At 50.6% G+C, this 52,179-nt stretch carries 46 protein-coding genes; 19 read left to right on the forward strand and 27 right to left on the reverse strand.

Going from position 1 to position 52,179, the window contains the following annotated elements:
- Positions 1-221: 221 nt before the first annotated feature.
- From BFW38_RS13450 to BFW38_RS13460, 3 genes are all read right to left on the reverse strand, one after another.
- The gene (locus tag BFW38_RS13450; protein ID WP_068999367.1) at positions 222-752 is read right to left on the reverse strand and encodes a GNAT family N-acetyltransferase; all 531 of its coding nucleotides are present in this window, start codon (positions 750-752) and stop codon (positions 222-224) included.
- Positions 753-883: 131 nt separating this feature from the next.
- Positions 884-1,204 carry a DUF6916 family protein gene (locus BFW38_RS13455; protein WP_068999368.1) on the reverse strand — a complete coding sequence of 107 codons (321 nt, stop codon included), beginning with the start codon at positions 1,202-1,204 and terminating at the stop codon, positions 884-886.
- A 96-nt stretch (positions 1,205-1,300) separates the two neighbouring features.
- On the reverse strand, positions 1,301-1,525 hold the full coding sequence (locus tag BFW38_RS13460; protein WP_068999369.1) for a DNA-3-methyladenine glycosylase I: 225 nt from the start codon (positions 1,523-1,525) through the stop codon (positions 1,301-1,303).
- 615 nt (positions 1,526-2,140) lie between these two features.
- Here BFW38_RS13460 and BFW38_RS13465 point away from each other — a divergent pair.
- Positions 2,141-2,812, forward strand: coding sequence for a hypothetical protein (locus BFW38_RS13465; protein ID WP_068999370.1), 672 nt, complete (start codon positions 2,141-2,143; stop codon positions 2,810-2,812).
- A gap of 119 nt (positions 2,813-2,931) precedes the next feature.
- Here BFW38_RS13465 and BFW38_RS18370 read toward each other — a convergent pair whose 3' ends face one another.
- Positions 2,932-5,037, reverse strand: a complete 2,106-nt coding sequence (locus tag BFW38_RS18370) for a calcium-binding protein (protein ID WP_068999371.1) — start codon at positions 5,035-5,037, stop codon at positions 2,932-2,934.
- A 742-nt stretch (positions 5,038-5,779) separates the two neighbouring features.
- Between BFW38_RS18370 and BFW38_RS13475 the strand changes: the two genes are divergently transcribed.
- Complete coding sequence (locus BFW38_RS13475) at positions 5,780-6,430, forward strand: hypothetical protein (RefSeq protein WP_068999372.1); 651 nt, start codon at positions 5,780-5,782, stop codon at positions 6,428-6,430.
- Positions 6,431-6,625: 195 nt separating this feature from the next.
- On the opposite strand, the gene BFW38_RS13480 is transcribed toward BFW38_RS13475, so the two are convergent.
- The 4 genes from BFW38_RS13480 to BFW38_RS13495 form a co-directional block, all read right to left on the reverse strand.
- Positions 6,626-7,240: a DNA-3-methyladenine glycosylase I gene (locus tag BFW38_RS13480; protein ID WP_068999373.1), complete on the reverse strand. Its 615-nt coding sequence runs from the start codon at positions 7,238-7,240 to the stop codon at positions 6,626-6,628.
- 38 nt (positions 7,241-7,278) lie between these two features.
- On the reverse strand, positions 7,279-8,730 hold the full coding sequence (locus BFW38_RS13485) for an MFS transporter (protein ID WP_068999374.1): 1,452 nt from the start codon (positions 8,728-8,730) through the stop codon (positions 7,279-7,281).
- A gap of 162 nt (positions 8,731-8,892) precedes the next feature.
- Entirely contained in the window at positions 8,893-9,870 is a 978-nt protein-coding gene (locus BFW38_RS13490; RefSeq protein WP_175400984.1) for an MBL fold metallo-hydrolase, read from the reverse strand.
- A 102-nt stretch (positions 9,871-9,972) separates the two neighbouring features.
- Positions 9,973-11,181 (reverse strand): WD40 repeat domain-containing protein, encoded by a 1,209-nt coding sequence (locus BFW38_RS13495; protein WP_068999375.1) that lies wholly within the window; start codon positions 11,179-11,181, stop codon positions 9,973-9,975.
- Between the two features lie 288 nt (positions 11,182-11,469).
- Between BFW38_RS13495 and BFW38_RS13500 the strand changes: the two genes are divergently transcribed.
- From BFW38_RS13500 to BFW38_RS13510, 3 genes are read left to right on the forward strand one after another with little or no spacing between them, the layout of a single operon-like run.
- On the forward strand, positions 11,470-12,699 hold the full coding sequence (locus tag BFW38_RS13500) for a paraquat-inducible protein A (RefSeq protein ID WP_068999376.1): 1,230 nt from the start codon (positions 11,470-11,472) through the stop codon (positions 12,697-12,699).
- Complete coding sequence (pqiB, locus tag BFW38_RS13505) at positions 12,696-14,387, forward strand: intermembrane transport protein PqiB (protein ID WP_068999377.1); 1,692 nt, start codon at positions 12,696-12,698, stop codon at positions 14,385-14,387. Before BFW38_RS13500 ends, pqiB begins: the two co-directional genes overlap by 4 nt.
- Positions 14,384-15,001 carry a PqiC family protein gene (locus BFW38_RS13510; protein ID WP_068999378.1) on the forward strand — a complete coding sequence of 206 codons (618 nt, stop codon included), beginning with the start codon at positions 14,384-14,386 and terminating at the stop codon, positions 14,999-15,001. Before pqiB ends, BFW38_RS13510 begins: the two co-directional genes overlap by 4 nt.
- A gap of 6 nt (positions 15,002-15,007) precedes the next feature.
- On the opposite strand, the gene BFW38_RS13515 is transcribed toward BFW38_RS13510, so the two are convergent.
- Positions 15,008-15,910: a LysR substrate-binding domain-containing protein gene (locus BFW38_RS13515; RefSeq protein WP_068999379.1), complete on the reverse strand. Its 903-nt coding sequence runs from the start codon at positions 15,908-15,910 to the stop codon at positions 15,008-15,010.
- 96 nt (positions 15,911-16,006) lie between these two features.
- On the opposite strand from BFW38_RS13515, the gene BFW38_RS13520 reads away from it, so the two are divergent.
- A complete protein-coding gene (locus BFW38_RS13520) occupies positions 16,007-17,008 on the forward strand; it encodes a DMT family transporter (protein ID WP_068999380.1) in 1,002 nt (333 codons plus the stop codon).
- On the opposite strand, the gene BFW38_RS13525 is transcribed toward BFW38_RS13520, so the two are convergent.
- Positions 16,979-17,608, reverse strand: a complete 630-nt coding sequence (locus BFW38_RS13525; RefSeq protein WP_084004659.1) for a helix-turn-helix domain-containing protein — start codon at positions 17,606-17,608, stop codon at positions 16,979-16,981. The two genes, BFW38_RS13520 and BFW38_RS13525, sit on opposite strands and share 30 nt — an antisense overlap.
- Positions 17,609-17,889: 281 nt before the next feature.
- Here BFW38_RS13525 and BFW38_RS13530 point away from each other — a divergent pair, with 281 nt between their 5' ends.
- The 6 genes from BFW38_RS13530 to BFW38_RS13555 all read left to right on the forward strand — a co-directional run bounded on the left by BFW38_RS13530 (position 17,890) and on the right by BFW38_RS13555 (position 25,066).
- Positions 17,890-18,765, forward strand: a complete 876-nt coding sequence (locus BFW38_RS13530; protein WP_068999381.1) for an EamA family transporter — start codon at positions 17,890-17,892, stop codon at positions 18,763-18,765.
- Positions 18,766-18,806: 41 nt separating this feature from the next.
- A complete protein-coding gene (locus tag BFW38_RS13535; RefSeq protein ID WP_245686160.1) occupies positions 18,807-19,691 on the forward strand; it encodes a DMT family transporter in 885 nt (294 codons plus the stop codon).
- 503 nt (positions 19,692-20,194) lie between these two features.
- Entirely contained in the window at positions 20,195-21,826 is a 1,632-nt protein-coding gene (locus tag BFW38_RS13540) for a methyl-accepting chemotaxis protein (protein WP_068999383.1), read from the forward strand.
- Positions 21,827-22,126: 300 nt separating this feature from the next.
- Positions 22,127-23,146, forward strand: coding sequence for a DctP family TRAP transporter solute-binding subunit (locus BFW38_RS13545; protein ID WP_068999384.1), 1,020 nt, complete (start codon positions 22,127-22,129; stop codon positions 23,144-23,146).
- A gap of 116 nt (positions 23,147-23,262) precedes the next feature.
- Positions 23,263-23,772: a TRAP transporter small permease gene (locus BFW38_RS13550; protein WP_068999385.1), complete on the forward strand. Its 510-nt coding sequence runs from the start codon at positions 23,263-23,265 to the stop codon at positions 23,770-23,772.
- Positions 23,762-25,066: a TRAP transporter large permease gene (locus tag BFW38_RS13555; protein ID WP_068999386.1), complete on the forward strand. Its 1,305-nt coding sequence runs from the start codon at positions 23,762-23,764 to the stop codon at positions 25,064-25,066. The genes BFW38_RS13550 and BFW38_RS13555 overlap by 11 nt, the downstream gene beginning before the upstream one ends.
- A gap of 771 nt (positions 25,067-25,837) precedes the next feature.
- Here the strand turns inward: BFW38_RS13555 and BFW38_RS13560 are convergent.
- The 4 genes from BFW38_RS13560 to BFW38_RS13575 form a co-directional block, all read right to left on the reverse strand.
- Positions 25,838-27,301: a M10 family metallopeptidase gene (locus tag BFW38_RS13560; protein WP_068999387.1), complete on the reverse strand. Its 1,464-nt coding sequence runs from the start codon at positions 27,299-27,301 to the stop codon at positions 25,838-25,840.
- Positions 27,302-27,530: 229 nt separating this feature from the next.
- Positions 27,531-29,708 (reverse strand): TRAP transporter permease, encoded by a 2,178-nt coding sequence (locus BFW38_RS13565; RefSeq protein WP_068999388.1) that lies wholly within the window; start codon positions 29,706-29,708, stop codon positions 27,531-27,533.
- A 67-nt stretch (positions 29,709-29,775) separates the two neighbouring features.
- Positions 29,776-30,216 (reverse strand): DUF1850 domain-containing protein, encoded by a 441-nt coding sequence (locus tag BFW38_RS13570; protein WP_245686161.1) that lies wholly within the window; start codon positions 30,214-30,216, stop codon positions 29,776-29,778.
- A 136-nt stretch (positions 30,217-30,352) separates the two neighbouring features.
- Complete coding sequence (locus BFW38_RS13575) at positions 30,353-31,375, reverse strand: TAXI family TRAP transporter solute-binding subunit (protein ID WP_068999389.1); 1,023 nt, start codon at positions 31,373-31,375, stop codon at positions 30,353-30,355.
- Positions 31,376-31,729: 354 nt separating this feature from the next.
- Here BFW38_RS13575 and BFW38_RS13580 point away from each other — a divergent pair, with 354 nt between their 5' ends.
- The 6 genes from BFW38_RS13580 (at position 31,730) to BFW38_RS13605 (ending at position 37,182) form a co-directional block, all read left to right on the forward strand.
- Positions 31,730-32,863, forward strand: coding sequence for an ABC transporter substrate-binding protein (locus BFW38_RS13580; protein WP_069000486.1), 1,134 nt, complete (start codon positions 31,730-31,732; stop codon positions 32,861-32,863).
- An 89-nt stretch (positions 32,864-32,952) separates the two neighbouring features.
- A complete protein-coding gene (locus BFW38_RS13585) occupies positions 32,953-34,035 on the forward strand; it encodes a FecCD family ABC transporter permease (RefSeq protein ID WP_245686162.1) in 1,083 nt (360 codons plus the stop codon).
- The gene (locus BFW38_RS13590) at positions 34,029-34,790 is read left to right on the forward strand and encodes an ABC transporter ATP-binding protein (protein ID WP_068999390.1); all 762 of its coding nucleotides are present in this window, start codon (positions 34,029-34,031) and stop codon (positions 34,788-34,790) included. The genes BFW38_RS13585 and BFW38_RS13590 overlap by 7 nt, the downstream gene beginning before the upstream one ends.
- Positions 34,791-35,085: 295 nt before the next feature.
- Positions 35,086-35,865 carry an EAL domain-containing protein gene (locus BFW38_RS13595; RefSeq protein ID WP_068999391.1) on the forward strand — a complete coding sequence of 260 codons (780 nt, stop codon included), beginning with the start codon at positions 35,086-35,088 and terminating at the stop codon, positions 35,863-35,865.
- 108 nt (positions 35,866-35,973) lie between these two features.
- Complete coding sequence (locus tag BFW38_RS13600) at positions 35,974-36,366, forward strand: Gfo/Idh/MocA family oxidoreductase (protein ID WP_068999392.1); 393 nt, start codon at positions 35,974-35,976, stop codon at positions 36,364-36,366.
- 156 nt (positions 36,367-36,522) lie between these two features.
- Positions 36,523-37,182, forward strand: a complete 660-nt coding sequence (locus tag BFW38_RS13605) for a class I SAM-dependent methyltransferase (RefSeq protein WP_068999393.1) — start codon at positions 36,523-36,525, stop codon at positions 37,180-37,182.
- Positions 37,183-37,204: 22 nt separating this feature from the next.
- Here BFW38_RS13605 and fucP read toward each other — a convergent pair whose 3' ends face one another.
- From fucP to BFW38_RS13640, 7 genes are all read right to left on the reverse strand, one after another.
- Positions 37,205-38,497, reverse strand: a complete 1,293-nt coding sequence (gene fucP / locus BFW38_RS13610; RefSeq protein ID WP_068999394.1) for an L-fucose:H+ symporter permease — start codon at positions 38,495-38,497, stop codon at positions 37,205-37,207.
- A 132-nt stretch (positions 38,498-38,629) separates the two neighbouring features.
- The gene (locus tag BFW38_RS13615; RefSeq protein WP_068999395.1) at positions 38,630-38,992 is read right to left on the reverse strand and encodes an L-rhamnose mutarotase; all 363 of its coding nucleotides are present in this window, start codon (positions 38,990-38,992) and stop codon (positions 38,630-38,632) included.
- Between the two features lie 58 nt (positions 38,993-39,050).
- Positions 39,051-39,824 (reverse strand): L-fucose dehydrogenase, encoded by a 774-nt coding sequence (locus tag BFW38_RS13620; protein ID WP_068999396.1) that lies wholly within the window; start codon positions 39,822-39,824, stop codon positions 39,051-39,053.
- A 64-nt stretch (positions 39,825-39,888) separates the two neighbouring features.
- On the reverse strand, positions 39,889-40,716 hold the full coding sequence (locus tag BFW38_RS13625) for an amidohydrolase family protein (RefSeq protein WP_068999397.1): 828 nt from the start codon (positions 40,714-40,716) through the stop codon (positions 39,889-39,891).
- 29 nt (positions 40,717-40,745) lie between these two features.
- Positions 40,746-42,023: an L-fuconate dehydratase gene (locus BFW38_RS13630; protein ID WP_068999398.1), complete on the reverse strand. Its 1,278-nt coding sequence runs from the start codon at positions 42,021-42,023 to the stop codon at positions 40,746-40,748.
- Positions 42,020-42,862 carry a fumarylacetoacetate hydrolase family protein gene (locus BFW38_RS13635; RefSeq protein WP_068999399.1) on the reverse strand — a complete coding sequence of 281 codons (843 nt, stop codon included), beginning with the start codon at positions 42,860-42,862 and terminating at the stop codon, positions 42,020-42,022. The genes BFW38_RS13630 and BFW38_RS13635 overlap by 4 nt, the downstream gene beginning before the upstream one ends.
- 97 nt (positions 42,863-42,959) lie before the next feature.
- Positions 42,960-43,700 (reverse strand): SDR family oxidoreductase, encoded by a 741-nt coding sequence (locus BFW38_RS13640; protein WP_068999400.1) that lies wholly within the window; start codon positions 43,698-43,700, stop codon positions 42,960-42,962.
- 166 nt (positions 43,701-43,866) lie between these two features.
- Here BFW38_RS13640 and BFW38_RS13645 point away from each other — a divergent pair, with 166 nt between their 5' ends.
- The gene (locus BFW38_RS13645) at positions 43,867-44,622 is read left to right on the forward strand and encodes a FadR/GntR family transcriptional regulator (RefSeq protein ID WP_068999401.1); all 756 of its coding nucleotides are present in this window, start codon (positions 43,867-43,869) and stop codon (positions 44,620-44,622) included.
- A gap of 201 nt (positions 44,623-44,823) precedes the next feature.
- Here BFW38_RS13645 and BFW38_RS13650 read toward each other — a convergent pair whose 3' ends face one another.
- The 6 genes from BFW38_RS13650 to BFW38_RS13670 all read right to left on the reverse strand — a co-directional run.
- On the reverse strand, positions 44,824-45,504 hold the full coding sequence (locus BFW38_RS13650; RefSeq protein ID WP_139116631.1) for a hypothetical protein: 681 nt from the start codon (positions 45,502-45,504) through the stop codon (positions 44,824-44,826).
- Positions 45,505-45,669: 165 nt separating this feature from the next.
- Positions 45,670-45,801 (reverse strand): hypothetical protein, encoded by a 132-nt coding sequence (locus BFW38_RS18375; RefSeq protein ID WP_281180419.1) that lies wholly within the window; start codon positions 45,799-45,801, stop codon positions 45,670-45,672.
- Between the two features lie 54 nt (positions 45,802-45,855).
- A complete protein-coding gene (locus BFW38_RS13655; RefSeq protein ID WP_068999403.1) occupies positions 45,856-46,695 on the reverse strand; it encodes a hypothetical protein in 840 nt (279 codons plus the stop codon).
- A gap of 182 nt (positions 46,696-46,877) precedes the next feature.
- Entirely contained in the window at positions 46,878-47,072 is a 195-nt protein-coding gene (locus tag BFW38_RS13660) for a hypothetical protein (protein ID WP_139116632.1), read from the reverse strand.
- A 130-nt stretch (positions 47,073-47,202) separates the two neighbouring features.
- Positions 47,203-48,330: an outer membrane protein assembly factor BamB family protein gene (locus BFW38_RS13665; RefSeq protein ID WP_068999405.1), complete on the reverse strand. Its 1,128-nt coding sequence runs from the start codon at positions 48,328-48,330 to the stop codon at positions 47,203-47,205.
- The coding region (locus BFW38_RS13670; protein ID WP_175400985.1) for an RHS repeat-associated core domain-containing protein at positions 48,327-52,179 on the reverse strand (3,853 nt) is incomplete at its 5' end. The genes BFW38_RS13665 and BFW38_RS13670, both read right to left, overlap by 4 nt.

Genomic DNA, 52,179 nt, shown 5'->3' on the forward strand with positions numbered 1-52,179 from the left:
AATACTGGCATCAGTGGTGGAAATCTCCCTGTCGATATCACTAACCCATACCTTGCCGTCTCTTTTCTGATTTGGATGTATGGTGTTTTCCCTTCACGTAATTAATTTGCCTAATGATCTTTGACTCAATTTTAAATACGCAAAATGAAAGGCCCTAAAATATTAACGGAGGGCCTTTCTAAAACGATCTGCTTATCCATATCAATATATTAAAAAACCATCTAAACACCGACAAAAACAGAAGCACGACCAGGGGGCGTCCAGATCAAATGAAGTTGGAGCGGATTCTCGTCTAATACCTGAAACCCTAACTTGGCATAAGTGTGCAATGCCGATGCATTCAATCGCTGTACAGTTAAGGTCAAAGGTAACCCCGCCATGGCAGAAGCTTGCATTAAAGACTGTACAATTTGTTGACCATACCCTTGGCCACGAGCGGTTTTAATTAAAGCAAGATCGACCAACCGAACCTCATTAGCGCCCTGGTCCACAGTCATACGACCAATCGGTGTACCTGCAGACTCAATCATCAAATCCACAGCATTCGGAAACTGAGTGCCATATCCTTGATTCCTTGCCTGATATTGCATATCGACAAGCGAATAAATAAAGTCATCATCTCCTTCAATAAGCGTTAAATCTTCACGACTTTCTCGGTGTAATCGTTCCAGAAAATCGGCATCACTTGAGTACCACTTTACAGGACGAATATATAGACTATTTTGAAACGACACCTGATCTGTTGGTTTCATCACTGAGTCAATTCCTTTTATTTATCAGCCCAACCACAAAGTGGTCGTTTACCCAGCGGCCATAAAAGTTTACCAATTAACCATAACACCACCGCCGACATATGACTGACCTGATCATCGATCAATCACAATTAATTAAATAGCGCTTCATAAGACAAGTAACCATCATCACGAAGATCTGTAATGCGTTTCACTTCGAACTGATAGCGTTGGTTCTCGCCATCATGAAATTCATAGGTGGCCGTCGGTAAAACAGGGTCTTCAAGATGAGCAGAGAGAATCATCGAGAAAGGTGCTCGCCAACTTGCTGGACGCCCGTCGGTGGGATAGCGCAAAACTTCATCAACATGAAGCGATAACTCAACAGACCAGTGCGCCACTTTTAGTACCATTCCCTCAGTCAGTGTCTCAGGGGTCATTTTGTCAGCAGTGATTACATCCTTATTTATCATGGCTTCTCTCCTCAGGTCACAAACTTTGCTGACTTCAATCAGTGAACTTTAGGCATAGACCATTAAGGCGCGAAAAGCGACGACAATCCGCATCGTTCAACGATAGTCAGCAGGCCTTTGCCATTGATCGAGCGCCTGTTCAACCTGGGCACGAACCACACAATCTTCAGCGTGATCATTGATTATCCCCATCGCTTGCAGGAATGAGTAGACCGTCGTCGGGCCGACAAATCGCCACCCCCGCTGTTTAAGCACACGGGCTAATTGTCGAGAGAGATCAGACTGAGTTTGAGATTGAGGCGATGAAGGTGTCGGCGCCACCAACTGAGTTCTCGAAATAGTCCGGCCCTGTCGTTAGCGTTTGCGTTGCCATGGTATTGCAGTCCCCCATTCGAGCGATGATTGTAGTTTGCAATACTTCTTGCTAAATGTTGCGTTGCAGTGGTGACTACAGCGTGTGTCAAATTAAACGATATTGCGCCAACTGAATTCATTACAATGAGGTCTGGGAGAAGCTCAAAACATTAAAGCCCCAATCAAATAAGCACCATATAGACAAATTCATATAAAAAATAAATCAAAATCCCTGAGCATTAACTTTACATCAAATCTTATTTTCAATTATTTCAATAACGCCCATTAGCCTCAAAGCTCTCATTAAATTACTCTCAAACATCTCAACAGCAAAATTAAAAACTCACCTGACCAATGCCACTCTCTTGTTTTTTAGTGGGCTTGACTCATAAAGGGGGCATGTGGATTAAGCCATATTCAGGTCGAGAGATCATCAGCCCGATCCATGAACGCTTAACTTAAACGACATAAATCGATTAAAGTCACTCAATGAATACCCCTCCGTTGATCGCTAAGGACCCCCACAATGGTCATCCTGTTGATTCATCAGAACTTCCCCGGACAATTTCGCCATGTTGCAGAATGGCTTGGGGCCCACAGTCCACACCAGATTATAGGTTTGGGCGATCAAAAAACACTCAGCGGTATAGCGCACCTCCAGGAGTCACATTATTAGGATATGCCTCTCCCGAAGGGGCCGGAGACGCCATCCACCATTATCTGCGAGACCATGAAGCACAAGTCAGACGCGGGCAACAAGTCGTTCGCGCAGTACAGCAATTAATCAATCAAGGGATTACGCCAGATATCACCGTGACCCACCCCGCTTGGGGAGAGGCCTTATTTTTGAAAACCTTGTTACCCAAGGCGCACCATATTCAATACTGCGAGTTCTATTATCAAAACCAAGGCGCAGATATTGATTTTGATCCTGAGTACCCCAGCTCGATTGATGGCCATTACCGCTCGCTTTGCCGCAATGCGACTCAATTGCTCAGCCTCACACAGACTGATGCCTGTATTTCGCCAACCCAGTGGCAGTGCAGTCGCTATCCCATCGAGTATCAGCACAAGATCAAAGTGGTTCATGAGGGCGTCAACACACTTTTTTTGACTCACAAGCACTGGCCGACCAAATCACTCAGGTGCTCAATAATCCTTCTGATTTTGCTCACTTGGGCCAAGCGGCACGCCAAACGGCTATTGAACGCTTCGACCTCGAAACCGTTACCTTACCCCAGTGGATTAATCTGATTACAACAGGACATCATACTGAATAAGCTTAAGTTCATGTGAGTTGATGATCGAACCTTTAAAGCAAAAAAGCCGCTCGGCAGAGCGAGCGGCTTAACGACTCATGAGACCAATAAAAATCATCCCCACCAATTAAAATAATCTTCAACATGAAGATCTTCACTGAAAGGCTCAGGTGCCTGGGCTATCAAACCGGGCGCCCCTGGGTCGACAATCATCCCATTGGCCGCCCCGTCATCATCAAACTGGCCACCATCTTCAATCGTAAACGTCAGCACTGTCCGATCATTCTCGGTACGCAGGCTCCCGCCAAACTCATCACTGGCTAAGTTCACCCAACGATCATTGGCATCCTGCTTCCAGTAACCATTCACTTCAATATCAGATGACATCACTAACGTAAAGGTGGTGCTATCCCCAGCATTGGCAAGCTGAGCACTGAATTGCAGCATTCCTAACGGCATTGAGAGCGCTAATGGATGGCTGTCCGCTTCATCCAACTGATCAATCCCTAACAGAGACTCACCGTTCCCAGTCGCCAAGGTTAGGAACCTCTCCTCTGCATCACCAGGATTAGACACCGCTGTCGGCGTATTCAAAACGATAAACGAGACCACATCCGCCTGTTCAGAATCGGCAATACCGTCGCCATTGCCATCGCCTTGGCCATTGCCTTGGCCATTGCCATCGAAAGAAAGCACCTGGTCTTCAATCTCAGAATCCACACCATCATTATCAGCATCGGGGTCAGGTTCGGGTTCAGGTTCGGGTTCAGGTTCGGGTTCGGGTTCGGGTTCAGGTTCAGGCGTCGGATCGGGGTCAGGGGTCGGATCGGGGTCAGGGGTCGGATCGGGGTCAGGGGTCGGATCGGGATCAGGGGTCGGAACCGTAAAGGTCACCGTTGTTTGGGCTTTGCCACTGTCGTAGGCGGCCGAGAAGGTGCCGCTTGCGCCCGTTAGGGTCAGAGTTTTACCGGTTTCGAGCGTCAGAGCCCCATCGAACGAGTTGCCGTTCAAAGACGACAGATCAGCCCCTTCAATGATCAAGGTATCGCTGGCCGAAAAATCGCTGATCGTGTCGCCGTTGAACTGGTCTATTGCGCCCTGAAAAATGTCGTTACCGGCGCCGCCATATAGCTCGTCGTTGCCGAGACCGCCGAACAAAGTGTCGTTGCCCTCACCGCCGATCAACGAGTCGTTGCCGCCACCGCCGGTGATGTCGAATTTGCCATCTTTTTCAGCGCTGCCATCCCATTTTACGGCATCGGCACTGGTGGAGGCATCGACCGTCAGCGTTTGGCCGCTGGCCACCGTTGCATCGTGGGTGGTGATGTGTTGCTCGCCCCCGGTGATGACCATCTTTTCAACGTTGGTCAGGGTCGTATCTTTGAAGGCCACCGTCTGTGTGGCGCTGATCTCTAAGGTATCGGTGCCGTCGCCGCCGTCCACCACATCGTCCGCGTTCAGGGTATTGGCGGTTGTGGCGATGAAGGTGTCGTTGCCCGCCGTACCGGTCGGCGTGTCGTTGCCGGTGGTGAAGTCGGGGGCCTTAAGAGTGATGGTTGTGTCGGCGCCGTCGTAGGTGGCTGAGAAGGTGCCGCTTGCTGCCGTGATGTCGTTCAGCGTCAGGGTCTTGCCGCCTTTCAAGTCGATGATGCCGCTGGCGTTACTGCCATCCAGACTGGAAAGGTCGGATTCAGAGACAATGAGGGTATCGCCTACGGAAAAATCGGTGATCGTGTCGCCGTCTAAGTCGTTTACGGAGCCAATGAAGGTGTCGTTGCCAGAGCCGCCAGATAGCTCGTCGTTGCCATCACCGCCGAGCAACATGTCGTTGCCGTCACCGCCCACCAGATTGTCGTCACCTTGGCCAGCGACAAGGGTGTCATCTCCGCCGCCACCGGTCAGCTGGTCATCTCCGTCACCGCCAACTAAAGAGTCACCCAGATCACCGCCGGTGGCCGTTAACGTGCCTGTTCCGCTATCACTGTAGTCAATATAGATGCTGTGATTTTGTGGGCTCAGGTTATTAGTTTTACCTGTCGTAAATACAGGATTTACATTAAGATAAAAGTAGTTCGCTTTTTCTGGGTCGCTATACGCTACTATGAGGGCTATGTTTATGTCTTTTGAAAGTGTTACATCATCTCCACTATCATTAACGGCAATGATTCCGTTAGCATCGTTGTAATTTGCTTCGGTTGAATACTTGAGCATATTAGCCATGATTCATCCCCCCCATATTGTTAAGCCCCTGATTGACGACCGCGCAATGTCATTGCTCTGCTCGACCTTAAGAAGCCATCATGCATCAATTGATCAATAGAATACTAATAAAAAATAAATGCGCTAAACCTTCATATTTCTGTCAACACAAAAAAATCAACCAGCAATAAAAACACAAGAGGCTCAGCCTATTGCCAATAGGCCAAATATTTCATTAATCTCAAAACCATCAACCATTTAAAAGCGATCAGCTGCCTCAAAACCATGAATCGCTCAAAAAAACCTGATTTAGACGGGAAACATCATTTACAGCCATAATCCAATCATAACAATCTAACTGTATCATCATGTTATAACCATTCTATTTCCGGACCGGTGTTGATAATATTTTGTCTTCATATTGATTCAAACGCCGCTGAGGGGGGGGGATGGGTATGACGCATGAATCAACAAGAGCATTGAATTCCCAACCAACTTCAGAATCGAGTTCTTACTCCATTCTCAAACCAATCAAAACAACAAAATCGTTATTTTTTAGAGCTTTTTGCAACCAAAAGATCCATATGGTAGCCAGCGATCAATAAGGCGTTGATTACAACAAATGAATAGCATTATATTTCAGCGCGCTCAAAACCCTGATGTTTAGATGCACAATCAATAAAGCAATCAGAGAAAGTTTAAAGATTGCGTCCCTTATCTCACTGCTCATAGAACATGAGAAGCTCTTTAAAATGGAGAGGCCATGATTTTTTTTGGATCTAGAAGCAAAACTGTCACGGGACAAGTTGTAGAGGGGATCAATTGCCCGAACTGTGAAAACCAGCAATTTATTACTTACGGTTTAATTAAATACTTCCATCTCTACTGGATTCCAACGTTGATCACGTCAAAAACAGTGGGTATAGAGTGCACACACTGTAAGAAAAACATGGTTAATAATGAGCTTCCTGAACACTTATCTAAAGAAATCAAAACCGCCTTGTTTACCAAAAAGCAAGTGCTGCCAATGTTTTCAGGGTTAATTATTATTGCCTGCCTAGTAGTGTTTGGCGTTTATACGGCCCAAAAGAATAGCGCCAATGAATTGACTTATATCGAACAACCAGCCGTTCATGATCTATACATCGTCAACTTAACAAAAATATTTGATGACACTGACCCTGAATATAAATACGGCATCATGAGAATTACACATCTCAAGTCGGGACAAGCTGAGTTCCAAGTCAGTCGAATTGCTTATAATAAAAGATCGGGAGCACGCAAAGATATTCGAACGGGTAAAGCCTCTTCGGAGGCCTACTACGATGATAGCGGTTCTTTGTATATTGATATTGACAAACTCAAAGACATGAAAGAAGCGGGAGCCATTAATTCAATAAAACGCCTTGAGTAAAAACCATTGCACGGCGTGCCTACATCAACGTTATTAGGCACGCTGATAAGTTTGACGTTATTCAGCGGTTGACGTTTAGCCGCTATCTAAGCTGCCCTTTTTAAAAAATCCGCCTGCAATATGTTGCTTACCCGACTCACCAGAGTCCATTCGCCGAAAGAGCAGAGCAGTCGAAACAAGACGGTCTCAAATGAATCAGGGCGAAGGCCTTTGCCATTGATCCCGCGCCTGTTCAACCTGGGCACGAATCACGCAGCCTTCAGCATGATCATTGATCATGCCCATCGCTTGCAGGAATGAATACACGGTGGTTGGACCGACAAATCGCCACCCGCGTTGTTTCAACGCACGGGCTAATTGTCGAGAGAGATCAGACTGTGATTGCGATTGAGGCAGCGGTAAAGAAGCCGGGTCAGGTTCATATGCCCAAAAAAATGATGCCAGCGAGCCCGCTTCTTCAATCAATGCCAGTGCACACCGTGCATTGTTGATCACCGCTTCAATCTTGCCACGATGTCGAATAATGCCCGAGTTGCCCAGCAAACGTTGCACGTCGGCCTCGCGATACTGCGCCACACGATGGAAATCAAAATGATCAAAGGCTTCGCGAAAGTGTTGGCGTTTATTCAAAATCGTGCGCCAGCTCAGCCCCGATTGAAAACTCTCAAGACATAGCTTTTCAAATAAGCGCTGATCATCTTTAACCGGAAACCCCCATTCCTGATCATGATAGGCTAGGAACTCCGGTGCTCCACCACACCAGTGGCAGCGTGCTTGCCCATCCGGACCAATAAAATCAGCCGTTACCATGTCAAGGCTCCTTTAATAAAAGAGAGTGATGCGAGACATCAGGATTCGACAGCCGGATCTTTTGAAGCCGAGTGAGATTCGGATAAAGACCCCGCTTTACGTCGATGCCACGCATAAAACCAAGTGGCCGCCACCATCATGAGCATCACCACCACTTCAAATAACAAGACACGGTTTAACGCCAGGTCATAGGGAGCCCCACGATCCAATTGTGCAACCAGTATGCTGCCATAAACTGCCGTGCCCAACCCCAGAGAGGCTTGTTGGACGGTTGAAAGAATCGCGCTTCCCGTACCTGCGGCTTGAGTCGGCACTTCAGCCAAGCCGATACGATAAAAACAACTCACAATTAAAGCACGACCACTGCTAATCAAACAAAAAGCGGGCAACAAAACCCAGGCATTTAATGCTGGCCAATACAGGTTCACCGTCAGCACCAAGGCCAAGAGCCCTGGCACCACCAGCGCCAAACCAACGAACAGCGTTTTGATCGGCCCCAACCTAAGGTGAAAGCGAGCGCTTTGCATCGCAAAGAGAAAGTAAACCAATCCCAGTGAGATAAAGATATTCCCAGAAGTCAAAGCACTGAACCCCAGCCCACTCTGCAGGGCCAGCGCCATCACAAACATGAAACCGCTCCAGCTGGCAAAGACCACCAGTGCGATGACAAAGCCAAAACGCATAGAGCCCAGCGTCAATAAATCCGGTGACAGCAAAGGCCACGGCTGCCGACGTTCAACACGCCAGAGTAAAAGGCCCAAAGGCAATAAGCCCACTAGCATTATCTGGCACCACCAAGGCCAACTTAAAGCCGGGCCCAATGCCAACCCAAACAGCAAGCAGAAGATGATCATCGCCAACAGTAAAGTACCGGGCACATCAATCCCCGCAGCATGCTCGGCCTTCATTTCCGGCAGCAGGCGCGGCGTCTGCCAGAGGATATAAAGCCCTACGGGTAAGTTGATCAAGAAAACAAGGCGCCAGCCGAGCCCCCACAAATCCAGAGCGACCAAGGCACCGCCCAAGACTTGTCCGGTAGCAAAAGCGATCCCACCGATGGCCCCATAAGCCGCAATGGCACGCGCATGTCGCTCACCTTTTAAGCGGGTGTGCAAGATCGCCAGAATTTGCGGCACCGCCAGTGCCGCACCGACGCCCTGCAATAGTCTGGCGATCAGCAACATTTCCACATTGAGCGCAACACCGCAGAGCAAAGAAGCCAGCGTAAACAGCGCTAAGCCATAGCCATATAAAAGCCGACGTCCATATCGATCCCCCAGGCGTCCGCCCAGCGCTAAACATACCGCAAACGCCACCCCATAAACCGCCACAATCAACTCAAGTTCGGTATGACTGGCATTGAGGCTCTCACTGATCGCGGCCAACGCCACATTGATAATGGAAAAATCCATCAGCGGTAAAAGCTGACCGGCCAGCAGAATCCAGAGCCCTGCCCGGCTTAATGATGATGCGGTGGAGGTTTTATGCATGAGAAACCTGTTGATGTTGTCCGCGTCTGGCCGGTTGAGGGGGAAGGTCAAGCGATCATAAAATCGCCAGCAAGTACTCGACCCGCGACGGCGAACGCTTCACCGTTGATCACATCATCCATGATGACCAGTGAAGCGGCCTTCAACATCAAACCCAAGAGATTACCGGTTGTGATAAGCCGCTGGAATCCAGCGGTAGCCTTGGTCTTGTACTCGCAGGTGGCCCACCCCGGGGAAGTTCATATGCGGCGCGGCCAGTAGTGCCCCTTCTTGGGCAAAAGTCTGGAACCATTTCAGTCGTTCAGCACGGGCTTTTGATGGGTTCAAGTCATAGCCGACGGTAACTTCAGGGGCCGGTAGCTGAACGGCTCGGATATGGATCATATCACCAATCAAATAGAGCTGCTCACCCGCACTGTGCAGCTGGTAAAACGTCGCGCCTGGGGTATGCCCCGCCATGGGAATGGCTTTGATGCCTGGGAGTAACTGGGTTGGACCAGAGGATGTTTTCAACTGCCCAGCAGCCCGATAAAGCGCCACACTCGCTTGCGCACGATCCCAATCCAGTTGGCGGATCACACCGTCTCGTAGATTGTCAGGATTTAAAAACCGACCGATATCAGCTTGATGGATATAAACAACCGCATTGGGAAAAGCGCGTTTGCCATGAAGTGCCAGTCCCCCTTCATGATCCCCATGCATATGGGTGATCAATACATCGGTAATGTCTTCAGGGCTGTAGCCTGTTAACGCTAAGCTACGGAGCAATTTGCCACCAACATCACCACAAAAAGTCCCGCAACCGGTATCCACCAGCATCAAATGTCCTTGCATACGTACTAAAAACGCCGTGATGGAGGTTTCAACAGGGTTGATTTCAAAAGTTTGATCCAGATAAGCCTGGACCTGATCAGCCGAGAGGCCTTGTAGCACAGAGAAAAGATCAATCGGGAAGGTCCCATCGCTCAGCGCAATGACCTCGGCATTGCCGACTTGAAAGCGCGCGATACTGCCATCCGTGGCGAGCTCAGTATTTGAGGCTTCACTCGAAGCTGATACCGCACCACTGATCAAGCCCATAGCGCCAACGGCCGCCATCAAAAGACTCAACACTGCTCGCCTGCTCAATAATCGCATCATGACTCCTCCATGAAAGTGCGCCATTAGCATGGCGCCTAGTGTCGACCTAATCCCGATGCCTCGATCAACCTTTCAGCACAAACGACTGATCCATCACATCGTTTAGCTCACCGTGTTTTGCCAATAATAGACACAACCATCATCACTGCCACCGAATACATAGCCACCATCCGGCGTGATCTGCATCGGCCAGTTCATTAATCGCGTCGGGTATGACCAGAGGCATCGCTGCTCGTACAGATCAAAGAGATAGAAGTTGCCGGGGGTTTCATCTTGATCAGAGTTCGATAGCGGTTGACCATCAGTCGCCGTCAACCAGCGGCCAGCATCGTCCATGGTTAAGCCTGGATTCGCTGAATATTCCAGCATTTTTTGCCAGCTCAGCCCAGGGGCAAATAATCGGGCCGTCATCATATGGCCTTCCACGACACAAACGGCTCCTTGATCATGGCCATAGTTGACGGCACTGGCGATCACCAGGTTGCCATATCCCCGATCAGCAATGGCTATACCATAACTGACCCCCAGATCTTGGATCGGTGGCGTATGCCGGTAAAGCGGTACCTGGGCTGATTCTGGGTTAAAAAGGCAGCTACTGCCATCGTACATCGCCACAGCCCAGAACCCGCCTTCGGGGGTCATCGCAACACGCATCGCCGGGCAATCCAGTACACTCACCGCCTTCATTGACAATGATGAGCCACAGTCAAACCAAAACACCGCGCCAGTCGCCTCTTCAGCAGGCTCATCAGCAGTCAAATAGTGACGGCCAGCAACCACGATCTGTCGACCTTCTCGATCAATAGCGACACTTTCAGCATAGTAATCGCGTCCATTCACATCTAAATCGGCAGAGTCCAGCAATACATATCGAGCCCCCACACGCTGATAGACCCGTAAGGACGAACTATAAACCGCTGCCAGAATATCCCCACTTTGACTCATCGCCACCTGATTGACACGACCCGATAGACCCGAGACATCCAACATAGAAGCCCCACCCATGGCAACATCATAGGCTTTCAGGAAGCCACTCCCGCCCTGAGTCGAATACTCTCCGCCAGCCGTGGCATAACGGCCATTGCCGCTGATCGCGGTCCAAAAGAATCCGCGATCACACGATTGGCCAAGCGGAACACTCCAAAGGTTGCGGCCTTCTCCATCCAAGCAGTAGAAGCTGAATGCCCCCTTCCCGTATTCGCTGGAAGAGGCGTATACACAACGCTGCCCATCATCACTTAAATCAACACTATTGACTTGATGAACCGGCTTGGGGGGATAAGACCAGTCGGGTTTACGGATAACAGTCATCGGCTGCTCCTTGCAAAGGGTCAAATAGGACTAGTATTGGCCTATAGCATGACAGACACAATGTATAATGCATGCCTCTACTGTGCCCGAATAGGCACAGTAGGCGCATGGGAGCGCTTATGGCAAAATTAAATCACTCAAACCATGCGACCCAAGCCCATATTCCACATGAAAAAGATTCCACATAAAAAAGAAGTCATAGCGCTATGAACAACTGCGACGATCAGGAATCTCATTCTGCACCCCAGGCGGCGGGCCCGACTTTATTGAGCATAAGGACATCCGAGTATGGCCATGATTTGCCCTGAGTGTGATTGGCTTAACTCCGATTACGAGACCGAGGCCTCCACCGATCTACATTGTCAGCGCTGCGGACATACCCTTTATCGCTGTGCCCGCCATAGAGCTTCACGCCTACAAGCACTCACCTATTCGGCATTATTGATGCTAGCTGCGGCATTAAGTTTTCCATTTCTTGGGTTCGCCACGCAGGGCACGCCACACTATATGACGCTGACCGATACGGTCACCACTTTAGTCAGCCATCACTTCATGGCGCTGGGTATCATGATCGGGGTGCTGTTATTGGTCTTGCCATTTCTATACCTGGGGTTAGTGGCTTACCTCACCTTCGCAATTCAATACCAGCGCACGTTACCGGGTATGCGAATGGCAGCCCGAACATTAGCCAGCATTGCGCCTTGGCTCATGCTTGATGTGTTCTTGGTGGGTATCTTAGTGGCGCTGGTCAAGCTGCACAGTATTGCCAAACTGGAGCTGGGGCTTTCCTTTTGGGCTTACTGTGCGGCCACCCTACTCATCGCGCGCATCTGGTCGCTGATGGATATGCCCTGGTTATGGGACCAGCTACTGGGGCCGGTGGCAGCACCGCACAACACTCATGCCGGAACAGCTCGCCAACAATCATTGTGTAGCTGTGAGTGTTGTAGCGCCATTCAATTGATGCAAACGACACACTGCCAACGCTGCGGTCATCCGGTGCACTCACGTCGCCCTCATCACCTGTCCATCACGATCGCCTTATTGCTGGCCGCCAGCATTATGTACATACCCGCTAACGTCTTCCCCATTATGGATACGACATTTCTTGGGCAAACCCAAAGTTCAACCATTGTCGGTGGTATCATCCAACTCTGGCGTGGCGGCTCTTATCCGATTGCGATCATTATCTTAGTCGCCAGTATATTGGTGCCATTGGCCAAAATTTTCGTATTAGCCTGGCTTTGCTGGCAACATCACAGCCAGTACGCGTTAACAGCTCAGCAAAAGCAACGGTTTTATCAAGTCACAGAGTTTGTCGGCCGCTGGTCGATGATTGATATTTTTGTTGTCGCAGTGCTCACAGCACTGGTGCAGCAAGGCAATATCATGAATGTCATCCCCGGCCCAGCCATTCTGTCATTCGCCGCGGTCGTCGTACTGACGATGTTAGCGGCCATGGCGTTTGATCCCCGACAACTTTGGGATGCCCTGCCGCAACAGGAGACTCACCCTTGAGCCAGAAGGCCCCAACTGCTCATCATGCCTCTCGCATCAGCCTCCACCCCGTATGGCTGGTCCCTTTGATTGCGCTTTTGGTCGCGGGCTGGATGCTCTACCAGAACTGGGCCAGCCAAGGACCAGAGATCACGCTGATCGCTGACAATGCCGAAGGCCTTGAGGTGGGGAAAACCAAGATCAAAGCACGCAATGTTGAGATTGGCGAAGTCACCGCCATTCAATTAAGCGACAATTTTGAACACGCCATTATTACGGCCACCCTGAACCAGGGAAGCCAAGGCATGCTTCACAAAGATACCCAATTCTGGGTCATCAAACCGCGCGTAGGTACCGAAGGTATCAGTGGTCTCGGCACGCTCTTATCAGGGGCCTATATCGAAATGGAACCGGGTCGCAAAGGTGAGCCGCCTGAGCATTACACCATGCTGAAACAACCTCCGCTCTCAACGGCGGAAGACAAAGGGCTCAGGTTACAACTGTTCAGTACCGGCTTGGCCAAAATGTCGGTGGGAACACCCGTACACTTTCGTGGTTATCAAGTCGGGCATATTGAATCCGTTGGCTTTGATACCGAAAAAGAAGCCATTACTTACCGCATTTTCATCAGCGCGCCCTATGATGCACTGGTCAGCGATGTCGTTCAGTTTTGGGTAACACCCGGACTATCACTGAAAAGCTCTGCCCGGGGTGTTGAAGTCCGAATGGATTCACTGGAAACGTTACTCACAGGCGGTATTTCATTTGGCACGACCAAAGAAGGGCTCACAGGCCAAATGGTTGAAGATATGAGCCGCTTTCAGCTTTACGGTTCAAAACAAGACGCGGCTGATCACCGCTATACCCAGTTCCTGACTTATGTCTTTATGTTTGATGAAGATGTCGGTGGGCTGGAAGCCGGAGCACCGATTGAATTTCGCGGCATTCGCATCGGCACCGTACAACAGGTGCCCTTCAAAGGGATTCCGCTACACCGCTGGAATGAAATGCAACACCCGGCGATCCCGGTACTGGCGAGAATAGAGCCTCAGCGATTGGCGGATACATTGACTCAAAAAGACATCAGCCTGGAGCAGTGGCAGACCCTGTTCCAAGAAAGCATTGATGACGGGCTGCGCGCCTCATTAAACACCCGCAATCTATTTACCGGGGCTAAAGTCATTAGCTTGGATTTTGTCGACAACAGTAAGCAGTCCACTCATACCGGTCGTTTTGCTGACTACCCCATTTTCCCCTCAGTGCCGGGTGGGTTTGCCGATATGGAACAAAAGCTGACCGCCGTGCTGGACAACCTAGGACAGGCCCCGCTGGAGGAAACATTTAAGACCCTCAATCAAACACTCAAACAAGCGGATCACAGCCTGGCATCCATTCACGCGGTGAGCCATGAACTGCAACAATTACTGGCCAAACCCGAAACTCAGCAACTGCCCGCCAGCACCCAACAACTACTGCAGCAAATGAATCAAACGCTCAGTAGCTACCAACCCAATGGCGGAATCGGCCAACAATTGGGCACCACTTTGACGACGCTTCAGCGCACACTTGATGACCTACAACCGTTGATACGTCAACTGGGACAACAACCCAATGCGCTGATTTTTGAAGGCGAGGCCCCGCCTGATCGGATACCTTCAGCGTCTTCAGAACCCGCGCCTTCAAGATCGCAAGGAGCATACCCAGAATGACACGCCTTTTGTCTCGTTTATGGGCTTTGCGTTTATCGGCCCTGCTATGGATCACAGTAGGGCTGGGCGGCTGTGCCAATGGTCCATCCGTGCAAGAGTATTTGATGACATTGCCTGCTGCGGATGCACTGCCTGATCAGGGATCACCTCATGTCACTCAGGTAAGCCGGGTGCAAGTGCCCACTTACCTTTCAGGCAGCGCAATGGTACTGATTGATGAACAAGGACAAGTGTATCGGGCACGTCAACACCTTTGGGCAGAACCCCTCAGCAATCAACTCACTCGGCTCACCTGGCAACGCCTTCAGCAGCGTCTTCCTAAGTGGACATGGCTGCCACCTGAAAACCACTATACTAAGCCTGCCGCACAGCTTAGCCTGACCCTCTCACGCTTTGAGGCTGACTTCCAAGGTGATAGTCGTATTGAAGGCCAATGGCGCTGGGTATCCGCCGCCGGAGATCAAGCTTATTGCGGTACCGTCGTAGGCCGCTGGCCATTGGCCCAGTCAGGTTATGCGGGCATGGCCCAAGCACTTGCCAATAACTGGAGCCAGCAGATCATCGACACCGTGGCCGAAGCACTTGCCTCCCCCACACCCGCCAACTGTCATTAAGCCCCATCATGCTCGATTCGCTCGCCATGGCCCACGTTGGTGTAAGCGTTGGCGTAGCAACTGCGCCAACGCTTCAACTGCCTCGGATGACTCATCGTCAATCTGAGGCGCTAAGTGCAACTGAGCCTGACACGGCCGTAACGAGGGCAACCCCTCAGCTGAGCCTAGTTCGCGCATCATCGGTGTCATCCGCTCCCGATCAATCACGCTAATCGCTAGACCGGCTTCAATCGCACTCTCAATGGCATGAATACTGGTGCTGGTAAAGACAGCATGCCACGACATACCGGCCCCTTCGAGCGCCTCTATGGCCAACTGCCGATAAGGACAGTGATCACCATGAAGGGCTAAGGGCCAACTAGGGCGATCATCAAATGAGGTATGTTTAGGGGCGGCCCAAATAGGATCGGTTTGCCACAAAGCATCACCACCAGGTAAAGATATGGGCCGATCTAATATGATCGCAAGGGCTAGCTGGGCACGGCGGATTTGAGTCGCCAATTCACCACTGGTCGCCGTCACCACCTCTAACACAACCTGAGGGTGCTGAGTGATGAACTCGGGTAATACATCCAGCAATAGCTCATGGGCATAATCTTCAGGTAAGCCCAAGCGCACTTTCCCGGTGAGCTTCTGTCCCGTGAAGCGCCCCAGCACTTGATCATGTAGTCGCAAGAGGGCCCGGGTCTCATGCAATAATGCTTCCCCTCGAGGTGTTGGCACAACACCGCGCGAGCCGCGCACCAGCAAACGGGTCCCCAGCTGACTCTCCAGCCGCTTCAACTGCATGCTAATGGCACTTAGCGTCCGGTGACGAGCTTCTGCAGCCGCCGCTAACGAGCCTAAATGAACCGCCGAATGAAAGGTTCTGAGTAATTCAATATCCAGCGCCTTCGAAGATTCAATCATATTGAACCCTGCCTTCACTTTATTTCGATTTATTCAATAAAAGTACTCTGCCAAAGTCATCCGCATATTGCACACTCGACCCTGTAGGATTATGACATGGCGCACTCATTACACTGCTGGGGAATGGCTTTAGGTTTTGTACTCTGCTGGAGTTCTGGGTTTGTGGGCGGAGAGCTGGCACAACAGACCGATATGCCATCACTATGGTTATTTGCTTGGCGTTTTTTGATTGCCGGCGGTTTAGCCATAGGTCTTGGGCTGCTATTGAGCCCCTGGCCATCGGTCAAAACATGGCTGTGGGAAGCGCTCGTTGGGAGTTTCACCGTGGGCGGCTATTTACTCGGCATCATGCTGGCGCTGCATTACGGTGTCAGTGCAGCAGTGACCGCATTAATCACTTCACTTCAACCGCTACTCGTCGCTCTCATGATCAACCGCGGGCAAACAAAATCGGAAAGCATGGCGCAATGGCAAGGCATGCTGATCGCCACTGCGGGCGTGGCACTCTGTATCCTGGCAGACGCCGAGCAATTCAATGGCCCGGCCCCTTTCTGGGCTTATTCATTACCGATAGGGGCGATGCTCAGTCTCACGCTGGGCAGCATGATGGCCTGTCGACAAAGCCGTAACCCGCCAAGCCACCATAACCTACCAAGCCCCAGTCAACGCAATAACAAAGCCGCCATACTACCGGCACTAGGTGCTCAATTTTTAGCCGCGGCCCTACTCTTTGCCATCACCGCGCACTGGATGATGCCGCCCGATCATCACCCGAACGGGTCCATCGGAATAGATAGCGCCAGCAGCCTCCAATGGGCCGCATTAACCTGGTTGATTCTACTCTCCAGTTTTGGCGGCTATGGCTTTTATGTGGCCTGTTTAAGGCAGCTGGGCATTGCCCGCACAACCGAACTGATTTACTTCTCCCCCGGCGTTACCCTGGTCTGGTCAGCCCTGATGTTTGATCACCCACTCACATTAGCAGGCATCAGCGGCATTGTGATCACGCTGATAGGCGTCTTCTGGAGTCAGCGACAAAGGCGATGGCCAAAACATCTGCTCTCGGGCTCAGATCATCACATTGCGCATAAAACGTAAGACTGATGAGGATTCATTCGCCAACTGATAGGCTTGGCTGCCTTCAACTACAGTCCAAGCCTGAGCAGGAATCAGCTCTGGAGATGCCGACTCGCCACAATAGAGCGACAGCGTGCCTTCCAGCACATAATAAAGTTCTTTCCACCCCATGGGGTTGGGCTCTGAGCAATAAATCTCGCCCGGCGCTAATGTCCAGGCCCAGAGCTCAACTTCTTGGTGAGCCTCGACTGAAGCCAGTAAAACGGCCTGACTCTGAGCACTCTGCCCCGTCCAGGCTAAGGCATTGATATGGTATGAGCTGGGTGTCGCCGGTGCCGAGACCAGTGTCGAAAAACTGACGGAAAGCGCTTCGGCAATACGGTCCAGTGTATTGAGGCTAACGTTCACATCCCCTTTCTCTAAACCCACCAACATCCGCCGACTGACCTCAGCACGCTCGGCCAGTTGCTGCTGGCTGATTGACTGTTGTTGTCTCAGCGACCGAATATTCTCCGCCACATGTTCCAATACGTTAGGACGATCAGCCCCTCTTGGCTCAGACTCATCATGGCCTGAGTCATCATGGCTTGAATCATCATTGCCTAAATCAGCATTGTGCATTATATTGCCCACCAATAAGATATTGCGCAGTATAGTTCACTTGCCCCACTCTGATAAACGGGGCGCTATCGCGGCCGATCCAAAAACAGTAAGCCCCCTGATTCACCTGAATCAATCGCCCTAAAACCGGCGCCTTAAAACCGTCGCCCTAAAACCGCCGTCCGAAAACAGTCAGTCTTCATCCAAATAAATACGACGGGCCATGATTCAGCCAGGCGGATACTGGACGCTATTCATCACCCCAGACCTATTCATATCGTTTAATCAAGGAACCGCTCACCATGTCTGCTCGCTCATTTCCGCTATGGCCTATCGGTCTGCTACTGATTGCCATGATGTCGATTCAAAGCGGCGCAGCGCTAGCCAAGCAACTTTTTCCTCTCATTGGTGCGAACGGGGTGACGATGTTACGCCTGATCATGGCCGCCATCATGCTATGGCTGGTGCTCAGGCCGTGGAGGCAAATGCCCACCCGAGCACAATGGCCTGCACTATTGGTCTACGGCATCACACTGGGTCTCATGAATTACTTATTTTACCTCTCGATTGCCCGTATTCCTTTGGGTATTGCGGTCGCACTTGAATTCTCGGGGCCTCTGGTGGTTGCGCTTTGGAACTCACGCCGCTTGCTAGATGTCGTCTGGGTGGCCCTAGCACTCATCGGCATTTTATTGCTAATGCCTCAAGAGGGTTTGCGCCATAGCCTGGATCTCACAGGGGTCTTACTGGCGCTAGGGGCTGGGGCTTGTTGGGCCAGCTATATTATTTTCGGTCAGAAAGTGGGGACAGGTCTTGGCCCCAATGGCACCGCCTTTGGTGTGCTCGCGGCCGCCTTAGTCATCGCCCCGCTTTGTATTAGCCAAGGTGCGCTTGAGTCGATAGAGCCCTCGGTATTGCCTTGGGCTGCATTAGTCGGTTTGCTCTCAACCGCACTGCCCTATTCACTGGAAATGGTTGCGCTGAAGCATTTACCAACAACAACCTTTGGGACTTTACTGAGTCTAGAGCCCGCCATTGCCGCCTTATCCGGTTTAATGTTTTTGGGTGAAACACTCACAATGCTTCAATGGTTGGCCATGTTTGCCATTATGTTGGCTTCGGTAGGCACAACACTTAACCCGACGAAAGCGACTTCAGAAGCGGCCAAGTCGAGCTAATTCGACGGCATTACATCGGAAATCGGATGATCAGCACCCCCATGATACGCCGCTCAATGGATCAACAAGCCATCCTTTTGATGATCTTGTTCTGTGTCCTGTTAGGACTTCAGCAAGTCATGATTAAAAGCATCGCGGAATCCATGCCGCCGCTTTCACAGATGGTCGTGCGCTGCGGCCTCGCCCTGCCTCTGATTGCTTTCTTAGCTTGGCGCCAAGGTGTCGGCTGGGCCCAGTACCGTCAGTATTGGGCTGCAGGGTTACTGGTGGGGCTAGGGTTTACGGGTGAATTCGCCTTTCTGGCCTGGGGCTTGGAATATTCACTGGCCTCGCATATGAGTGTCTTCTTATACACTGCCCCTATTTTTGCGGCGCTAGGCCTACATTTTTTAGTCCCTGGGGAGCAGCTCACGATGCGTCAATGGGTTGGCATCTTGTGTGCCTTTATCGGCATGCTGGTGGCCATGGCCCCAAGCGCAGATATTCCGGATATTCCTCATGTACTGTTCGGCGATGCCCTAGGGCTTTGTGCAGGACTCTGCTGGGCCGCCACAACGCTCGTATTACGCCGCACAGCCTTAAACCAAACGCCGCCCTCTCAGATTATCGCTTATCAATTAGCGGCCCTGGTAGTGTTATTAGGCCCGGTGGTCTATGGGCTTGGCCAGTGGCAGCACATCGAGCTCACCATCGGGGTTGTGGCAAGCCTCACCTTTCAAACCCTGGTGATCAGCTTTGTCGCATTGCTGCTATGGTTCGCCTTATTGGCTCGCTATAAAGCCTCACAACTAGGCGCCTTTTCTTTTTTATCTCCGTTATTTGGCGTATTTTTTGGCGTCATTTGGCTCAATGAACCCTTAAGCTGGAACTTCATCGCGGGTGGGCTGGCCATTTTGGCCGGAGTCTTCTGTGTCAGCCGTGGCTAACGTAACGTTTGACAGTGATGATCAAAAGCGCGATGAAAAGCAGTGCGACAGGGGAAAAGCGCCATAAGAATGCGAAAAAGACGACATGGCCATAAAATATTCAAACAAATCACTCAAAAAAACTCGTCAAAAAAACTCATCAAAAGAACTACTGAAATAAGCATCAGCAACAAACGGCTCAAATAAACCCCATTCAATATACACCTTAAATTCCACTCAACATTAACCCCACCACTTTTAAAACAGATTTCAAATAAATCAACTCTAAAATATTTTTATCATCAAAGTAATTCATCTCAAATTGTGTCAAATAAAAAAACTTGCTTTAATTCAATATATTGACGCCCCCCTTTCACTCTCATGAATACATGAAAAATGTAGATGCCCTGTCTATGCTGATTGGAGGTTGCCTCGCGCAAGAGACTGATGTGCTCTGGGGCGATAAAAACAAAGCATATAGGCAATTGAAGATACGAGACTTTATCCAGCACAGGATGTCAGCCATGAAGCTCAAGGATTTATCAGTTCGTATACGTCTTAGCTTACTCATTGGAATTGCACTGCTAGCGCTTGTCGCACTCGAACTCAATAACATTTACGAGCGACGTCAAGGCCTTTATGAAAGCCGCCGACAAGAACTGACTTTTCTGATCAATAGTGCGCATGGCGTATTAAACCACTTCTATCAACTGACCCAAAGCAATCAGCTCTCGACAGAAGAAGCGCAGACGCAAGCCGTCTCCGTCATTGAGGCAATGGATTACGGTGAGGGTCATTACTTCTTTATTTTAGACCAGAACGCCCTTTCAATCGCCCATGGAGAGCAACCCAATCTCAAAGGGACAGACTTTTCCAATACAACGACCGCAAGTGGTGACCGGGTGTTTCAGCGGATGTCTCAGCTCGCGACTCAAACCAATGCAGCAGACTTTTTTGATTACGAGTGGGATAAGCCCGGTATTGATGGCCTGCAGCCGAAAAGTAGCTATGTGCGAAGTTTCGCTCCCTGGTCTTGGGTGGTGGGTACCGGGGTTTATGTCGATGATATTGAAGCCGCCTTCTTCAATGCAGCGCTCAAAATGATGTTGAAGTTATTGCTCACCGCGGCCTTGCTGGTCGTTGTTGGGCTTTGGCTAGTACGCACCATCACGAAACCACTCGAACGTATTCGACAAGTCATGGCGGTGGCCGCAGAGCAAAAAGATCTGACGCAACGTACGGCTTTAGACGCTCATGATGAGCTGGGCCGAGTCGGGCAACAGCTGGATAGCATGCTCACCACATTCCACACTTTGATTGGGGACCTTTCTCAATCTGCGGACCAAGTGATGAGCAGCTCTGAACAACTGGCTTCCAGCGCCGAACAAGCCAGTGTTGGCTTACGTAACCAGTCCTCGGAAACAGACCAACTATCCGCCGCTATGAACCAAATGACCTCCACCATACAGGAGATCTCTCATAACGCATCAACGACCGCTGAAACAGCCGACCAGACTGATCAAGAAGCTCAAAATGGATGCCAAGAAGTTGAGAACACGATCAACTTCCTCCAAGCGCTGACCGACCAGCTGACGTCATCTGCCGAAACCATTCAGCGGCTTGAGCAAGATACGGAGAAAATTGGCAAGGTGTTGGAAGAGATTCAAGGCATCTCCGAGCAAACCAATCTTTTGGCACTAAATGCGGCAATAGAAGCGGCCCGAGCAGGAGATAGCGGCCGAGGGTTTGCGGTGGTCGCCGATGAAGTCCGCCAGCTTGCTCAGCGTACTCAATCATCGACACAAGAAATCTATGATATGAATACTCGTTTGCGCACAGGAACCAAAGAAGCCGTTGACGCGATGCAAGCCTCACAAGCAAGCAGTGAGCAAAGCATGGCTAAGGCGCGCAATGCGGGCGAGGAGTTGATCAGAATCGTCGAACGAATGAACCATATCCGAGACCTGACCACTCAAGTCGCCACCGCAACAGAGCAGCAAACCCAAGTGTCTGATGAAATGAATCAAAACCTAGTCAATATCGCCCGTGTTTCAGAAGAAACGGCGGAAACCGCTGAAATCGTGGCGACCAACAGCGCCCAGCTCTCTCAATTGGCAACCCAATTACAGCATCATGTGGCGTACTTTAAAGTTTAGAAGGACCGAAGGTTTAGAAGGACCGAAGGTTTAGAGGGACTGAACGCTTAGAAGGACTCAGAAAGATTAGAGCAAGTTTAAAAAGACTTAACAGCCGAGTTCGTTATTGCCAGACCGATGCGACCGAGCGTTGGGGTTTTGATCGTACGATTGCGTTTCACATTTCGTACCTATCCCACCTCTGTCGCATTTCTTTTCTCTACCACTACTTTAGAATAAGTCAGGAGTCACTCACTCGATTGCTCCTGGCTTCGCGCCACATCACGAAGCCTGATAAAAAACATAAAGCAAGGATCTACTATGACGCTGACACACCCTTGGGCCCGCAACACCATGCTGGCCACATTGATGATGTTTTCACTTTCGGCTTCGGCACGTGAATTATCCGTTTCCACCGTACTCTCCGATGCCTTTCCATGGGGGCAAGCGGCACAGAAATGGGCTGACCTCCTGAAAGAACGCAGTGAAGGCAATTTAACAATCAGAGTCTACCCCAACGCACAGCTGGTCGCCGGTGACCAAACCCGAGAATTTTCGGCCATGCGCTCAGGGCTTATTGATGCCGCGGTAGGCTCCACGATTAATTGGTCACCTCAGGTGCCCGAACTCAATCTTTTTTCACTGCCCTTTCTCTTTCCGGATAATGCCGCGATTGATAGCGTCACCCAAGGTGAAGTGGGTCAACAGCTATTTGAAGCCATTGATTCAAAAGGTATCGTGCCGCTCGCTTGGGGTGAAAATGGCTTTCGCCAAATTTCCAATTCACGCCAACCGATCACTCAGCCAACAGACCTTGAGGGTATGAAAATTCGGGTCGTGGGCTCCCCGCTGTTTCAAGACACTTTCGATGCACTGGGTGCAGATCCCACTCAAATGAGCTGGGCTGATGCCAAACCTGCGCTCACCACGGGCGCCGTCGATGGTCAGGAAAATCCTTTATCTGTTTTTGATGTCGCCCGCATCGATCAGGTAGGGCAACAATACTTGACCGAGTGGAATTACATGAATGATCCACTGGTCTTCGCAGTCAATAAGCGTGTGTGGGCCAGCCTATCCGAGCAAGAACGCCAATGGTTACGTGAGACGGCTCAAGAAGCCGGACAGTGGGAAATTCAGCAAAATCGCGATGGCATGGCACAGCGCAAAGCGGATATCAAAGCGCGAGGGGTCGAAATCACTTCGCTGACAACCGCACAATATCAAGCCTTTGTAAAAGCCACCGCCTCTGTCCACCAACAATGGGCTGACAAAATTGGGGCTGCGTTGATTGAAAATGCGAAAGCGGCGATCCAACAGGCAGACGCTCAAGGCACGGATTAATCCACAAGGTTCATCCATGTTATGCCTGAAGGCCAATCGTTAATACAAGCCATCAATCGCCACAAAAGGGCCGCCGTTCTGTGCGGCCCTCTGATGCAGCCCTGACAGAGGCGAATATGAAATATTTCTCCAAAGCGGCGCCGGAGCGTGCGCTCGGTGCTGCGGCCTTGCTGATCATTGCTTTGATCAGTCTTGGCAATGTCATCACTCGATATATCACCGGAGGCTCTTTCTCATTTACAGAAGAGCTTTCAGTCTTCTTATTGGTTTTGATGTCACTCGCAGGAGCCAGCGTCGCCCTCCGAAATGACCGACATATCCGCATTAGTTTGCTCGAACGAGCGCTCCCCTCGACTTGGCGGCGTCCACTGATATTGATTCAAGGACTCTGTGTCCTCGCGGTACTGCTACTGATCAGCTACTACGGCGGCAAAATGGTCTGGGAAGAATACCAATGGGGCTCCGAATCGCCTGGGCTAGGCCTGCCACAATGGTGGTATTTGATCTGGCTTCCCATTCTCTCGGCCACCATGACCCTGCGCCAATTACAACGGCTTTGGGAACGGCTGACGAACAGCGCGCATTCGAGTGACCCTCAACCGAGCGGAGACCAAGATGACGCCTGATATTTGGATGCTGCTCTCTTTTGCCCTATTACTGATCGCCGGAATCCCTGTCGCCTTTGCGTTGGCTTTGTCAGGAGCCATTGGGATTGCCGCCGGTCTACCCGTCGATATGCTGGCCACACTGGGCACCAATACTTATAACAGTATGGCGAAGTACCCCCTGATTGCGATTCCACTTTTCATACTGACAGGCTTGATTTTCGAACGCTCCGGTGTCGCACGTCGACTGGTGAGCTTTGCTCAAGCCATGGTGGGAAGGCGCCATGGAGGGCTCGCGTTGGTCGCCGTGCTGGTGTGTATGATTATGGGAGGTATGAGCGGGTCAGGCCCAGCCGATGCTGCTGCCGTTGCCATGGTGATGCTACCGAGCATGACACGTGCAGGCTATCCGAAACCTTTTTCCTCCACCCTAATCGCGGCATCAGCCTCAACAGCGATCCTGATTCCACCTTCGGTGGCGTTGATTCTTTATTCCATTGTCGTCCCCGGTGTTGATCTCAGGGCACTGTTTGCGGCGGGTCTCATCCCCGGTATTCTCGTTGGTCTCGCGCTATTAGTCCCGGCCTGGTGGTTATCTCGTCACTATGGTTGGGAAGGCGCCACAACAGCATCAGACCCAGAACCTTTGTCGCTGGGCCGCAGCTTTCGCCAAGCGATTCCCGCATTGCTGGCTCCGGTCATCATTCTTGGCGGGTTACGCTCCGGTTTGTTTACGCCCACAGAAGCCGCCGTCGTCGCCGTTGCCTACGGCGCACTCATTGGCCTTTGGGGGACAAAAGAACTCAAGCTGAAAGATCTTTGGGAGCTACTCGGCGAAGCATCGGTCATTTCTGGCGTGGTCATGCTGATTATTGCATTGGCCGGTATCTTTGCGTGGGCGGGCACCATGCTGGGAACGTTCCGACATCTTGCCGAATGGGCGATTCATCTGACGGACCAAGGACCCCTATTACTGGTATTGGTGATGCTGGCCGTCTTACTCGCCGGCATGGTACTGGATGCGGTCTCGATTTATTTGATCATGATGCCCATTCTGATTCCAGTGATGCAGCACTTTGACTGGAACCCGGTCTGGTTTGGTATTTTATTGGCCATGAATATGGCGATCGGTCAGTTCACACCGCCAGTAGCGGTGAACTTGATGGTGACTACTGAAGTGGCCCAAATACGCCTCGAACAAACCGTTCCTTGGGCGCTGATTTTTATGGGCGCCATGCTTGTTGCATTAGCGTTAGTGGCGATATTCCCACAACTGGCGCTTTGGTTACCGGCTCAACTGGGCTACAACATATAACCTGCCACACAGATTGAATTATTAAAATCTCGCTATCACTGCCATCATGGAACAGGGACCGCTCCATGATGGGCATCAACCTTCTATAACGACACTCAACCTATAACGACACTCAACTTCAGACATTAATTAAAATCATCAACATTTAAAAATTTCGATATCCCATTGTTTTACGAAAACGATGGCATTTAATTAAAAAACCAGTCCCCACTGAAGCTAAAGCCACCCAACTGATATAACTGGGCAGCCATACATACTGCCACAAGGAAGATCCTGGGACAGCATCAAGGCGCGCCCAATAAAAGTATGCCAATACATTAAGTATTAACAATAAAAAAATTCCCACCCCCCCATAACGACCATAAGCAGGCCGATACGCCAGACACCCAGAGTCACAGAAAAATGCTCCCTTAACTTCATACGTAAAAGTCATCCATGTATTCTTTTCAGGGTAAAAACAACTAAGAAGTTAGGCCAGGAAGGTTATCCTCGCGAGCATTATCGTGTAGCAAATTTTATAACAAAGTGTATCTTCAGGTTAAAAAAAAACCTGAAACAAAAATATTAAGTGCAATTTAAATTTCATCAACCTGCAAGCAGACCCAAACAAGCAAGATCAAAAAATACAAATAAAACTCAGATAAAAAACCATCGAAACAACATAATAAAGAATCAAGCAAAAAAAAATCAAACAACAAAGAATCAAAAAAAAGGCCCACAACATCGCATGTGGGCCTTATTTCAGATTAACACTGCACTCAGCACATCATATTAGACTAAGCTGTACAGCTGATCGCCACATTGAACCTGTTGAATGCCGATCAATGTATCAACACCTTCATCAACACCAGAAACTTGCCACTGGTCAGCAGCAATCTGTGTGAACTGATATTGGTTAACGTCATGGCTATAAGCGGCGATATTTGTACCACCGTTACCAATCAGCGTATCGTTACCTGCGCCACCATAGAACCAGTTATCAGCATCATTACCCACGATCTGGTCATCAAATCGAGTACCCACCACAGATTCAATCACCGTTCCCATCGCAATAGAAACGTTATCGATAGCCTGCTCCGGCATATTGTAGCTGTCATACTTGACGCCAATATCGCTGAAATGCCCTTCGCGTAGGTCAACATTAGCCCCGATATTCTGATTGCTCAGGTCAATCGTGTCATAGCCACCGCCATCCCAGATATTCTCAAGTACCGGCTCATCCACAGAGAAGGTATAAGTATCATCACCACTCTGATGCTGGGTATTCGCTCCATACAGATACTGAATCGCGGCGACGTCGTACAGCATAGGCCCTTCAGGCGCGAGATAGTTATACCAATAACCGCCATCGCCGGTGTCTTCGAACTTATAACCCATGTCGGTATAAGCACTGTAAGACATCACACTCAGCTGATACGAATCTTCAGCGGCAGGAATGACGACACCCGAACCTGAGTTCTCAAAAGAATGCTTCAACCCTAAGGCGTGGCCAATTTCGTGTACGAGGGTATGGAAATCATAAGATCCTTTGGCAAAGTCACTATTCAGACTATTGGTATTAATCCAGACATCCCCACCGATTTCGCTCACATTATATTCAGTCAAGTTGCCTTGCCAGTCATAGCGGTACTGGCCAATGCCGGGGTAATAGGCCCAAGCAGCGGCATCATCAGAGACATTATCGGAAAAAGCGAACCGAAGGTCACCATGAGCATTCGGGGTATCCGCCACTTCAACAAACTTAATGTTGGCGACATCAGCCCAAGTTTGCAGGGCCTGACGAACCGCATCTTGTTGAGTCGCATTTAAACCCGCCATTTGGTTAGGTTCACCACTGCCATAATTGGCCTCCCAAGTACTGGTCTGAACATCAGGGAAACTATAGGTCAAGATCACCGCGTTCCCAGGGCCGGTTCCCCATGAAGAACCGGCGAGTAGTGAATCCACCATGTTATTAGCTGCATAGGCATAATCAGCTTCATAGCCACGCCCCCCAAACTGCTGGGTCATCGTGTAATCCGCCACATGCTCACTACCTTTCACATACTCAACACCGTCAATCACCGTTGTCTCAACAGCAGGTGCTGCCGCCTTGACTGCAGCGGTTTGCGTCGGGGTTGAGCGAGCCGCCCACAACTGCTCCATCCGTTCGTCCTTAAACCATGAAAAACCAGAAGTTTGATAGCCCCATGAAGGCCCCCAAAAGCCAAGTTCATCGTCATGAAAGTGTCTCATCTTAAGACAACTCCTTATGAGTGGATCATCAATGATGTGGATCGTCTATATCGCCTATAGCGACAGCCACCAGGGCCACCTTAGCTTAGCGAAAAAGAGCCTTTCTTAAAGAAAGGCTCTGTAGCATTTATGTTGGTGTAAGTATGTTGGTGCAAGTCACTGAACTCCGTTCACCACCTCAAGTGATGAGGACAGAGTACTGATTAAACCATCAGACGACCGCGGGATCCTACTGTCGTTGTTTAAAAACAAAGAGCAGAAATACCGCAATAACGCCGCCGACAATATCACTGGTCAGTCCGGGGAAGATCAATGCAAGCGCCCCAACTGCCGCCAGTACACGCATCATGGAGTTCAGTGGTCGACGCAAATATCCCTCAACCGCAGCCGCCAACAGTAATACCCCAATCACCCCAGTCACAATCACCCACAGAATATTGCTCCAGGTGGCATCGATCATCAGCATGCTATGCGCAAACACAAACATATAAGGCACGACAAAACCGGCAATGGCCAATTTCATCGCTTGGAAGCCCGTCGCGTTGGGCGAGCCCCCACTAATCCCGGCGCCAGCATAAGCGGCCAACGCCACCGGCGGTGTCAGATTCGCAAACAGCCCAAAATAAAACACAAACATATGCGCCACAAAGATCGCTGTTTCACTACTACCAGCCAACTCACGGAACAACGGCAAGTTAAGTAGAATCGGCGCCGCCATCGTGCTGGTGATGATGTAAGTGGGAATACTCGGCAACCCCATCCCCAGTACAATCGACGCAATCATGGTCAAAAACAGCGTGACGAGTAGCTGAATCAGCGGAATCGGAATCTGCTGCCCCAACTTAACAACGGCATCAGCGGCTTCTAAAGCCACCCCCGTCAGAGTCGCAATCCCGACGATAATCCCCACCGCACCACAAGCGACAGCCACCGGAATGGCATTGCGAACCCCATCACGCATCGCATCCTTACAATCGCCATAGTCCATCACCTCGGCTTTCAGGCCCATGCGCATGCGCAGCAGGTTAATCACGACGGGAATCACAATAACCAAAAACAGCATCCACCGGCTTCCCGGCATATGCGGTATCGCATGGCCGGACAACAGCCCCATGATTTGGGGTTCAAAAATCAATGCGGTGAGTAATGCACTCAACCCCACCAGTACTCGAGAAGTCCCACAGATCAAGACGGTGGCGGCAATCGACCAAAAAGCAGCAAAGAAAGGTGCGCGCCCATCAAAAAGCAGCCACATCAGCACCGCCATTGGGACCAATAAGTGACCACGCTTGAGCAGTACCGCTTTAACCGGTGTCAGTTCAGAGCGGGGCAAGCCTTTTAATCCCAAGCTCAATGCACGCAAATGAACCTGGAATAACACTCCCAAGTAAAACAGTAACGCCGGAATAATCCCCGCCAAAATCACCTGGGTGTAAGGCACGGCCAGGACTTCCGCCATGATAAAAGCGGCCGCCCCCATGATCGGGGGCAGAATCTGTCCCCCCACACTGGCTGCCGCCTCAACGGCTCCAGCAAAGTTGGCCTTGTAACCCGTTTTTTTCATCAAAGGAATGGTAAAAGCACCGGTGGTCACCACATTGGCAATCGCTGAACCGTTAATCGACCCAAGAAAACCACTGGCAATCACCGCGACCTTAGCCGGGCCCCCTTTGGTATGACCTGCCACCGCCAACGCTAAATCATTAAACAGCTGGCCCAACCCAGACTTACCCAGGAAAGCACCAAAAAGAATAAACAGAATAATATAGCTGGCAGACACCCCAATGGCCGTGCCCAAAAGCCCTTCGGTAATAAACACCAAGTGCGACATGATTTGCCGAATCGTCGCCAGCACAATGGCTTCATTCAACGTCGAATAAAACGCTAATTTGGCATAAAAGCCATAGATCAGGAAAATCGTGGCAAGCAGCGTCAAGCCCCACCCGGTGACCCGGCGAGTGGCATCTAACACTAATAACAAAGCCACAATCCCCACAATCATGTCGGTATCGTTGATTCGCCCAGCTGAAGCGATCACACGATCAGACACAACGAGCATGTAGATGCCGACACCAAAGGCCAACAAAGCAGTGAATACATCAATCCAGGGTAATCGATCTCGCGCTCCATTACGGGTAATGGGGTACAACACAAAGGCCAACCCTAATAACGTATAAAGGTGGATACTTCTTTGTGCAATATCCACCAAGGGCCCAGAAAATGAGGTATAGAGATGAAACAGCGCCAAAGCGACACAAGCGCCCGTCACCCAGCGCATAATAGAAGCGGGTAATCGATCCCTTACCAAGCTTTCACGATCATACTTTTCCAGCGCTTCCTTGATGGCCGGATCTTCATCATGCCCCGCATTAGAGACAGATGCAGGAGACCTCGAATTGTCGGACATAACAACATTTCCTTCACAAGACAGAGCACCAATCTCCGTCAGGTTATGCTAGTGCACTTTACGTCATTCAAAGGGCCGCACGAGGCTCAAAAGCCCACCAAGACCGAATCAACGCAGGCAGCAGCGACCATACTGAAGCATACTCGACTGAAAAAGTAAGAATAGGCGGAGGGTTATGCCTTGATAGCATTAAAGTATGCCCGTCATAAATCAGACGATAATGTTCCGCCATAGCGGCTTGCGCCGCCAAAGGGTCCACCACCCGATCGATTCCGGTCATCACAACCCAACCCGCCTTTAGATGGGTTTCTTTACCGGCATGAGCCGGCACTCCCGCTCCAAACGTTTTAAAGCGGGTGCCCGTGATGATAATCGAACCATTGGACTGAACTTGAAACCACTCTTCCCAGTCTTCTTTTTCAACCGAGTGCATCCAGCGCAGTGTAAAACGCGTCCCTGCCTCGCCAGGCAATGCCCAGCGAGGATCGCCCTCATGGCGAATGACCAACCATGGCCTTGGCCATGACAGCCATAATAAAACGCAGAGCGCGAAGAGACCGATTATCCACCAGAGACGAGAACGCCCTGGTGGAGAAAAGACCCGAAGCACTATCGCTAGAATCTAAATGAATGAACGCGAAAGCTTACTGTTGACCGCCAGAAGAGAGACTGTCATAGAATTTCTGTGCACCAGGATGAACAGGGGCCACCAAGTGCTGGTTCATTGTATTGGGGTCAAACTGCTTGAGCGCCCCAACAGAGACATTGTCAGATTTGAGATAATCATAAAAACGCTTCGCCAAATCTTCGGCAACATCGTCACGCATATCGGATGACACCACCATCATATTGCGGATAGCCACCGTGTTGACTTCTTCACCCAGGTTATAACGCTCCGGGGCACCAGCGGGGATATCATAACGCTCATAGTAAGGGTAATTTTTCAGCAGCTTCTCAGCGACATCCCCCGTCACAGGGACAAAGGTAATATCGGTGCTTTGCATCAACCCGGTAATACTGGAATTTGGCACCCCTGACGTAAAGAAGGCCGCATCCAAGTTGCCATTACTCATTTCAGTCACACTATCGGCATAGCCTGTGTGAGTCACTTTCGCCAAATCGTCATAGCTCAACCCGGCAGACTCAAGCACCTTGGCAGCACTTTGTTCAACCCCAGAGCCCACTTTACCCACGCCGACACGTTTTCCGGCCAAATCGCCAATTGACGTGATGCCACTTTCAGACGTCGCAACCACTTGGACGACGTTGGGATAAAGACCAGCCAGAGCTTTGAGCTTGGGAGACTGGCCCTCAAACTGGTTCTGACCATGCACGGCATCATAGGCCACATCACTCATGACGATCGCAATCTGATTCAAACCATCATTGATATTGTTAATGTTCTGCACTGAAGCCCCCGTAGAGACCACCTGCACATTACCGACCAGATCACTGGCTTCAAAAACACCTTTTAATGCGCCACCAATCGGATAATAGGTGCCCCCGGTTCCCCCAGTGCCAAAAATCAGATTAACCGGCTCACTGCCTTTGCTCGCAGCTTGATCAGTGCTGGCCGTACTACTGCCATCGCTGTCATTACCACACCCGGCCAGTAAAGCGCCAGAAAATCCCAATACTGCTGCCAACATCCAATTTCGGTTGATCATGAGTGACCTCTTTAACGTCGTTTATTATGGATTCGGTCAATGCATACCGTTCTAAAAACATGCCATCTTGAAACATGCCATCCTGAAACATGCCGAGCTAAAGCATATAGAGTGCCTTGAGTCCCCCCCTTAAAACAAGCACCAGACACCTGCTCGAACCAGATTCGCGTATTAAAAGGATTTTACTGCACAAATATGTCGATTTCTAAACACGTCAACGAGCTCATCACCGCTAGCGCATAGGCGATATCGACAGTAGCAATCGATATCAAAAACTAATTGAATACAATTATCATTAATGGATAATAAAGCGCCTACTAAATGGCCAAAATCTCAGTGGACAACGTTGATTTTATGAAAACATTTATCTTCAAGACTTTCGTCTGCACATTGGTGGGGCTCGTCATGGGCATCAGTCAAGCTTCAGCCCATGAGTCTATGACGATTCATGATATTGCTGGCCGAGACGTCACCGTTGATGTGCCAGTTCAACATTTAATTCTGGGAGAGGGCCGACTGACTTATGCATTAGCGATGTTGGACCATGACAACCCATTTAAACGCGTTGTGGGTTGGCGCGATGACCTAGAAAAAGCCGATCCCCAAGGCTACGACATCTATAAAGCAAAATATCCAGAAATCGACCAAATCCCTACTTTTGGTGGGATTAAAGACGGCACTTTTAATGTTGAACAAGCGATCACGCTCACGCCCGACGTCATCGTGATGAATATTGAGGCCAAAGGCGCAACCGATGAGGCCGGACTAGAACAGAAGCTTGCTCAAGTCGGCATACCCATTGTCTATGTCGATTTTCGTGAGGCCCCAATGGAGCACACAGATGAGAGTATGCGCATCTTGGGCCAGCTCACAGGACAAGAAGATCGAGCCGAAGCATTCATTCAATTCCGCACCGATCATCTCAAGGTGGTCCATGACCGCCTAGCCGAAGCCAACCCTAAACAACCCGATGTCTTTCTGGAGCGAGCGGCAGGTTATACCGATGCCTGCTGTATGTCATTCGGTCCACACAATTTCGGGGCAATGCTGAAGTTGGCAGGCGGCCATAATATTGCTGAAAATTTAATCCCAGGGGCTTTTGGTAATGTTAACCCCGAGCAAATTATTGCCGCTAACCCGGATCAGATTATCGCGACCGGAGGCAGTTGGTCTGCTTACGCCCCCAATGCCAACTGGATTCCGATTGGCCCGACATTGGATGAAGAAGTCGCTAGAGAAAAGCTGGCAGAACTCATGAAGCGACCGGCGTTCACTGAAGTGAAAGCGGTTCAAGATCATCAAGTGCACGCGATATGGCATCAGTTCTATAACAGCCCTTATCAATTTGTCGCCATTGAGCAAATGGCCAAATGGCTACATCCAGACCTGTTCAGTGATATCGATCCTGATCAGACGATGCATGAACTCTATGACCGCTTTTTGCCTATTGATTATCACTCCGGCTACTTCGTGTCATTACGCCCATAATCTCAGATCTCCTCAGGCATTGAGCAACGCCTGAGGAGGTCAGCGCACAGCATCTATTTCCAACCCGACCATTCATGACACGATCACTCATGGCAAAACCCATGTCAGCCAACACCGAGATCACCACAGAGACGTCTTCTGGTCGTCATCATTATCGTGCACAAACTGCGCGCCGTTATGCTCTACTGGGCGGTCTGACGCTGTTACTGTTACTGTGCCTATGTATTGACTTATCAACAGGGCCTGCCAATTTCACACTCGGTGAAGTCATTCACACCTTACTTCACCCTGAAACTGCTAAGGCGCAATTACGGGTAGTGATCTGGGAAATCCGGATGCCCATTGCCCTTATGGCGATCACGGTCGGTGCAGGCTTGTCAGTGGCCGGGGCTCAAATGCAGACGATTTTGGCCAACCCCTTAGCCAGCCCCTTTACTCTAGGCGTTTCAGCAGCAGCAGGGTTTGGTGCCGCACTGGCATTAGTTTTGGGTGTATCGATCATCCCCTCGATGGTCGAAATCATGATCCCAATCAACGCCTTTATCATGGCCATGCTGACCGCCTTATTGATTCATGCGTTCAGCCGCATGCGTGGCGTCACGGTTGAAACCATTGTCCTACTGGGCATCGCTCTGGTCTTCACCTTCAATGCCTTATTAGCCCTGCTACAGTATGTGGCCAGTGAACAAGCCCTGGCGGCCGTGGTGTTCTGGACCATGGGCAGTCTGGTCAAAGCCACCTGGACTAAAGTCGCCATTACGGCGGGGGCACTGCTGATTGTCTTGCCATTTTTCATTCGTCACAGCTGGGCCCTGACAGCCTTACGCCTCGGTGATGCTAAAGCTGAAAGCATGGGCGTCAATGTCAAAGGGCTCCGTTTACGCACCATGCTCTTTGTCAGCCTGTTAGCCGCCATTCCCGTTTCATTTGTCGGCAGTATCGGCTTCATTGGCCTAGTCGGCCCCCATATCGCTCGCATGCTAGTCGGCGAAGATCAGCGCTTCTTTATGCCCGCAGCGATTATTTGTGGCGCCTTGATCATGTCCGCCACCTCAATAGTCAGTAAGATCTTGATTCCTGGCGCAATTCTCCCTATCGGCGTGATCACCGCCTTAGTCGGCGTTCCCTTTTTCTTTTCACTCATTTTCACCCAGAGGAAAAGCGCATGGTAACGCTTCGCCTGAACAACCTAAGCACTCGTTACGGCCACCACGAAGTCGTTCGCGATATCACCACGCCAACGATTCCTGGTGGTAGCCTGACGGCCGTTATTGGGCCTAACGCTGCGGGTAAATCTAGTCTATTTCGTCGAATTGCTGGATTAGCCAACGGGCAAGGTGAGGTCGAAGTCGGCGGGGTTGAATATGATCGAAACACCATCTGCTATATGCCTCAAGATACCGGCGCCAATGCAGTCCTCAGTGTCTATGAGTCCATCATTTTGGCGTCCAAACAAGGCCGAGGCTTAAAAGTCAGCGACCAAGAACTCATCGCCATTGATCAGCTGCTCGAAGACTTGGACATTATGCCGCTGGCACACCGAAACCTGGGCCAGCTCAGTGGCGGCCAACGCCAATTGGTCGCCCTGGCCCAAACGCTGATTCGCAGCCCCAAAGTACTCTTAATGGATGAGCCCACATCAGCGCTGGATCTTCATCGTCAAATGGAAGTGCTGGGCTTTATGCAACGCAAGGCAGAAGAAACCGGTATGGTGGTGATGATCGCCATCCATGATCTCAACCATGCCCTACACTATTGTGCTCAAGCCCTGGTCATTCAGGATGGTCGTATGCAGGGTTATGGCACCTGCCAAGAGATCATTGATCAATCCCTACTGGAAAATGTTTATCGTGTTCGAGGCCATGTTGAATTGAACTCTTTAGGCCAGCGTCAGCTGGTCTTACGCGGCCCGTTAGCCCACCTCTAAACACATCACATCAGCCTTATCGCCCGCCTAAAAACAGCACGGGCCCGTAGCGTGATCACTTTAACGCGGGCCCGAAAGCACACTGTTGTTTCCCACACTGTTGTTTCTTTAACTTCCTCAGCCAGATTTTAGGACACTGATATCAATCATCAGCGGTCTAAGACAACAATCTGGCATATCAACAGGACATCTTATATGCTCAAAACACTGACGATCATTCGATATTAAAGTTTTAGAGGTCATAAAACTTTATGATCTCATACGAGATATCTTGGCTCACTCAAATGGACTGATCATGACCCGACCCACCACCGGGTGCACCCGCTGCCAAGGCCTCCCCGCACTGGACTTTGACTTCAGCATGGCCTTTCAGCCGATTATTGACCTGAATAAAGGCCATGTCTGGGGTTACGAAGCACTTGTTCGAGGTATGCAAGGGGAAAGTGCTGCGCAAATGTTGAACCAAGTGGATGAGCACAATCGCTATCGGTTTGATCAGGCTTGCCGAGTCAAAGCCATTGAACTGGCATCCCAGTTAAAACTCGAGGGCATACTCAGCATCAACTTTCTGCCCAATGCCGTCTATGAACCCAAAGCCTGTCTTCAAACCACGTTACAAGCGGCTCAAGATTATCAGTTCCCGGTATCACGCCTACAATTTGAAATCACGGAAGTCGAACGGGTTAGAAACCATCAGCACCTACGGAATATTATCAACACCTACCATGATTACGGCATGCTCACCGCAATCGATGATTTTGGCTCCGGTTATGCCAATTTGGACTTATTAGCCAATTTCCACCCCGATGTTATCAAGTTGGATATGTCACTGGTTCGTGGTATTGATCAAGACAAGAGACGCACATTGTTAGTTGATCACATGCGCCAGATCACCCATGCACTCGGTATACAATTACTCGCCGAAGGCATTGAGACCGAAGCCGAAGCCATACAATTGGCGCGACTGGGCGTGGATCTTGTACAAGGCTTTTGGTTTGCCAAACCAGGCTTCGAAAGTCTACCCAAAGCCCCTGAACGACATATGAAAATCGCTCACCAACAAGCTCTGGACTGATATTCATCAATGAGTCACCACACTTGAGCGCGCATACTTAAACACCTCATCGCCATGGTATAGGTCTTTTATCCTGCCATCGCACTTTTGCTAAGGAGCCCGCCCCCTATGAGCGAATCACTCAGCATTGCCATCATCGGCGCAGGCCGGACAGGTACCCCATTACTCCGTGACCTACTGCAATATGACTATATTCAGTTGGTGGGAGTGGCCGATCACGCGACGCAATCTCCAGGTATGCAGTTGGCCCGAGAGCATAAAATTCCGTGCTACACCGACCCAATGGATCTGGTGAAAGCCGTCGGCAACGTCGATATTCTGGTTGAAGTCAGTGGCGATTCGGCACTCAAGCCGCAAATCAAACAACACTATGAAGAGACCGATAATCGTCATACCTTGATCATGCATGACCTCATCGCACGCCTGATCATCAGCCTATGTGATAAACGCGATCATCTGATCCCGACACAACACCCTGATGACGCAGGGATTGGCGCCTAAGCTCAATCCCAGACAACGGTCTCTCATGGCCTGTGACGGATAGAGGTCACAGGCCGGTCGCATTGATCGCGATTCAACATAATGATTCATCAAAAGTGACAAATGAGCAAAACCCTGTAATCTTGCACTTTTCATGTTCATGATGATCACACCACCATGTCGACCGCCCCCACCTGCCCGCTCTGCCACACCACCCAAACGCGATGGTTTCATCAGGACACTCGCCCACGTGCGTTATTGCGGGATTTCTACCGATGCTCGGTCTGCGATCTCACCTTCGTGCCCAAAGCCTTTCATATCAACGCCTCAGCAGAAAAAGCGATTTACGACCACCACCAAAATGATCCCCATGATGTCGGTTATCGCCGCTTTCTCAGCCGTCTGACCCAACCGATTTTTGAACGACTTGAACCCGGCAGCAAAGGGCTCGACTTTGGTTGCGGTCCTGGTCCGACAATCGCTGTTATGAGCCAAGAAGCCGGATTCTCTTGTACCAACTACGACCTCTACTACCATCCAGACACCAGTGCCCTACAACAACATTACGACTTCATTACCAGCACCGAAGTCTTCGAGCACCTCAGCGCCCCCGCCACAGTGATCGATACCCTCCTGCAATGCCTAAAACCCGGCGGCTGGCTGGGGCTGATGACGAAACGCACCCCCGATGATGAACACTTTCCACAGTGGCATTACACCTTAGACCCCACCCACATCACCTTTTACAGCGATGCCACCTGCCGCTGGATCGCCCAGCACTATCAACTGGAGCTGACGATCATGAGTGACGATACCTTGCTGTTGAGAAAACCGTAACGGGCGCCTCATCATCCGCGCCTTAACGCGATGCCGTCGACACCGGGCGCAAACGGCTGCCGATAAAACCGTACCAAGTGACGATTGCGAAACACCCCGCAGGAATTAAGAAAGCCACTTCAATACTGAACTGATCTGACAACCAGCCCATACAAAAAGGCGCAATCGCCCCGCCAACAATGGCCATAATCAAAAAAGAGGCCGCCCTTTTTGTTTTGTCCCCAAGCCCATTAAGCCCCAAAGCGAAATTAGTCGGGAACATGATCGACATAAAGAAGAAGACACCAAGCAAAGCGCCAATAGACACGGTACTGGACGGCACGAACACCGCCACCAACACTAACAGTGTATTCACCGCACCATAAATCCCTAGCAACTTGCCAGGCGCCACTTTTAGTAATAATGCGGTGCCAGAAAACCGCCCAACCAACAGCAGTAGCATGGCCACGGACAGTAAATAAGCGCCTTCTTGAGAAGTGATCTCAGCAGAGCGCGACACCACAAAGTTGATGAAAAACGCCCCCACGCCGACTTGAGCAGCAATATAGAAAAACTGGCTGACAACAGCGCCAATAAAATGCTTTTGTTGGGTCAAGACCACATGGTGTTCAGGTTCATCGGTCGCATCAGAACGAATATCCGGCAACGGCGTGCGCCAGAACATGGCCGCCACTAACACCACAATCACGGCAATCACGATATACACCAACTGCACAGAGTCACTGGCCGAAGCCGCCTCTTGAGCTTGATCGCCTTGAAAGAAAAACGCCCCCCCAATGAGCGGACCAATAAACTGCCCCAACCCATTGAACGACTGTGAAAGATTGATACGTCGTGCCGCGCCCTCATGCGGCCCCAGCACAGTCACATAAGGGTTCGCCGCCGTTTCCAGACACCCCAAACCACTGGCAATCACAAACAATGCGAAGAGGAAAAAACTAAAACTGGCCACGGAAGTCGCCGGAATAAACAGCAATGCGCCTAATGCATACAGCGTTAAGCCGAGAATAATCCCCACTTTATAGCCGGCCTTTTCCATCAAGTAAGAGGCTGGCAATGCCCATAGGAAATAAGCCCCAAAATACGCCGTTTGCAGCAGCCCCGACTGCGCATGTGACACATTGAGCGTTTCCTGAAAGTGCTTATTCAGTACATCCAGCAGCCCATAGGACAGCCCCCACAGGAAAAAGAGGCTGGTGACCAGCAAAAACGCAACCCGGACAACACCTTTATCATATTGCGCCCCATGTCCTGGGTTGAGGGATGATTCCGTATTATTTTGACTGACGGACGTTTGATCAACTGACGTTGCCATAAGATCACCTGTATTGTCATTGTCGTTATATCGGCTTTCGCATGTTATTGGCGTGAGATCACACCCCCAGCCTTTACCCAGGCCAGGTCAGTCATGTTCAGAAAGTGTTCAGAAAAGAAAATGACGCTATCGTTAACCGCTCGGGGCGATTGAGTCGGCAGAAGGGTTGAGCTCAAAGATGCATGACATCGGGGTCCACTTAGCCCCGGCCTGACTCCAAGGCGTCGCTTTTTGGAAGCCATCCATTAATGACTCCCAGTCTCGCAGTACAGGGTGATCGCGCTGGGCTTGCTGATAAGCATCAGCATCAAAACGTTGATCATCCGTCTGCAAACACATCACTAACCGTGTCCCTAAGCGATACAACTGCAACTGCTCAATGCCATACTCATACAAGAGCTGGCGCACCTCAGGCCAAATATGCTGGTGGCAGCGCTCATACTCCGCAATCAATTCGGGATCATCTTGTAGATCCAGAGCCAAAACCTGAAACATAGCCGTCATCTCCTCAATGTCATGACCCACCATCCAACGAGAGGGTATTGACGAATGCTTATGTCGCCGCTCGATCTAAATGGGTATAACCACCATCAACAAACAGCCATTGACCGGTGGTATGAGAGGCGCGATCAGAGAGCAAAAAAACCGTGGTATCGGCAATTTCTCGATCCAGCGTCATACGTTGTTGAAGCGGAATCTTCTGCTCGATCTTGGCGCGCTGCTGCTCAGGATCATCAAAGTTTTGCAACCATGAGGCATATAACGGCGTCATCACTTCGGCGGGCACTACGGCATTCACACGGACACCACTCTCAGCAAGCGCTAATGACCACTCACGCGTTAACGCCAACTGCGCACCTTTGGCGGCACAATAACCACTGGTATGGCCTTGCCCTGTGACCGCGGTTTTAGAGGAAATATTCACGATCGCACCTTGCGTCGCCCGTAGGGCCGGCTGGCAATAATGCGCCATGTAATAATAATGATGGAGGTTACGTTCAACGGATTGGACAAAGGCATCCGGCCCATCTTCAAGGCCGACGTTATCGTTAACCCCCGCGTTATTCACCAGCCCATCAATGCGGCCAAACTGCGCCATCACTTGATCGACAATGCCCTCGCAAGCCTCTGCTTGAGTCAGCTCAGCTTGAATATAAAGGCTTTGTGGCTGAATGCTCTTCAGCTGATCCATCAGCTCAGGGGCTGCTCGTCGACCAATGGCAACAGGAATAGCCCCCTCTTCGGCCAGCGCGAGACTGATCGCGCCCCCAATCCCCGCAGCGCCTCCCGTCACGATCACGACTTTATGCTCTAAATTCAGTTGCATCAGACTCTCCAGATTATTGTATTTATTCAGGTATCAGGCGTACTGACTGACGGCATTTCAACATTTACAGCCCATACAACTGTATGGCATTGCCGCCCAATATCGCCGCTTGCTCGGCTGCATTTAACGGGGCTAGCCAGGCTTCACTGGCGGTCAGTACCTCGTCATATGAGGCCCGCAACTGGCACACCGGCCAATCGGACCCCCATAACAAACGCTCAGGTCCGATATGGGTCAGTGCAGCATCAACAAAGGGGTCGAGTTGAGAAACCCAAGGGTCCGGCCCCGCCTCTGTGGCCAACCCCGACAGCTTGACCATCACATGCGGTAGCGCGGCGATCGCCGCGAGCTGCTGCGACCAACGCACCCACCCCTCAGCCCCGGCAGTCACCGGCGGTTTACCCAGGTGATCCAGCACTAAGGGCGCTTGATCATGGCGCTGGCAAAAGGCAACCGCTTGGGACATCTGATCAGCCGTGACCAGCACCTCATAGACCATTGATGCGTGTTGAAGCCGCTCAACACCCTGATGAAAGCGCGGGTCATCGAAATACTGCGGTTCATCTTGAAGTTGGTGACGAATACCCACCAACGGCCCCTGAGCACGCCAATAAGCCAAACGGTCGGACAGATCAGACGCCCTGAGATCAAGCCATCCCACGACCCCTCGAACCCAGCCATGTTGCGCGGCAACATCCAACAGGAAAGCCGTTTCACCTTCATCGCCACAGGACTGAACCGCAATAGTCGCCGCCACATCACGGGCTTGTAACTCAGGCCATAACTGCTCGGGGAGCCAATCTTGCTTTAACGTCCCCATCGCCTCAGTCATCCAATCATGGCGATGGGGGTCATAACGCCAAAAATGTTGGTGCGCATCGACTCTCATCATGACCTCCAGACATCACGCTTCTATCCGCTTTAGCCCCTAAATTGATAGCCCGACAACGATGAGGCTTTCATTTCAATGGAGAAGCCAGGGGCTGTCGGTACTTGATAAGCCGCATTACGCACTTCACACGGGTGTATAAAATGTTCATGTAAATGGTCGACATACTCGGTTACCCGATGAGCGGTCGTGCCGGCAAAGCATAAGTAATCCACCATGGCTAAATGCTGCACATACTCACAAAGCCCCACCCCACCGGCATGCGGGCAAACGGGTTTGCCATACTTGGCCGCCATCAACAGCACGGCCAACACCTCATTGACCCCGCCTAAACGGCAAGCATCAATCTGCACGATATCGATCGCCTCACGCATTAACAGCTGCTTGAACACAATACGGTTTTGGCACATTTCCCCGGTAGCGACTTGCACCGGCGCCACCTGCTGACGAATAGAGCGGTGCGCTTCAACATCATCCGGGCTGGTCGGTTCCTCAATAAACCAAGGCTTAGCGAAGGCCAATTGGCGCACCCAGCCGACCGCCTCATCAACCTCCCACATTTGGTTGGCATCAATCATTAAAGTACGATCCCAACCGATGACTTCACGCGCGATCTTGACCCGCCGAATATCCTCAGCCAAATCCCGCCCAACTTTGAGCTTGATGTGCTGGTAACCCTCAGCAATCGCCTCTTGGCATAACTGGCGTAATTTGTCATCGCTGTACCCTAACCAGCCCGCTGAAGTGGTATAGCAGGGATATCCCTTCGCCTTGAGCTGAGCGATGCGCTCATCTTTGCCTTGCGCCCAATCGGTGAGCAGCGTCAAAGCTTCATCAGGCGTGACACAATCGTGTAAATATCGGAAGTCGATACAGCGCACGAGTTCTGCCGGTGACATTTCAGCGACGAGCTGCCACACCGGCAGACCTTCAGATTTCGCCCACAGATCCCACACCGCATTCACCACAGCCCCCGTCGCCAGATGCATCACGCCTTTATCAGGGCCGACCCAACGCAATTGGCTGTCTGAGGTGATGTGACGCCAGAAGGCGCCCATATCCGCCGCGATCTGCGTGAGGGATTGTCCAACCACAAGATGACGCATCGCGCGAATCGCCTGACAACACAACTCATTGCCGCGACCAATCGTAAACGTCAATCCGTGCCCTTGAAGCGCAGCATGATCCGTTTCTAAAATGACATAAGCGGCGGAATAATCCGGATCAGGATTCATGGCATCCGAACCATCCAACTGCTGCGATGTTGGAAAACGAATATCCAACACTTGCATATCCGTAATGGTTGTCATGCGTTGACCGTCCTTTGCTGTTGTTCGCCTAATCCTTCAATCCCCAAACGCATCACCTGACCTGGGCGCAAATAGACCGATGGTGATTGCCCCATCCCCACGCCAGGAGGCGTACCGGTCGAAATCACATCACCCGGCTGTAAACTCATAAAGCGGCTGAGATACGCCACTAAATAAGCCACGGGATACACCATGGTCCGTGTATTGCCCTGCTGATAGCGATGCCCATCAACCTCCAACCACATATCCAGCTGCTGAGGATCTGGCACCTCATCGGGGGTCACCAACCAAGGCCCCATCGGACCGAACGTATCGCACCCCTTGCCTTTATCCCAGCTGCCACAACGCTCCAACTGAAAGGCCCGTTCCGAGACATCATTGATCACGCAATAACCGGCCACATGAGCTAATGCATCCGCCTCATCGATATAACGACCCCCACGGCCGATGATGACGCCGAGCTCAACTTCCCAGTCCGTTTTGTCTGACCCTCGGGGAATTGCCACATCATCATTAGGGCCACAAATCGCACTGGTCCACTTATTGAACACCACGGGCTCAGCGGGCACTTCGGCACCGGTTTCAGCGGCATGATCAGAATAATTCAGACCGATACAAATGAACTTCCCGACCTGACCAACACAAGGCCCCAAACGGGTCCCCTTCGGCACCTCAGGGCACTGCTCGATCGCTTGCGGCGTCCACTGTTGCCACGGCGCTTCAGACAGCGCCACCCCTGACCAATCAGACACCCAGCGGCTGACATCTCGCATCACGCCCTGATCATCCACAATACCGGGCTTCTCCTGTCCTGACTGACCAAACCGAATAAGCTTCATAACCTGATCCTGTTCTTGTTGTGATTCAACGTTCAAAACCTATAGAACTCATGACCGCGATATGGAATACGCGCATAAATATGGGAAGTTATGAGTATCAGTTCACCCAACCACCATCGACGACTTGAGTGGTCCCGGTAATAAAACGGGATTCGTCAGCGGCCAAAAACGTCGCCAAAGCGGCAATCTCATCAGGCTGCCCGAGCCGTCCCATCGGTTGGCGCGCCACAAAGGCTTGAAACACCTCATCGAATGCTCGCCCTTCCTGCTGAGCCTGTAACTGAATACGCTGATGCAACGAAGGCGATTCGACAGTACCGGGACAAATGGCATTACACCGAATGCCCTGAGCGACATAATCCGCCGCCACCGCCTTAGTCAGTCCAATCACCGCCGCTTTTGACGCCCCATAGGCCAAGCGATTGGGCACCCCTTTCAAGCTAGAGGCCACCGAGGCCATATTGATGAGACTGCCCTGAGAGCGTGCCAACATCCCAGGTAGAAAAGCTTGAATCATATGAAACATGGCAGTGACGTTAAGCGATAAACTCCGCTCCCAGGTGGCATCATCACATGCCAGAATTGTGCCGCTGGGCACCATGCCCGCACAGTTGAACAACACATCCACTTGTGGAAACTCAGCGGCAAGCACCTTAATCGCGGCAGCATCAGTGACATCAAGTTGACGCACCGTAATGCCTTCAACCGCGAGTAAGTCAGCGGTATCAATATCCGTGGCAATCACATGCGCCCCTTCATCCCGATAACGCTCGACGGTCGCGCGGCCGATACCTTGGGCGGCAGCAGTGATCAATGCCGTTTTATTTTTCAGTCTCATCGCCTCGTCATCACTCCATCTGTGAGATAATCTTTGGATCAATGACCTAAACATCCAATGGCCTGACCTTTGATCCAAGCATATTCTGATGATCTTTAGATTGGCAATCGAGAAACGTCATTTTGATGATAAACTTTAGTCGCACCGCACCAGCCAGGAGGCCCTAATGCCACTCGCCACCATTCGTACCCAGCGCTTATATCGTCAGATTGCCGACCAACTTCAGCAGCTGATACTTAATGGCGAATATCCGCCCGGCACCCAACTGCCTCCCGAGCGCGAACTGGCCCAATCACTCGGCGTGAGTCGGGCCTCCGTACGTGAAGCCTTGATTGCATTGGAAGTGATCGGGCAAGTCGAAGTGAAAGTCGGCCACGGCGTGACCGTACTGACCTCACACATCACCCCCAAAACATCGGTGATGCAAGCGGCCGTTAGCCAAGAGCCTTGGGCGCTAGACCCAGAATTCTCCAGTGAGATTGAACTCAACCTGGATGAAGAAATTCCACCTTATTCGCTGCTGCAAGCTCGCCAATATATCGAGCCTGAAACCGCCGCGTTAGCCGCCGTTAATGCCAGTGAAGAAGATCTGAGTGCCATTCGACAAGCCATGGAGCGTAATATTTATGATAACGCTCATGGCGGGGGTAGTTTTGCAGGGGATCGACTATTACATATTCGTATTGCCGAAGCCTCAGGCAATACCGCCTATGCACTGCTGATCAAGCACTTACTCGGCCATCAATACGGCGTCATGTTCAGGCGCTTACAAGAGTTGTTTATGGTCTCCGACATGTGGGACCGCTCACAAGATCATCATGAAATCATTGTCACCGCGATTGAAGCCGGAGATGCCGAACGGGCACGCCAAGCCATGGCTGAACACTTGGACCATGTGCTTGGCGTCTTCTTCGACCAATAAGGCGATGCACACCCACCAATGCCACCATTCTTATGGATCTAGAGCGACCGGCTTTGTACATGCTAGGGCGGTCGCTCGCTGGCAACATGCTGCCAACATTGCATCATCTGTACACAAGTAGGGTACTAATCCGGCCCAGCGTGCCAGAAGCACATATCCCCGCCATGAGATTCAGAACGTCAAAGCCTGTGCGGCATCACATTAAGTCGTGAGTTCGCGATGAGAAGGCGGTGTTGTTGGCTGGTGTAGCTCGGCATACAAAATCCCTAACATCAACGTCGCCACTACAGATATCAGTATCTCGACCAGCGGTATGACCACCCAAAATAAAGTCAAACTGACCCAATAAAGATCAACCAAATTCGCTATGAAACGCATCATAAAACTGAAGGCATACGACAAAACCGTCACTATCACAAAAGCAAAAAACGCCGCCCATGGAAGTGACTGCGTCAACCTGAACACCGCCTTTAGCGAAAGGGCATTATCCAGTGCAATACCGACTAAGGCAGGGGATAACCTTAAACTCAACCATAGCATCGCCATCAAGATCAGAAGGGGGATCACAGTAAAAACAACGGATTGTGCGATGAGATAGACCGACAACCCCATTAACATACTGGCCACTGTCCACAAGCCGACAAACGCAGCGCAGTATATAAAACACTTAATATCACGCGCATGCGGTTTCAACTTAAACCTGGCAGGGGGCTCATTCAGCATCACACTGCGCGTCGTATTCACGAACACCCAACAGAATACCGCGATATCAAACGCCCCAAAAATCACCTTCAGCAATAGCACTCCAGCATATGAAGATGAGACCGATTCAGCTAAACCGTAATACCCTAACTGAATCCCTAAAATAACCAGCAAAGGCATTAAAATTCCTCTCAGAATCATGCTCCGATTTAACTTCATCAGATACAACGGCCCCACAACTAACTTAAACAACATGACAATCCCTTATCTTTTAATTCACTGAACAATGTCTCGCCATAATGACCACATCAAGATCTCTTTCATCTCCATAAATCACGATCTTCATCATCTATTTTGATAAAATGAGCCATATATAGCCATCACATCAAACACCAAAAGCAGAAATCCAATAGCGTCATGATGAGGTCCAAAGTCAACAAAACCGAAACGAGCACTCTCATATGAACGATTAAACATAACCCCGCTCCCAAATATGACGATCACCAGGCACATCATATTTCATCAACATCTCTAAGGTTTACCTCTTAACTTATCGTCAAAATAAAAAACATCATTTTTATACTCTGAATTTATCTTCTTACGAATCACTTCATATATTAAAAAAACCAGTAAAGAAAGCACTATGCCAACCAAAACAACACCACAAGACATAAAAAAACCAGGATCCGAAACCCAGTATGACAATGGATCAAAAAACAAAAAAGAACATATAACAGAAGCCATAATCGAAAACATTATTGCCGAATCAACATAATAAGACTTAAACACATGACGACCATGATTTTTAATCATATTATGAACATCAATAAACACTTCATCTTCCGTCTCGACCTTTAACAAAATAAGCTCTTCTTGAAAAATAAAATTCTTTAGACAGCGTCCATTTTTAATAGGGTAAGAGGATACTGTACTTATCGATACGTCTTCACCGGCACAACGAGACAAAAGGTCTTCACTACCGACAGGCACAATCAATCGTTTTCCATTAGCATAAAATAACGGGACTTTTTGAGAGACACCGGAATGCGGATTCCTCATACCAAAGACAACTTTTTTTATCACAGCATCATAAGACTTAACCTCATCATCACGAGTAATCTCTATTTTAAAAAGTCCCGTAATAAAACTGCGTACCCAAAAAACCAAAAAGCCGATCACGCCCATGAGAGAAAGCCCGATAACCAGCGTAATCTCTGTTGTCAAAGCAACCCAAAGTGGCAACGTCACCACATAAAAAATAAATGCATAGCAAGGCCACTTTATAAAATTCACTAGAAAAACCCTGGACCGCAAAGACCTATTCACAAAAAAATGTTCAAACTCGGTAATGTCTCGACTACTTTCCTTCACAGAAAACCCCCTCCATCAAATTTAATAAAAAAAACAGCCATTCAGGACAACACCCATAGACTGCATGGCATTTCAAACTGCCATATTGTGGTAGCTCAAAGCACCGCACTGACTGCTCTAAGGAGCGTCCCTTTCGGGGAAGTTATAGTGGCGGGCCTTCATAATCATAAGTAGCGGTGCCTTCATTTTCGTTTTAGAAAAATATTCAGAATCCCCCAAACACCTAAAATCAATGAGGCAAGCCCTGGCATCCATTTCTTATTTCCTAAATGCATACCATTCACATCACCAGTACAAAGAGTAAAAACACCTAAAAATATTATTATTAAAAGTAAAAACTGCGAACGACGCTCACGAATAAAATCAATTTTACTCATTGCCTTAACCGCCATCATGAAAACTTTATTTTCAATACCAAACCATAAGACTCCATATATATATGAGGAGAGAAAGTTCGCGGAAAACAACCACCTAAACTATCTAATAGAGCCTCCAGTTATAAAATAGCTAAGGCGATAAAAGCTTCAAGGCATAAACTTCACCTTCAAAAGTCCCAATAAATATCATTTCGCCATCCACTCGAGCTTCGGTATACATAGGCTGATCGAAAAATCGGCTAGCCACCTCACGGCCGGTCAATTTATCTAAAACATAAACACCTTTGCCTGCACCAAAGTACATATAATGATCATCAAAATTAAACTTTCTACGAGAAGCCGCCTTGAGTTCATGAGCCCATATTTGATGTCCATCATAACGATCTAATGCAACGACATGATTAGAATCATCACCTTCAACGCTTAAGTAGACAAAATCACCAGAAACGGCGACATCACTTAGCACAGTCCCATCTAGCTCATGCTGCCACAACAACTCAGAAGTTTTTTTATCATAACTAACAACTTTATTAACATCAGCCCCCTTAACAGTCAAATATAAACTATTTTCAAGTACCGCCACGCTACCAAGCCCCACAACCTCCATGCCATCAGCATTAAACCCTTTGTCGTCATGAATAGCATTAAAAAAAGAACGCCCTGTCTCAATATCGACCGCATATAAGCTCTGCCTATCATCTTGATAATAAACCACCCCATCTGATACGACAGGCTGCCCTTTCATTCCATGAATAGCATACTTCCAAAAAAGCGTTCCATTTTCTGCATTAAGGCAAAAAATATAGTCGTTAGAAACAAATAAAAGCAATCCATTATATTCAACGGGGTATGATAACTGATACTGATTGGGATACTGATATTGCCAAACAACATGGCCATTATTCTTATCCACTGCCACTATTCTTCTTTCATTTTCAAGCCCTTCCCCAAAAAAAATGTATAGTTCATTATAAGCAGAACCCCAGCTAGCACTATCAAATAAATCAGCATGCCACTTTACTTCACCCTTCTCAGCATCTAAAGAGAATAAAGACCCACTATAGGTTGAAAAATAAAGACTCCTTTCATCTAAAATAGGACTTGAGACAATCGGATCGACATAGCCACCCGCCCAGCTTAAATCAGGGTTATATGCGATATCTTCAGGCTCATAAACCCAAGAGACCTCAAGCTCCCCAGCATGAGTCAGAGCAGAAAAAAACAGTCCCATTAAAATTAAAAAAATATAATTATTCATCGTGCAGGCCTTTTAAACGAATCAGGAACCGACATTAGCGAGCAATATGTCTTGATCATGCTCACTTCACTCCCATCCAAAGGATTGTTTTGCCTTAGCTTCATAATATTTTCCATATCAGCAATAGCTTGTACATTATCGGCACTCGCAGCATCATTCATGCACTGATTAAATGAAGCCGAAATTTCCTCTTCAGTTAACCCACTATTAAAACCTAGAAGGGTATCTCTTTGTTTTTGACAAGACTCTTCACGCCGCATTTTAAGTTCAGTGCGAGCGGCATTCCAATGACGCTCAATAGCGTCAATTTGCTCTATGCTGGCTTCATTTAAGTCATTGACTGAGTAACAGATAGCTTCCTCAGCAACCCCAACAATAAGTCTTCCCGTTAACCCCAATGGATCAATTGCACTGGTGGGGTCGCCCACATAGCCATATAGGTTGGTGCCGCCTTTTAGTCCAATCGGGTCTTGGGTGATGTAGCGCCCTTGCTGGGGGTCGTAGTAGCGGTGTCGGTTGTAGTAGAGGCCGCTTTCTTCATCATGCCATTGCCCTTGGAAGCGAATCGGTTGGCGTGTGTCGCCGGTTTCGTTGTGTACGGCGGCCCAGTCATCGGGCTGGGCTTGCCAGCGCACGGTGCCATCCGGGTCGAGGAGTTGCATGGGGGTGCCGAGGGCATCGGTGACGTAGGCGCTGGTACGGGTGTCGTCGCCATCGTGGTCAATCCGTAGCATCGGGACGAAGCCACCAGGTTCGTAGATGACAGTGGTCGATATTGGCCCCGGCAAGTCTTCATGGACGAGGTGGTCGCCATCCCAGCCGTAGTGGGTGGTGCCTGTGGTGCCGTCGGCTTCGGTGACGATTTTCTGGGTACGTCGACCCAGCGGGTCGTAGTGATAGTCAACCTCGAGGGTTTGGCCGTGTGTGTCGATACGGCGCAAGTGCACCAAACGGTTGGCGGCGTCATAGCCCATGGTCAAACGCTCGCCATGCGGTTGACAGCGTTCGATCAAGTTGCCCGCACCGTCATAACGGTAGTCGACCCCGTCTAAATGATGAATTTGGTTATGCGATGAAGAGGCCGTCATGCCGTCATCAAGAGGTGCAAGGCGGTTGCCTGCCGCATCCATCGGGTAGTGATGCGTTTGCGGCCCATGTTGGCTGCCGATCAATCGGCCCGCTTCATCAAAGATGTAGTCGATGCGCTGGGCGTTATTCGAGTGAGGGGCGCCTGTCTCTCGGTGTGTCATTCGGCCGAGTGCGTCATAGTCGAAGTGTTGATGTAAGCCGTTCAGGACCCCTTGAGTGGCCAGATGAGTCACCTGCCCGGTCGTGGTATAACCACGCTCTAACACCAGTCGTTGAGGGACTAAGGGTTGAGGGGCTGAGGACTGAGGGAGTGAGGACTGAGAAGCGGCCTGATGGTCAACACTGAACTGACGCTGTGTCTCACGATGTAAGGCGTCGGGCTCAAAGGTCAGATCTAGGCCCAGTGCCGGAACATTGAGGCCCAACAGGTGGCCACTGCCATAAGTCAGCCAAGCGCACTCAGGCAATGCCCCCCACTGGCTCGTCGCCGGGGCCCCGGTTTCGGTAAACCGATGCTGGGCCTGCCATGACCAATCTTCGTTCTCTGTTATCGCATCAGCCTGAGCGGCACGCACGCAGTGGCGCTGCTGTTCTCCGGCCAATCGGCCCGCGTCATCATAGTGAAACAGCACATCACTGTGAGCGTTGTGGGCACGGCTCAGGTGGCCGTCAGCACGCCAAGCAAACACTTCACACAGGGCGGGCGCTTGTTCGGTTTCGGGGAGGTGGCGCTCGATCAAGCGGCCATTGGCATCATAGGTATAACGGGTGGTCAGCGGCTGCTCATCAGGCCCTAAACGATTCATCTCGGTGCGCGCAATAAGCTGACCCGCCGCATCATATTCAAAACGTTGATCACGACCGTCAGGGTTTTCTTCACGAATCACCCGATCCATGGCGTCATAGCTGAAGCGATAACGTGCACCATTCCCCAACACCAGTTCCGTGATGCGACCCGCCTGATCATAAAGCACTTCTTGGCGGCTGCCATCGGTATAGGTCTGAGCGATCGGGCGACCGGCCGCATCATATTCAATCTGTTGCAACCCTCCGAGCGGATCTTCTAACGATGAGGCCCGCCCTTGGCGATCGTAATGCTGTTGCCAGAGGGCGCCGTCGGGAAGCTCATGGTTGAGTCGTCGGCCCATCACATCATGGCTCATCCGATGAGTCTCGCCCAGCGCATTGGTCACCGCTTCGAGCTGATCATCGGCATCATAGTCATAGCGCGTTGCGTGATGAGAGCAATCCGTCTCGACCTGTAATTGTCCCCGCGAATTCCAGACAAAGTGACGACGGGCACCGCTGGGGTCGGTAATGGTGGTGGGACGATCAGGCAGCGCCGGATCGTCGTAATCATGAGTGGTGGTGCCATTGGGCCCGGTCACGCTGACGGGATTCCCCCGCTCGTTACGTTGGATGGTCCAGCGCGTTTGTTCCGGCCCGGTCATGCCAACCGGTAAGCCTTGCGCATTGCGCTCAATCGTCCACCGCTCGCCCCCAGGCATCACTTGTGCGATCAGTTGGCCCTTCTCATCACGCTCCAGACGCGTTTCCCGCCCGAGCGGATCAACCGTGGCAATCCGCCGTCCGGCGCGGTCGTAGTGGAATCTCAACTGCGAACCGTCTGCCCGCGTGTGCGCCACCCAGCGCTGTCCAACGCCTTCACCGGCAAAGTGATAACGCTCTTCACGCCCCAAACTGTCAGTCACGAGGGTCTGATGCGCTAAATACTGAAAATGCCGTGATAAGCCTTGGGCTTCATGTTGTGCCGTCACACGTCCTTCAGGGGTGTACTGATCCCATTCATAACGCATGGCCACGCCGCCCGGCACACGGTGAGCAACCAGAATATGCTGGCGCCACTCGAACTCACGGGCCAAACGCTCATCACGGTGATGAACAGCCCTAAGATCACCGGCGGAGCTGTAGTCATAGCGCACCAACCAGCGACCGATCTCGGGCTCATCTTGCCCCAAGTGCGGCTCCGTCAGCGCCATCTGTGACGTCTCGACTAATTGAACCCCGACCAGTCGATCACCGGTATCGCCGTCACCGGCTTCGGTCACCGAGGCATAATGAAAGGTGTAATCTCGACCGGCGCTGTCAGTGACTCGGCTCAAGCGGTCTTCATGCCAGTGATAGGTCGTCGTGTAGCCATTACGATCGCATTCGGCAGTCAGCCGCCAAGGCGATGACGAAGGGCGGCCCTCGGGCTCAGCGGGGCGTGTAAAGAGATAGCAGAGGGTACCGTCAGTCACCGCAATCACATCGGCATCTTGTTGCAGGCGATCCGACACCGCCACCCAACGAGGTGACAAGCTGATGCGATCGCCCTGCAATGCCAGCCCTCGGCGAATCCAAAGCTGTTCGGTCTGTGAGTAGCGTTCTTCTCCCGCTCCTAAAGCGCTAAAGGTGATCACCCGCCCCTGGGCATCATGAAGTTCACAGGCTGTCTGGCTCAGGGTGATAAAGCTCCCTTCCCCCGGAATCGACCAGCCCTGGCCCAGTGAACCCACTCGAGCATTACTGGACAGATAGCCTCGGGAAAAAGAGAAAGGCCGTGGCGCGGGTAAAGCAAAATCGGTTTCAGCCGGGAGCAATTTAACGCCCAGCATCGGGTTAACAGGGTTGCCCACTGAAGGCTCACAGCTACTACAACGGTCAGCGAGCCCCTCGATGATCTCCGGTGCATTCAAAGCTAAGGGCGAAGCACCACCGGTCGGCAAAGCCGGCATCGGTAAGTTCATGCTGGCCGGA

This window comes from Terasakiispira papahanaumokuakeensis (assembly GCF_001709345.1).
Taxonomy (GTDB): domain Bacteria; phylum Pseudomonadota; class Gammaproteobacteria; order Pseudomonadales; family Halomonadaceae; genus Terasakiispira; species Terasakiispira papahanaumokuakeensis.

Bases quoted from the DNA above. Each gene is read 5' to 3' on its own strand.
- BFW38_RS13450 (WP_068999367.1), bottom strand. From the start codon at position 752: ATGAAACCAACAGATCAGGTGTCGTTTCAAAATAGTCTATATATTCGT.
- BFW38_RS13455 (WP_068999368.1), bottom strand. From the start codon at position 1,204: ATGATAAATAAGGATGTAATCACTGCTGACAAAATGACCCCTGAGACA.
- BFW38_RS13465 (WP_068999370.1), top strand. From the start codon at position 2,141: ATGGCTTGGGGCCCACAGTCCACACCAGATTATAGGTTTGGGCGATCA.
- BFW38_RS18370 (WP_068999371.1), bottom strand. From the start codon at position 5,037: ATGGCTAATATGCTCAAGTATTCAACCGAAGCAAATTACAACGATGCT.
- BFW38_RS13475 (WP_068999372.1), top strand. From the start codon at position 5,780: ATGATTTTTTTTGGATCTAGAAGCAAAACTGTCACGGGACAAGTTGTA.
- BFW38_RS13480 (WP_068999373.1), bottom strand. From the start codon at position 7,240: ATGGTAACGGCTGATTTTATTGGTCCGGATGGGCAAGCACGCTGCCAC.
- BFW38_RS13485 (WP_068999374.1), bottom strand. From the start codon at position 8,730: ATGCATAAAACCTCCACCGCATCATCATTAAGCCGGGCAGGGCTCTGG.
- BFW38_RS13490 (WP_175400984.1), bottom strand. From the start codon at position 9,870: ATGATGCGATTATTGAGCAGGCGAGCAGTGTTGAGTCTTTTGATGGCG.
- BFW38_RS13495 (WP_068999375.1), bottom strand. From the start codon at position 11,181: ATGACTGTTATCCGTAAACCCGACTGGTCTTATCCCCCCAAGCCGGTT.
- BFW38_RS13500 (WP_068999376.1), top strand. From the start codon at position 11,470: ATGGCCATGATTTGCCCTGAGTGTGATTGGCTTAACTCCGATTACGAG.
- BFW38_RS13510 (WP_068999378.1), top strand. From the start codon at position 14,384: ATGACACGCCTTTTGTCTCGTTTATGGGCTTTGCGTTTATCGGCCCTG.
- BFW38_RS13515 (WP_068999379.1), bottom strand. From the start codon at position 15,910: ATGATTGAATCTTCGAAGGCGCTGGATATTGAATTACTCAGAACCTTT.
- BFW38_RS13520 (WP_068999380.1), top strand. From the start codon at position 16,007: ATGGCGCACTCATTACACTGCTGGGGAATGGCTTTAGGTTTTGTACTC.
- BFW38_RS13525 (WP_084004659.1), bottom strand. From the start codon at position 17,608: ATGCACAATGCTGATTTAGGCAATGATGATTCAAGCCATGATGACTCA.
- BFW38_RS13530 (WP_068999381.1), top strand. From the start codon at position 17,890: ATGTCTGCTCGCTCATTTCCGCTATGGCCTATCGGTCTGCTACTGATT.
- BFW38_RS13535 (WP_245686160.1), top strand. From the start codon at position 18,807: ATGATACGCCGCTCAATGGATCAACAAGCCATCCTTTTGATGATCTTG.
- BFW38_RS13540 (WP_068999383.1), top strand. From the start codon at position 20,195: ATGAAGCTCAAGGATTTATCAGTTCGTATACGTCTTAGCTTACTCATT.
- BFW38_RS13545 (WP_068999384.1), top strand. From the start codon at position 22,127: ATGACGCTGACACACCCTTGGGCCCGCAACACCATGCTGGCCACATTG.
- BFW38_RS13550 (WP_068999385.1), top strand. From the start codon at position 23,263: ATGAAATATTTCTCCAAAGCGGCGCCGGAGCGTGCGCTCGGTGCTGCG.
- BFW38_RS13555 (WP_068999386.1), top strand. From the start codon at position 23,762: ATGACGCCTGATATTTGGATGCTGCTCTCTTTTGCCCTATTACTGATC.
- BFW38_RS13560 (WP_068999387.1), bottom strand. From the start codon at position 27,301: ATGAGACACTTTCATGACGATGAACTTGGCTTTTGGGGGCCTTCATGG.
- BFW38_RS13565 (WP_068999388.1), bottom strand. From the start codon at position 29,708: ATGTCCGACAATTCGAGGTCTCCTGCATCTGTCTCTAATGCGGGGCAT.
- BFW38_RS13575 (WP_068999389.1), bottom strand. From the start codon at position 31,375: ATGATCAACCGAAATTGGATGTTGGCAGCAGTATTGGGATTTTCTGGC.
- BFW38_RS13580 (WP_069000486.1), top strand. From the start codon at position 31,730: ATGAAAACATTTATCTTCAAGACTTTCGTCTGCACATTGGTGGGGCTC.
- BFW38_RS13585 (WP_245686162.1), top strand. From the start codon at position 32,953: ATGGCAAAACCCATGTCAGCCAACACCGAGATCACCACAGAGACGTCT.
- BFW38_RS13590 (WP_068999390.1), top strand. From the start codon at position 34,029: ATGGTAACGCTTCGCCTGAACAACCTAAGCACTCGTTACGGCCACCAC.
- BFW38_RS13595 (WP_068999391.1), top strand. From the start codon at position 35,086: ATGACCCGACCCACCACCGGGTGCACCCGCTGCCAAGGCCTCCCCGCA.
- BFW38_RS13600 (WP_068999392.1), top strand. From the start codon at position 35,974: ATGAGCGAATCACTCAGCATTGCCATCATCGGCGCAGGCCGGACAGGT.
- BFW38_RS13605 (WP_068999393.1), top strand. From the start codon at position 36,523: ATGTCGACCGCCCCCACCTGCCCGCTCTGCCACACCACCCAAACGCGA.
- fucP (WP_068999394.1), bottom strand. From the start codon at position 38,497: ATGGCAACGTCAGTTGATCAAACGTCCGTCAGTCAAAATAATACGGAA.
- BFW38_RS13615 (WP_068999395.1), bottom strand. From the start codon at position 38,992: ATGTTTCAGGTTTTGGCTCTGGATCTACAAGATGATCCCGAATTGATT.
- BFW38_RS13620 (WP_068999396.1), bottom strand. From the start codon at position 39,824: ATGCAACTGAATTTAGAGCATAAAGTCGTGATCGTGACGGGAGGCGCT.
- BFW38_RS13625 (WP_068999397.1), bottom strand. From the start codon at position 40,716: ATGATGAGAGTCGATGCGCACCAACATTTTTGGCGTTATGACCCCCAT.
- BFW38_RS13630 (WP_068999398.1), bottom strand. From the start codon at position 42,023: ATGACAACCATTACGGATATGCAAGTGTTGGATATTCGTTTTCCAACA.
- BFW38_RS13635 (WP_068999399.1), bottom strand. From the start codon at position 42,862: ATGAAGCTTATTCGGTTTGGTCAGTCAGGACAGGAGAAGCCCGGTATT.
- BFW38_RS13640 (WP_068999400.1), bottom strand. From the start codon at position 43,700: ATGAGACTGAAAAATAAAACGGCATTGATCACTGCTGCCGCCCAAGGT.
- BFW38_RS13645 (WP_068999401.1), top strand. From the start codon at position 43,867: ATGCCACTCGCCACCATTCGTACCCAGCGCTTATATCGTCAGATTGCC.
- BFW38_RS13650 (WP_139116631.1), bottom strand. From the start codon at position 45,504: ATGCCTTTGCTGGTTATTTTAGGGATTCAGTTAGGGTATTACGGTTTA.
- BFW38_RS18375 (WP_281180419.1), bottom strand. From the start codon at position 45,801: ATGTTTAATCGTTCATATGAGAGTGCTCGTTTCGGTTTTGTTGACTTT.
- BFW38_RS13660 (WP_139116632.1), bottom strand. From the start codon at position 47,072: ATGAGTAAAATTGATTTTATTCGTGAGCGTCGTTCGCAGTTTTTACTT.
- BFW38_RS13665 (WP_068999405.1), bottom strand. From the start codon at position 48,330: ATGAATAATTATATTTTTTTAATTTTAATGGGACTGTTTTTTTCTGCT.